This is a genomic window from Escherichia sp. HH41S (genome assembly GCF_009820115.1).
GTDB lineage: Bacteria > Pseudomonadota > Gammaproteobacteria > Enterobacterales > Enterobacteriaceae > Escherichia > Escherichia coli_F.
In genome coordinates this window covers 57,672-114,477 of record NZ_VNXE01000105.1, presented here as the reverse complement: position 1 = coordinate 114,477, position 56,806 = coordinate 57,672, and the positions used below count along the sequence as shown (strand labels likewise).

The window sequence follows — 56,806 nt, the reverse complement described above, 5'->3', positions numbered from 1 at the left end:
AAACTGAAAACGCCCAATAACAGTTATTGGGCATTTAAAAATTACATCGTGGTTTTCAATGCGTTATCCGCAGCGTGACGCTCCAGCGCCAGCTCGATCAAACGCGTGATCAGGTCGGTGTAACCCAAACCGCTGGCTTGCCACAGCTTCGGATACATACTGATGTTGGTGAAGCCTGGCAGTGTGTTGATCTCGTTGATTACCACTTCGTTCTCTGGGGTTAAAAACACGTCTACACGCGCCATGCCTGCGCAACCCAACGTTTGATAAGCCTGAACGGCAATTGCCCGGATCTTATCGTTGATTTCAGGCGTAATGGCTGCCGGAACCACCACTTTCGCGCCATCTTCGTCAATGTACTTGGTGTCGTAGGCATAGAAATCGCTGGTTAGTACGATCTCGCCACAGGTACTGGCTTGCGGATTGTCGTTGCCCAGAACCGCGCATTCGATCTCACGACCTTTGATCCCTTGCTCAACGATCACTTTATGATCGAACTCGAACGCCAGATCGACGGCAATTGCGTACTCTTCTTCACTGGTTACTTTGCTGACACCAACAGAAGAGCCCTGGTTAGCGGGTTTTACAAACAGCGGTAACCCCAGTTTTGACTTCACTTCGGCAAAACTGATGTTTTGACGATTGGTGCGTGTCAGGGTAATAAATGGCGCAATGTTCAGCCCGGCATCGCGTAGCAGACGTTTGGTGACATCTTTATCCATACAGGCTGCTGACGCCAGAACATCAGAACCCACAAACGGTAAATTGGCGACCCGCAGCATTCCCTGCAAGGAACCATCTTCGCCTAGCGTACCGTGAACAATCGGGAAAATGACATCCACCGTCGGCAATGGCTGACCGTTTTGCGCGTCGATAAGCTGATGCTCATGTTTACCAGGCACCTGCGCAAGACTGGTCGCCGAAGGGCGCAACGCAATATGGGCAGGATCGTCTGCATTTAGCAGATAATTGTTGGCATCGCTGACGTGCCATTGCCCTTGTTTATCAATGCCCAGCAGCACAACGTCGAAGCGACTTTTATCAATGGCATCGACAATGTTTTTTGCCGATTGCAAAGACACTTCATGTTCCGCTGATTTACCACCAAAAACGATTCCTACCCGCAGTTTTTCCATCTTGAAAACCTATCCCGTCTAACACAAAGTGCATACATTACCACGACAAAACGGGGGATTCGCGGCCTTCTGACAGAATGTTGCAATCTTCTACTGACAAAGTGTGCAACGTACTGGTGAAGAAAGTGCGTTATCTCAAAGATGTGTGCAAGATCACAAAAATGATGAACGGGAAGCTAATTTATTCCTGGTTTAAATGGCCATGCAGTGAGTTTTTTTCTCTTAATTATAAGTTAGCAAAGAGAATATATTTCATAACTTTTACTTATAATAAAGGTTGATAATTAAAATCCTATACTTTGTATGGTTACTTATTTAAATAAGAGAAACGTTTCGCTGATAAATATGGAAAAAATATTTGCGCAAAGTATTTCATTCGTCATAAAAATACTACCTCCAGACACTATGAAGTTGTGAAGCATAATGTTAACTTCTCCATACTTTGGATAAGGAAATACAGACATGAAAAATCTCATTGCTGAGTTGTTATTTAAGCTTGCCCAAAAAGAAGAAGAGTCGAAAGAACTGTGCGCGCAGGTAGAAGCACTGGAGATTATCGTCACTGCAATGCTTCGTAATATGGCGCAAAATGACCAACAGCGGTTGATTGATCAGGTAGAGGGGGCACTTTACGAGGTAAAGCCCGATGCCAGCATTCCTGACGACGATACGGAGCTGCTGCGCGATTATGTAAAGAAGTTATTGAAGCATCCTCGTCAGTAAAAAGGTAATCTTTTCAACAGCTGTCATAAAGCTGTCACGGCTGAGACTTATAGTCGCTTTGTTTTTATTTTTTAATGTATTTGTACATGGAGAAAATAAAGTGAAACAAAGCACTATTGCACTGGCACTCTTACCGTTACTGTTTACCCCTGTGACAAAAGCCCGGACACCAGAAATGCCTATTCTGGAAAACCGGGCTGCTCAGGGCGATATTACTGCACCCGGCGGTGCTCGCCGCTTAACGGGTGATCAGAGCGCCGCTCTGCGTGATTCTCTTAGCGATAAGCCTGCAAAAAATATTATTTTGCTGATTGGCGATGGGATGGGGGATTCGGAAATTACTGCCGCACGTAATTATGCCGAAGGTGCGGGCGGCTTTTTTAAAGGTATTGATGCCTTACCGCTTACCGGGCAATACACTCACTATGCGCTGAATAAAAAAACCGGCAAACCGGACTACGTTACCGACTCGGCTGCATCCGCAACTGCCTGGTCAACCGGTGTCAAAACCTATAACGGCGCATTGGGTGTCGATATTCATGAAAAAGATCACCCAACGATTCTGGAAATGGCAAAAGCCGCAGGGCTGGCGACCGGTAACGTTTCTACCGCAGAGTTGCAGGATGCCACTCCCGCCGCGTTGGTGGCGCATGTGACTTCGCGCAAATGCTACGGTCCGAGCGCGACCAGTGAAAAATGTCCGGGTAACGCGCTGGAAAAAGGCGGAAAAGGATCGATTACAGAACAGCTGCTTAACGCCCGTGCCGATGTTACGCTTGGCGGCGGCGCAAAAACCTTTGCGGAAACGGCAACCGCCGGTGAATGGCAGGGAAAAACGCTGCGTGAACAGGCGCAGGTGCGTGGTTATCAGTTAGTGAACGATGCTGCCTCGCTGAACGCAGTGACGGAAGCGAACCAGCAAAAACCCCTGCTAGGACTGTTTGCTGACGGCAATATGCCAGTGCGCTGGCAAGGACCGAAAGCAACGTACCACGGCAATATCGACAAGCCCGCAGTTACCTGTACGCCTAATCCGCAACGTAATGACAGCGTACCGACCCTGGCGCAGATGACTGATAAAGCCATTGAATTGTTGAGTAAAAATGAGAAAGGCTTTTTCCTGCAAGTTGAAGGTGCATCAATCGATAAACAGGATCACGCGGCGAATCCTTGTGGGCAAATTGGCGAGACGGTCGATCTCGACGAAGCCGTACAACGGGCGCTGGAATTCGCTAAAACGGATGGCAACACGCTGGTCATAGTCACCGCTGATCACGCCCACGCCAGCCAGATTGTCGCGCCGGACACCAAAGCGCCGGGCCTCACCCAGGCGCTAAATACCAAAGATGGCGCAGTGATGGTGATGAGTTACGGGAACTCCGAAGAGGATTCACAAGAACATACCGGCAGTCAGCTGCGTATTGCGGCTTATGGCCCGCATGCCGCCAATGTTGTTGGACTGACTGACCAGACCGATCTCTTCTACACCATGAAGGCCGCCCTGGGGCTGAAATAAAACCGCGCCCGGCGGTGAAATTTCGCTGCCGGGTGGTTTTTTTGCGGTTAGCAACCAGACTTAATGGCAGATCACGGGCGCAAACGCTCATGGTTAAAACATGAAGAGGGATGGTGCTATGAAAATAACATTACTGGTTACCTTGCTTTTCGGACTGGTTTTTTTAACCACCGTCGGCGCTGCCGAGAGAACCTTAACCCCGCAACAACAGCGTATGACCTCCTGTAATCAGCAGGCGACGGCGCAGGCGTTGAAAGGGGATGCTCGTAAGACCTACATGAGTGATTGCCTGAAGAACAGCAAGTCTGCGCCAGGTGAAAAAAGTTTGACGCCACAGCAGCAAAAGATGCGCGAATGTAATAATCAAGCAACGCAACAATCTCTGAAAGGTGATGATCGTAATAAGTTTATGAGCGCCTGCCTCAAGAAAGCCGCCTGATACCTGATAGTGCTAACGGGTGAGCTACGAAAATGGCTCACCCGAAATTTCATACTTCTGCCTTTAGCCCCGTCTCTATAATTTGGGAAAATTGTTTCTGAATGTTCCCAAAAATAATGAATGATGAAAACTTTTTCAAAAAAGCGGCGGCGCATGGGGAGGAACCTCCTTTAACTCCTCAAAACGAACATCAGCGGTCCGGGCTGCGCTTCGCCCGTCGCGTCAGACTCCCCCGCGCGGTTGGCCTGGCTGGCATGTTCTTACCGATTGCTTCAACGCTGGTTTCGCACCCGCCGCCGGGCTGGTGGTGGCTGGTGTTGGTCGGCTGGGCGTTCGTCTGGCCGCATTTAGCCTGGCAGATTGCGAGTAGGGCTGTCGATCCGCTTAGCCGGGAAATTTATAACTTAAAAACCGATGCAGTATTAGCGGGAATGTGGGTAGGCGTAATGGGCGTAAACGTGCTGCCTTCCACCGCGATGTTGATGATTATGTGTCTGAATTTGATGGGGGCAGGCGGCCCCCGTCTGTTTGTCGCGGGTCTGGTGTTGATGGTGGTTTCCTGCCTTGTCACCCTCGAACTGACGGGTATCACCGTGTCGTTCAATAGTGCGCCGCTGGAATGGTGGCTCTCCCTTCCCATTATCGTCATTTATCCTCTGCTGTTTGGCTGGGTCAGCTACCAGACGGCGACTAAACTGGCGGAACATAAACGCAGGTTGCAGGTCATGAGTACCCGCGACGGTATGACGGGCGTGTATAACCGACGTCATTGGGAAACGATGTTACGCAATGAATTTGATAACTGTCGGCGGCATAACCGCGATGCGACATTACTGATTATCGATATCGACCATTTCAAGAGCATCAACGATACCTGGGGCCATGATGTGGGCGATGAAGCGATTGTGGCGCTTACCCGACAATTACAAATTACCCTGCGCGGTAGCGATGTGATTGGTCGGTTTGGTGGCGATGAGTTTGCGGTGATCATGTCCGGTACGCCAGCTGAGAGCGCCATTACCGCCATGTTACGGGTACATGAAGGATTAAATACGTTACGCCTGCCGAATACGCCGCAGGTGATGTTACGGATTAGTGTGGGGGTTGCGCCGCTGAACCCACAAATGAGTCACTATCGTGAGTGGTTGAAATCGGCAGATTTGGCGCTTTACAAAGCAAAGAAAGCCGGACGTAACCGCACCGAAGTGGCGGCCTGACGTCCGGCAAAAGTCATCAGGATTTACTGAGTTTTTCTGATTTTTCCATACACTTCGTCATCGCTTCGATCACGGCGGCACGGAAGCCTTTCTCTTCCAGTACGCGTACCGCCTCAATGGTGGTGCCTCCCGGTGAGCAGACCATATCTTTCAGTGCCCCCGGATGTTCTCCCGTTTCCAGCACCATTTTTGCGGAACCCATTACCGCCTGAGCGGCAAATTTATACGCCTGGGCGCGTGGCATCCCGCCCAGCACGGCGGCGTCGGCCATCGCTTCGATAAACATAAAGACGTAGGCTGGCGAAGAACCGCTCACACCGACCACCGGGTGGATCATCGGCTCTGCAATCACTTCCGCTTCGCCAAAGCAGCGGAAAATATTCAGCACATCAGCAGTATCTTCTGGGGTCACCAGCGCGTTTGGCGTTATGGAGGTCATCCCGGCATTAACCAGTGCGGGAGTGTTCGGCATGGCGCGGATAATTTTCCGGTCATGGCCCAGCGCGCGGGCAAGCTGGTCGAGCGTGACACCCGCAGCAATAGAAACGACCAGAGAGTCTTTATTCAGGCTGGAGGTGATTTCGCTAAGCACTTTAATCATGATGCCCGGTTTAACGGCGGCGAAAATGATGTCGGCGATTTGCGCCACTTCCTGCGCCGATTCTGCGGCGTTGATGCCGAACTGGTCATGCAGGGCGGCGACGTTATCCGGGGAGGGGGTATATACCCAGATTTGCCCTGGAAGCACCTGACCGCTGGCAATCAGACCGCCGAGAATGGCTTTTCCCATATTGCCGCAGCCAATAAAACCGATTTTCTTTTCCATTGCCTCACTCCTGCCGTGAAATTCATTGTTTTGATAATCGCTGGCAGAAGCATAAACAGAACTATGCCGGAAGGCAAAAGCGCGACACAATAGAGAATTACCCAACAAAGGATGACTTTATGACAATTTGGGTGGATGCCGACGCGTGTCCCAATGTAATTAAAGAGATTTTGTATCGCGCGGCTGAACGTATGCAGATGCCGCTGGTACTGGTAGCAAACCAGAGTTTACGCGTACCGCCTTCGCGATTTATTCGTACGCTGCGTGTCGCGGCAGGTTTCGACGTTGCCGATAACGAAATTGTCCGGCAGAGTGAAGCGGGCGATTTGGTGATCACCGCAGATATTCCTTTGGCTGCTGAAGCCATCGAGAAAGGCGCTGCGGCGCTTAATCCACGCGGCGAACGTTACACACCAGCGACCATTCGTGAGCGCCTGACGATGCGCGATTTTATGGATACCTTACGCGCCAGTGGGATCCAGACCGGGGGACCAGATAGCCTTTCACAACGTGACCGCCAGGCCTTTGCCGCGGAGCTGGAGAAGTGGTGGCTGGAAGTGCAACGTAGTCGTGGCTGAATGTAATTTATTATTTACACTTCATTCTTGAAAATTTATTGGTATAGTAAGGGATGTATTAAAATTTTCACTTTAAGTGGAACTTTTTCTTTACAATCGAAATTGTACTAGTTTGATGGTATGATCGCTATTCTCATGACACCGGCTTTCGCCGCATTGCGACCTATTGGGGAAAACCCACGATGACACAACCTCTTTTTCTGATCGGGCCTCGGGGCTGTGGTAAAACAACGGTCGGAATGGCCCTTGCCGATTCGCTTAACCGTCGATTTGTCGATACCGACCAGTGGTTGCAATCACAGCTCAATATGACGGTCGCGGAGATCGTCGAAAGGGAAGAGTGGGCGGGATTCCGCGCCAGAGAAACGGCGGCGTTGGAAGCGGTAACTGCGCCATCCACCGTTATCGCCACGGGCGGCGGCATTATCCTGACGGAATTTAATCGTCACTTTATGCAAAATAACGGGATCGTGGTTTATTTGTGTGCGCCAGTATCAGTCCTGGTTAACCGACTGCAAGCTGCACCGGAAGAAGATTTACGGCCAACCTTAACGGGGAAACCGCTGAGCGAAGAAGTTCAGGAAGTGCTGGAAGAACGCGATGCGCTATATCGCGAAGTTGCGCATATTATCATCGACGCAACAAACGAACCCAGCCAGGTGATTTCTGAAATTCGCAGCGCCCTGGCACAGACGATCAATTGTTGATTTTCGAGCGCCTATACTTAACGTTCATCCCGTGAAATAAGGAAGAACGATGCCAACGAAACCGCCTTATCCTCGTGAAGCATATATAGTGACGATTGAAAAAGGAAAGCCAGGACAGACGGTAACCTGGTACCAACTCAGAGCCGATCATCCTAAACCAGACTCGTTGATCAGTGAACATCCAACCGCTCAGGAAGCGATGGATGCGAAAAAACGCTATGAGGACCCTGACAAAGAGTGACCGCATCAGACTGCTCGGAAGGGATTCTGAGTGCCACCACAAGGGATCTGCGTCACATTTTTCACAATTCATGTTTTTCAAATAATTAGAATATTAAACAATAACAATCCATTACTGGAATCATTTGGAATCTTTACATTATGCCGTGCAGGTCTGCTGCTACGCTTTTTGTCATTTGTAGCACAGGTAAGTGTCGGCAGTGGTGCTTAGCGCTTGCCCGGTAATTAACGACGAAATAAAAGTAAGGTGGAAGAACAATGAGTGCGTCGTTGGCGATCCTGACCATCGGCATTGTACCTATGCAGGAAGTTTTGCCGCTCCTGACAGAATACATTGACGAAGATAATATTTCCCATCATAGCCTGCTGGGGAAGTTAAGCCGCGAAGAAGTGATGGCGGAGTACGCGCCAGAAGCAGGCGAAGACACAATTCTCACATTATTAAATGACAACCAGCTGGCCCATGTTTCGCGTCGCAAAGTGGAGCGAGACCTGCAAGGTGTGGTTGAAGTGCTCGATAATCAGGGTTACGACGTCATTATATTAATGAGTACGGCAAACATTAGTAGTATGACCGCGCGTAATACGATCTTTCTTGAGCCGTCGCGAATATTGCCACCGCTGGTTTCCTCTATTGTTGAAGATCATCAGGTGGGGGTTATCGTACCGGTTGAAGAGCTACTGACCGTTCAGGCGCAAAAATGGCAAATTTTGCAGAAACCGCCAGTATTTTCATTGGGTAACCCCATTCATGATTCGGAACAAAAAATCATTGATGCCGGGAAAGAATTACTGGCAAAAGGCGCAGATGTCATCATGCTGGATTGTTTGGGATTTAACCAGCGTCATCGCGATTTACTGCAAAAACAGCTCGATGTTCCTGTCTTGCTCTCTAACGTATTGATTGCAAGGCTGGCAGCGGAATTGCTGGTGTAATTTTGCGTGACAGCCAGCGCCTCTGGCCCCTATAGTGAAGTAGATGTTCAACTACCAGACAGGGCCAGTTTATGCTTCAAAGTAATGAGTACTTTTCCGGCAAAGTGAAATCGATCGGCTTTTCCAGCAGCAGCACTGGTCGCGCCAGCGTGGGTGTTATGGTTGAAGGCGAATACACCTTCAGCACCGCTGAGCCTGAAGAGATGACGGTAATCAGTGGTGCGCTGAATGTGTTACTGCCTGACGCGACCGACTGGCAAGTGTATGAAGCCGGTTCGGTGTTTAATGTTCCCGGTCACAGCGAGTTTCATCTGCAAGTTGCCGAACCCACCTCTTATCTGTGCCGCTATCTGTAATTCCTCGCCTTCCCCATGAACGGGAGGGCATTTTTCTGAAATATCCTCTCTTTAACCCATAATAATATTCCCTTTGCTGCGATTTTTTCGATTTCCGATATATTCATAATTCATCAAGGTTGATATAAATATCAGTGAAGATTATGAATGGAATTAATATATTGGTCATCTGTATGGTCGTGTTTTTTATGACTGGCAATGCATGTGCCACAGAGTGGATCAGTAGCGAGGACCTTATCACCTCTGACTTTCATCTTATGACGGCAGACGAGCGCAACGTGGTTAAAGCGGCAACCAACGATAGTATGGAAGCTGCTTATATGCTGAAAGATAATATCCGTTGGTATTATCATAATGGTGACCTATCATTACCCGCTAACTTCAGCAATCAAAATAAACTGGTGGTGAACGGTAATTTAACGATTTCCGGCGATTATGATGATTATCTGTCAGGTAATGGTCATCTGATTGTATTAGGTAATGTTATTGTCGACAACTTTATTAATCATGATTTCGCGTATGTCAAAGGGCAGATGACAGCGAAAGGTTTGGTTTATGCTGATTATAATGATCACAACTTTGAAGTGATGAAAGGAATTAGCACGCGAGGCATTATTGTTTCCGATAAAGCAACGCAATTTGAGGTCATCAAAGCTGAGTTTTATATCAATGAAGATGAAAGCGGTGAAGAATATAACTGGGACGAGAATATTCAAAAAGCCTATTCACTGGTGACGCCTAATCTTTATGATCATAGTGAAATCGAAACCGATAATATTTCCAATGCGTATCCTGACTATGATAGCGTCGTAGACAATATCGTTCAGGGTTTACCTCTTTTTCGAGATAAAGCTGCTCCTGAAATTAATGAGAAATTAAAATGGATTGAAACGGGGAAACTCGATAATTTCCTTGCGGATAAAATAAAGCATGAAGATCCACTGGTGGCACGTTTTCTGACTCATATAGAGCGTTTGTCAACCGCCGTTATGCTGCAACTGTTACAGCACCCCGATGACCAGACGCGTGAATCGATGGCGCAGTCCTGGCCCGCTCAACAGATGCATTTGCTTACCGACGAAATAATTAAAGATGAAGCTGTTGCCAGAGGACTGGTTAAAAACAGCAATATATCCGCCGAAGTGAATAAAAAATTAATGTCTGTACCCGTCGAGAGCGTACAGCTGGAGCAGGCCAGACAGGATAATCTTTCTCCTGATATTGTTGTGTCGTTAAGTCAAAGCCCTTTTCTCAGTGTGCGCAAGACATTAATCAGCCATTACGATTACGCCTGGCTGGTTCCAACTGCAGTGGTCGATGAATTGATAAATAGCGAAGATCCGGAGTTACGCGAAAGAATTACCGGAACCGATTTAACCGCACAACAAGCGGTGTTGTTGAGTAAAGATAAATCGCTGAAAGTTCGTCAAGCATTAGCCCGGACGCTTACTGAACTAAAAATCACCCAACTGTCAGCGACCCTGAGGACAGAGGATGTTGAACGTATCGCAGAACAAATGTATCTGGATAATAAAGAAAATAAAAATATCGTGAAGGCGTTATTGGTCGCTTTGCCGGAGTCGCGTCAACTGACTTTGGCAAAAGAAGATGTGCACAATTTACGTGACGGCATGCGTTATCTGACCTCGAAGGAAGTGATTAGTTATCTACTGAATCAGCATGACATTCCCAGCATCTGGTATGAGCTGGCACGCGATAAATTGTTACCTCTGGAGTATAAGAAACAATTATGGCAACACACCTTAAAATTAATGATGAGTAAACGGCAAGAAGATCAAGAGCAAGCCTACGAAGTACAGCTGGCGCTGATTGATAATGGTATTATTGACGAAGAGATGCTTAATAATGCTATCGATTTACTGGTTTATTTACCTGCTGAATACCGCTATCGGATGCGAAACCAGTTATTTGATAATAAAGATTTACCCTCCGGAATTATCAACAAACTCGATCAACAGTATCGTTTTAACTCCGACTGGGCGTTGTCTGTTGTCAGTATGAAAAATAGCACCCGTAGACAAAGTGAAAGAGGATTACACCGCTGGAATCATGAGGAAAGCGATATTTTTGCGGAGCTGGATACGATAAAAGATAAATCAGATGATGAATGGTGGTGCGGATTGCTGAAAAGTCACAATGATCATTTGCGGCAGACGGCGTTGCGCAATGTACATACCCCAGCCTCTTTGTTAACGACATTGACTGAGTCACAGGATCGGGCGCTGGCTATTAATAATCCACAGTTGGCTGCCGATGTGAAAACGGCGTGGTTAAAAGAGGATCCATCATTAATCTTATTTGTCGATCAGCCCGATCTTTCGCAGTTACGTGATTTAGTGAAAACCGGGGCAACGCGGCAAATTCGCAGTGAAGCGCGTAACCGGTTTGAGGAAAAACAATGACACAACGCCCCTGGAGCAAGTTACAGAGGGAGATTTATGACTTACTGACGCCAACGATCAACCTGCAAATTCACTGTACCCGTTATCCCATGCGCAGCCAAAATGGTGGAAGCACCGATTTACCGCGTTATTGGATCACGTTGGATAAAGACGTGATCTGGGATTACCCAAAAGACTTTATGGCAGGCAATGGTGGAGTGCGTAATTTTCATGGTGAAACTTGCTGGTATCCTTATCTGACGGATATTTGTTCAATTTCTGATTTATTGCGTGAATATATTGATACCCCAAAAGCGGAGCTGTTAACGAAACAATTTACCAGCGATAAATGGGGGTTAGTGAATATTCTGCGTGCCGCTGACAGGCGAATAGGGATGAGACGGTTGGATCAGTTACGGCGTAAAACGCATAATATTGCTGCGCTAAAAATTATTGCCCGCCGTAGCGAATGATTATATGCCTGGTGTGGATTCGTACGCCGGATAAGACGCCGCAGGCGTCGCATCCGGCATTAAAGGCAAATCAGCAATTAACGTTGTGCTTCGCCACCTAATCCTTCGATCAGGTTTTGGATTAATGCTGCCAGTTCACCGGTCATCAGGATGAAATCGGCATCAAAACGTTGGGCAAAATCTTCACGGTCGATATCTTCGTTTTGATCGCGCAGCTCGTCGCAGAACTTCAGACGCTTGAGTGAACCATCGTCGCACATCACAAACTGAATGCGCTGCTGCCAGTCGAGCGCCAGTTTAGTCACCACTTTTCCTGCTTCAATGTGGTTGGTGATTTCTTCGCTGGTCAAATCTTGTTTCTTCGCGCGGATCACGCCGCCATCTTCCAGCAACGATTTCAGTTCGGCTTCATCAAGCAGCTGGAAGCCTTGTGCCGCACTACCAGAGCGTACCCATTCGGTCAGCGTCAGTTCAATCGGGTTTTCCATGCTCAATGGTACAACCGGTAACGACCCCAGGCTTTTACGCAGTAATGCCAGCGTATCTTCTGCTTTTTTGGCACTGGCGCAGTCCACCATAATCAAACCGTTTACCGTGTCGATCCACATCATGGTTTGGCTGAAACGGCTGAAAGCGCGCGGCAGAAGAGAGTGCAGCACTTCATCTTTCAGCGAATCTTTTTCGGTTTTCTTCAGCTTGCGCGCCTGTTCCGCTTCCAGCTTGGCGATTTTTGCTTCCAGCGCCTGTTTAATCACCGGAGACGGGAGGATTTTTTCTTCTTTGCGTGCGCAGATAACAATTTGACCATTGGCAACGTGCGTTAACGCATCGCTGTGCGATCCCATCGGAGGAACCCAGCCCATCTTCGCCATGTCCTGGCTGCCGCATGGGGTAAATGCCATCGAGGCTAGCTGTTTTTCCATCTCTTCTGCACGCAGCGAAATCTCGCGGCTAAGACGGTAAACCATTAAATTTTTGAACCACAGCATGATAATTTCCACGGCCTTGTCGTTAAATTTAGCGGGCATGATAACGAATTGTCGGCGGCCTTGCATTGCCAATCCGGTTGTCCGTCTCTACGCTATTGATATTGAAAAAAATAAGGAGAGTACCGTGCGTATAGGTATCGATTTAGGCGGCACTAAAACTGAAGTGATTGCACTGGGCGATGCAGGGGAGCAGTTGTATCGTCATCGTCTGCCCACGCCGCGTGATGATTACCATCAGACCATCGAAACGATCGCCACGTTGGTTGATATGGCGGAGCAGGCGACAGGGCAGCGCGGAACGGTAGGCATGGGCATTCCAGGCTCGATTTCGCCTTACACTGGCGTGGTGAAAAATGCCAATTCAACCTGGCTTAACGGTCAGCCATTTGATAAAGATTTAAGCGCGCGGTTGCAACGGGAAGTGCGGTTGGCAAATGACGCCAACTGTCTGGCGGTCTCGGAAGCGGTAGATGGCGCAGCTGCGGGAGCGCAGACGGTATTTGCCGTGATTATCGGCACGGGATGCGGCGCGGGCGTAGCGTTCAATGGTCGAGCGCATATCGGCGGCAATGGCACGGCAGGCGAGTGGGGACACAATCCGCTACCGTGGATGGACGAAGATGAACTGCGTTATCGCGAGGAAGTCCCTTGTTATTGCGGCAAACAAGGCTGCATTGAAACCTTTATTTCGGGTACGGGATTTGCGACGGATTATCATCGTTTGAGCGGACATGCGCTGAAAGGTAGTGAAATTATCCGCCTTGTTGAAGAAAGCGATCCGGTAGCGGAGTTGGCATTGCGTCGTTACGAGCTGCGGCTGGCAAAATCGCTGGCACACGTAGTGAATATTCTCGATCCGGATGTGATTGTGTTGGGGGGCGGGATGAGCAATGTAGATCGTTTATATCAAACGGTTCCGCAGTTGATTAAACAATTTGTCTTCGGCGGCGAATGTGAAACGCCGGTGCGTAAGGCGAAACATGGTGATTCCAGCGGCGTACGCGGCGCTGCGTGGTTATGGCCACAAGAGTAAAAAAACCAGGCAATTGGTGCATCATGCCTGATGCGACGCTTGCCGCGTCTTATCAGGCCTACAAAATGAGCAGCCGTAGGCCGGATAAGGTGCTCGCGCCGCATCCGGCACCGTGCTCAGATGCCTGATGCGACGCTTGCCGCGTCTTATCAGGCCTACAAAATGAGCAGCCGTAGGCCGGATAAGGTGTTCACGCCGCATCCGGCAATAAGCAACGTGTACCGTGGCTGCAATCTATCCCACTGGTTTCGCCAGCACCGGACAATCCGCCGCTTGCTGGCGCTTATAGCGACCATACAGTAGCAACGACGACATCGCAGCAAACGAGAGCAGGGCGGCAGGCAGCGCCACGTAATTATAAGTCAGCCCCAGCGTCAGCATCATACCTCCGCAATATGCGCCGACGGCGCTACCGAGGTTAAACGCTATTTGCCCACCTGCGGCACCTAATAATTCTCCACCTTTGGCATTTTGCAGTAACAATATTTGCAGCGGTGCAGAGAGGGCAAATAATCCCGCGCAACAAATAAAAGCAAAAATAAGCGACGTTGTTTTCATGCCGCCGAAGAAAAAGAGCATCAGCAATGCCAGCACAATAATGAAATCAGTCACTGCCGCAATGCGTAGTGGTGAATAACGTCCTGAAATCCGGCCACTTAGCACATTCCCCAACACCATCCCCAGCCCAACTAACATCATAATAAAGGTCATCGCCGTTTCCGAAAAACCGGAAATAAACATCATGTATGGCTTTACGTAGCTGAACCAGGCAAATACACCCGCGTTGCCAAACATCGTGGCAGCGAAAATTAACCACGGGGCCGGGCTGCGCAAAAAGTGAAATTGTTCGCGCAGCTTTCCTTTCGCCTCGTCGCGAATATCCGGCACCCAAAAATAGACCGATGCCATCACCGCGATATTAAACACAGAGATCAATAAAAAGGTGTAACGCCAGCTAAACTCCTGACTTAAATATGTCCCCAGCGGAATGCCCAGCAAATTGGCAACTGTCATCCCCGAAACCATCCCCGCCACGGCGGCGGTGACTTTGCCGGGTTTGATAATTTTCGATAACACAATCGCCCCGACGCCAAAAAAAGCGCCATGCGGAAAACCGGATACCAGACGACCAAGGGCGAGCATCAGGTAAGACGAAGAGAGCGTGAACATGGCATTGCCAATAACGCACAACGCCACCAGAAACAACAAGATATGTTTGAGTGAGTAGCGGCTGGAAAAGAGGGCGATGATTGGCGCACCGACCACCACCCCCAGCGCATAATACGAGATCATATGCCCGGCAGCAGGAATCGAAATTCCTACGTTATGCGCCAGCTCCGTGAGCACGCCCATAATGCCAAATTCGGCCATCCCCAAACCAAACGTGCCCAGAGCCAAAGATAAAATGACTTTTTTCATACCACCATCACAACCACCAGAACGGCTACCAATCACCGTAGCCAATAAAGTGATAGCTTGCAGGATAACGACCAGTGAGGCCAAGAGATAATTCGCCCCTCTGTATTCATTATCCTGCTGAATAGTTATTTCACTGCAAATGCATTTTCCAGCTTGCTGTAGCCTAGTCCGTTGATCTTTTTCACTTTGATCTGCACCGGAATACGCTCTTTCATCGCTTCAACGTGGCTAATCACACCGATGGTTTTGCCGCTGGCGTTCAGGGCATCCAGCGCATCAAGGGCGGTGTCCAGCGTTTCGCTATCCAGCGTGCCAAAACCTTCATCAAGGAACAGCGAGTCAATACGCGTTTTATGGCTGACCAGATCCGAAAGCGCCAGCGCCAGCGCCAGACTGACGAGGAAACTCTCGCCACCGGAAAGGGTACGGGTATCGCGTACCGCATCTGCCTGCCAGGTATCAACAACTTCGACTTCCAGCGCCTCGCTGGCTTTGCGCTGTAACAGATAGCGCCCGTGTAGCCGGGTAAGTTGCTGGTTAGCCAGATGGACCAGATTGTCCAGCGTCAGTCCCTGGGCGAACTTGCGGAATTTATCGCCCTCTTTGGAACCTATTAGCGAATTCAGATATCCCCAGTCCTCAACCTGCTGCGTCATTTGAGCAATTTGCTGCATTAAGGTTTGTTGTTGCTGACGGTTTTCCGCATCCTGTTTCAGCTGTTGACGAATCTCGCCCTGACTGGTGGTGTTTTCACGCAACTTTTGGTGAGTTTGCGCTAACTCTTGCTGAATCTGCTCCACCGTCACACTGAGATCCAGGCCGTCAGGTCGGTGTTGCTGATGCTGTGCCAGCGTTTCTGCTGTCTGAGCGGTCAACGTTTGCGCCTGACGGCGCTGGTTTTCCAGATTCTGTTTGAGCTGTTCCAGTTGCGTTAGTGTTTGTTCATCCATCAGTGCTGCAAGGAACGCCTGTTGATCGTCAAAGACGCTGGCCTGTAGCGCGGTGTCAAACTGCGCCTGGGCTTTTTGCAGACTTTGTGTCGCCAGAACGCCCTGCTGCTGCAACGTTTGCTGCTGGCTTTGTAACGCGAGACATTGTTCATGAATTTGCCGCCAGTTTTCCAGTGCCACTGTTTCTTCGCTGTGCGGTAACTCATCACCTTGCGGTAACGTATCCAGAATCGGCGTCAGTTGCTGAATACGGTTTTGCAGCGTGGTTAATTCGTTCTGACGCTGTTGCCAGCTCTGCGCTTCTTGCTGACGTGTCGCTAACCAGCTCTCTTCTTCATTTTCCTGTGGCAATGCCAGCGCGTAACTCGCTAATGCCGCAGAGAGTTGCTGCTGGCGTTGTTCAATTTGCTGTTGATACTGGATAATTTGCTGATTATGCGTAGCAATCTGCCCTTGTAATTCATGTCGTTGGCTGAGTAACCGCAATTGGCGTTCATGTTCATCTTGTGCATCCAGCCACGGTTGAATGTCGTCCTGTGGCTGCAAGGTGATATTGAGGCTGGCTGTGACAGCTCGCCACTGTTGAGTAAGTGCTTGCTCATCTTGTCGGAGGCTTTGCGCTTCGTTCTCATCGCGCTGAAGCTGCTTCGTTAATGCATCCAGTTGCCCGCGCAGCGCCGCGCCTTCCTCCCCGAGCTTTTTCACTTCGTTTTCAAGCGTCAGTAAGCGGGCCTGATTAACACCCGGTTCCAGTGCCTGATACGCCTTGACCGCCGGGTGGTTGGTGGAACCACAAAGTGGGCAAGGCTGACCCGCCTGTAACTGCGCACGTTGAACTTCCAGCGTTTTGATACGAGCTTCCTGCTCGCAAATGGTTTTCACATCGGCAAGTTGTTGCGTTTTTTCTTTATAACGCTGGCGCATTTCGTTAAGTGCGGCGTTACGTTGCGTCTGTTCCTGCGTGACATTCTGGATAGCAACCTGTAATTGCGCCAGGCGTTTTTGTTGGGGAACAATCTGCCCATGCAGCGCGACCAGGCGCTGACGCAGCGTGCGTTGCTCAGCATGTTGCGCCTGGGCGCTAGCAACTTCATCGGCGCTTAACGTCAACGAGATCGCCGGAAGTGAATTAAGTTTTTGCTCTGCATGGGTTAACTGTTGCTGCCACTGCCGCAGATGCTCGCGTTCGCTGGTTTGTTGAGAGAATTGCGCACGCCAACCCGCCAGTTCGTTGTTCCACTGACGGAAGCGGTCGTGTTCCTGTAACCAGGCATTCAGGCTTTGTTGCTGCTGCTGTAATTCTGCAGACTGCTTCGCCGCGTGGTGGCGAATGCTCGCACGAAGCGCCATTGTGCGCTGTAAGCGAGTATTTACTTCTTCAATCTGCTGGCGAGTATGCGCCAGTGCCGCAGTGTGTTCTGCGATGCGTTCCCAGTGCGGACGAAGATTTCGCGCCGGTTGTGCCAGACTGAGCGCCGCCAGTTGAGGTTGCGCTTTTTCTTCTTCGGCTAACGCTTGTTGCAATACCTGCTGACGGCGGCTGGCTTCTTGCTGCAATTCGTCCAGACGCGTTAACCAGTTTAGCGATTGTTGTTCTTGCTGCTGCGCGGCGAGTAACTGTTTCTCTTCGACAGTGAGTACCTGCAAACTTTCTGTCAGCGATTGCACTTGTTCTGGCGCTAATAACGCGACGCCGCTGGCCTGCGCTTGCAGTTTCTCCAGCTCAGTACGGGCCGATTTATGCTGTTCAAAAACCATCGCCGAGATTTGCCCGTAGATCTCGGTGCCGGTTAACTCCTCGAGCAACTCCGCGCGTTCTTTTGGTTTGGCATTCAGGAAGGCAGCAAATTGCCCTTGTGAAAGCAGCATCGAACGGGTGAAACGCCCGTAATCCAGTCCGGTTAACGTCGCCGTCAGTTCCAGCTTATCTTTCACTTTGTCAGCGAGAATTTTGCCATCGGTACAGCGCGCCAGCTCTACGCGCGGCACCTGCAAATTACCGTCTGGCTGGTTACGCGCCCGATTCTGGCTCCAGAAGGCACGGTACGCTTCACCTTTGACTTCAAACTCCACTTCCGCCAGACATTCGGCGGTATCGCGGGTCATTAGATCATTTTGCGATTGTGAAACGTTAGAAAGGCGCGGAGTTTCGTGATACAGCGCCAGGCAAATGGCATCCAGCAGGGTGGTTTTCCCCGCGCCGGTTGGGCCGGTAATCGCAAACAGCCCATTGCTGGCGAACGGCTCGCGGGTGAAATCAATCTTCCATTCGCCTTTTAACGAGTTCAGGTTTTTCAGGCGCAGGCTGAGAATTTTCATGCTTCGTGTTCTCCGGCGAGGGTCTGCAGCGTCGTGGTGAAAAGATGTTGCAGACGTTGCTGCTGTGATTCATCCAGTTCTTCCAGTGCGAGACGACGATTAAACACCTCTTCGACGCTGAGTTCGCTGAGGGTTTCACGCTGTTGGCTGGCTAACACACGCTCGCGCTGTTCACGGCTGCGGCGTACCAGCAATACTTCGACAGGCAGTGATTCAGTTAATGCCTGGATTTTGCGCTGAATATCATGCAGATACTCATCAGTAGTGATTTCGATATCCAGCCAGACAGGTGGTTCCTGTGATACATCGCGCCACTGTTCCAGCTGTTCGGTAATCGACGCCAGATCGCCTTTCAGTACCGCCATCGGTTGCGTTATCGGCACGCTCAGGTTTTCCACGCTCTCTAATTTGCCGTTTGAAAATGTCACCAGATGGACATATTTACTTTTTCCGCATTCATCAAAACTCAGTGGAATGGGGGAACCGCAATAGCGAACATGTTCCATGCCGCCAATAATCTGTGCGCGGTGAATATGCCCGAGCGCGATGTAGTCGGCTGGCGGAAAGTTTTGTGCCGGGAAGGCGTCCAGCGTGCCAATATAAATGTCACGCACGGCGTCACTTTTGCTGGCACCAACGGTCGTTAAATGCCCCGTGGCGATGATGGGCAGAGGCTGATCGCCGCGCAGTTTGCAGGCATCGGCATAATGTTGTTGGTAATAATCGGTAATAGCCGCCAGCAAATGTTGTTGTTTTTCAATACCGTTAAGCCCCGCCTGGCTGGTAATAATGTCACGCGGGCGTAAAAAAGGAATGGGGCACAGCACTGCGCCTGGCGTCCCGTCGCGACGAGGCAAGATTTGCGGCGCATGTCCGGCGCTGGCGACCACGGTAGTATTGAGGAACGCCATGATATCGCGCGATTCATTCAGCGTGGCGACCGAGTCATGGTTTCCTGCCAGTACCACCAGATGACAGCCCGTTTGCTGTAAATTGACAACAAAACGGTTGTATAACGTGCGGGCGTAACTGGGCGGTGATCCGGTATCGAAAACATCACCGGCAACAATAATCGCATCCACCTGATGGGTTTGCGCTGTTTCCAGCAGCCAGTCAAGAAAGGCCTGGTGTTCAGCTTCGCGGCTTTTACTGTAGAAGTTCTGGCCGAGATGCCAGTCTGAGGTGTGAAGGATGCGCATAACGATTCCCTGGCGAAAAAGCATGGGCGCGATTATACCCAAACAGATGTGCCATTTGCTTTTTTCTGCGCCACGGAAATCAACTACCTGAAGATATGTGCGACGTGCTTTTCATAAATCTGTCATAAATCTGACGCATAATGACGTCGCATTAATGATCGCAACCTATTTATTACAACAGGGCAAATCATGGCGAGACGTATTCTGGTCGTAGAAGATGAAGCTCCAATTCGCGAAATGGTCTGCTTCGTGCTCGAACAAAATGGCTTTCAGCCGGTCGAAGCGGAAGATTATGACAGTGCTGTGAATCAACTGAATGAACCCTGGCCGGATTTAATTCTCCTTGACTGGATGTTACCTGGCGGCTCCGGTATCCAGTTCATCAAACACCTCAAGCGCGAGTCGATGACCCGAGATATTCCAGTGGTGATGCTGACCGCCAGAGGGGAAGAAGAAGATCGCGTGCGCGGCCTTGAAACCGGTGCGGATGACTATATCACCAAGCCGTTTTCGCCGAAGGAACTGGTGGCGCGAATCAAAGCGGTAATGCGCCGTATTTCGCCAATGGCGGTGGAAGAGGTGATCGAGATGCAGGGGCTCAGTCTCGACCCGACATCTCACCGGGTGATGGCGGGCGAAGAACCGCTGGAGATGGGGCCGACAGAATTTAAACTGCTGCACTTTTTTATGACGCATCCCGAGCGCGTGTACAGCCGCGAGCAGCTGTTAAACCACGTATGGGGAACCAACGTATATGTGGAAGACCGCACGGTCGATGTCCACATTCGTCGCCTGCGTAAGGCACTGGAGCCCGGCGGACATGACCGCATGGTGCAGACCGTACGCGGTACAGGATATCGTTTTTCAACCCGCTTTTAACGCCTTGCTCATCGGACGCAGAGCAGGGCTTATGATTTCTTAACTGGAGTATCTTACGTGCTGGAACGGCTGTCGTGGAAAAGGCTGGTGCTGGAGCTGCTACTTTGCTGCCTCCCGGCTTTCATCCTGGGTGCATTTTTTGGTTACCTGCCCTGGTTTTTGCTGGCATCGGTAACAGGACTGCTTATCTGGCATTTTTGGAATTTATTGCGCCTTTCATGGTGGCTGTGGGTGGATCGCAGTATGACCCCGCCTCCGGGGCGTGGTAGCTGGGAACCGCTGCTATACGGCTTACACCAGATGCAGCTGCGTAATAAAAAACGTCGCCGCGAACTGGGCAATCTGATTAAACGCTTTCGTAGCGGCGCGGAGTCGCTGCCTGATGCGGTGGTGCTGACCACGGAAGAGGGCGGTATTTTCTGGTGTAATGGTCTGGCGCAACAAATTCTTGGTTTGCGCTGGCCGGAAGATAATGGGCAGAACATCCTTAATCTGCTGCGTTATCCGGAGTTTACGCAATATCTGAAAACGCGTGATTTTTCTCGCCCGCTCAATCTGGTGCTCAATACCGGGCGGCATCTGGAAATTCGCGTCATGCCTTATACCCACAAACAGTTGCTGATGGTGGCACGTGATGTCACGCAAATGCATCAACTGGAAGGGGCGCGGCGTAACTTTTTTGCCAACGTGAGCCATGAGTTGCGTACGCCATTGACCGTGTTACAGGGTTACCTGGAGATGATGGATGAGCAACCGCTGGAAGGCGCGGTACGTGAAAAAGCGTTGCACACCATGCGCGAGCAGACCCAGCGGATGGAAGGGCTGGTGAAGCAATTGCTGACGCTGTCGAAAATAGAAGCCGCACCGACGCATTTGCTCAATGAAAAGGTTGATGTGCCGATGATGCTGCGCGTTGTTGAGCGCGAGGCTCAGACTCTGAGTCAGAAAAAACAGACATTTACCTTTGAAATAGATAACGACCTCAAGGTGTCTGGCAACGAAGACCAACTTCGCAGCGCGATTTCTAACCTGGTTTATAACGCCGTGAATCATACGCCGGAAGGTACGCATATCACCGTACGCTGGCAGCGAGTGCCGCACGGTGCCGAATTTAGCGTTGAAGATAATGGACCGGGCATCGCACCGGAGCATATTCCGCGCCTGACCGAGCGTTTTTATCGCGTTGATAAAGCACGTTCCCGACAAACTGGCGGTAGCGGATTAGGGTTAGCGATCGTGAAACATGCGGTGAATCATCACGAAAGTCGCCTGCATATTGAGAGTACGGTGGGAAAAGGTACGCGTTTCAGTTTTGTTATCCCGGAACGTTTAATTGCCAAAAACAGCGAATAATCCGCCTTTGTCATCTTTTATTGCCATAAGCCAGCTGATGCTGGCTTATTTTCTTTGCAGTCAAAATACGGGCGTTAGATTTTACAACGGTTGGTGATTTTTTGTTCGCATGATTAGCCATGTCTTTTTCACGGAAATAGTGTTTTATACTGGTTGGTGATTTCTTATCGCTATATACCTCTGGTTTTTAGATCCCTTCTTGCTTTAAAACGTTATAAGCGTTTAAATTGCGCTTCAGGTGCTGTCATACTGACTGCATTCACGCGGTAAATCGAAAAACTATTCTTCGCCGCGCCTGGGTGGGAGTATTTCCCGCTAAAATTGTTTAAATATACCGCTGTATCATCCCCAGGGATTGGCACAAAAATTTAACGTTACAACACCACATCCACAGGCAGTATGATTTATGACCCATCAATTAAGATCGCGCGATATCATCGCTCTGGGCTTTATGACATTTGCGTTGTTCGTCGGCGCAGGTAACATCATTTTCCCTCCAATGGTCGGCTTGCAGGCAGGCGAACACGTCTGGACCGCGGCATTCGGCTTCCTCATTACTGCCGTTGGCCTGCCAGTATTAACGGTGGTGGCGCTGGCGAAAGTTGGCGGCGGTGTTGACAGCCTCAGCACGCCAATCGGTAAAGTCGCTGGCGTACTGCTGGCAACGGTTTGCTACCTGGCTGTAGGGCCGTTGTTCGCTACGCCGCGTACAGCCACCGTCTCCTTTGAAGTGGGCATTGCGCCCCTGACGGGTGACTCCGCGCTGCCGCTGTTTATCTACAGCCTGGTCTATTTCGCTATCGTTATTCTGGTTTCGCTCTATCCGGGCAAACTGCTGGATACCGTCGGTAACTTCCTGGCACCGCTGAAAATTATCGCGCTGGTCATCCTGTCTGTTGCGGCAATTGTCTGGCCAGCGGGCTCTATCAGCACGGCGACTGAGGCTTATCAAAACGCCGCGTTTTCTAACGGCTTCGTTAATGGCTATCTGACCATGGATACGCTGGGCGCGATGGTGTTTGGTATCGTTATTGTTAATGCGGCGCGTTCTCGCGGCGTTACCGAAGCGCGTCTGCTGACCCGTTATACCGTCTGGGCTGGCCTGATGGCGGGTGTTGGTCTGACTCTGCTGTACCTGGCGCTGTTCCGTCTGGGTTCAGACAGCGCGTCGCTGGTCGATCAGTCTGCAAACGGTGCGGCTATTCTGCATGCCTACGTTCAGCACACCTTTGGCGGCGGCGGTAGCTTCCTGCTGGCGGCGTTAATCTTTATCGCCTGCCTAGTCACGGCGGTTGGCCTGACCTGTGCTTGTGCAGAATTCTTTGCTCAGTACGTACCACTCTCCTATCGTACGCTGGTGTTTATCCTCGGCGGCTTCTCGATGGTGGTGTCTAACCTCGGCTTGAGCCAGCTGATTCAGATCTCCGTACCGGTGCTGACCGCTATTTATCCGCCGTGTATCGCACTGGTTGTATTAAGTTTTACACGCTCATGGTGGCATAATTCGTCCCGCGTGATTGCTCCGCCGATGTTTATCAGCCTGCTTTTTGGTATTCTCGACGGGATCAAAGCATCTGCATTCAGCGATATCTTACCGTCCTGGGCGCAGCGTTTACCGCTGGCCGAACAAGGTCTTGCGTGGTTAATGCCAACAGTGGTGATGGTGGTTCTGGCCATTATTTGGGATCGCGCGGCAGGTCGTCAGGTGACCTCCAGCGCTCACTAAATCACTGAATATTTGTTTTAACCACGGGGCTGCGATGCCCCGTGGTTTTTTATTGTGTTGATGGGTTAGGAATTGATGGAAAGTAAGAACAAGCTAAAGCGTGGGCTAAGTACCCGACACATACGCTTTATGGCACTGGGTTCAGCAATTGGCACCGGGTTGTTTTACGGTTCGGCAGACGCCATCAAAATGGCCGGTCCGAGCGTGTTGTTGGCCTATATTATCGGTGGTATCGCGGCGTATATCATTATGCGTGCGCTGGGGGAAATGTCGGTACATAACCCGGCAGCCAGCTCTTTCTCGCGCTATGCGCAGGAAAACCTCGGTCCACTGGCAGGTTATATCACTGGCTGGACCTACTGCTTTGAAATCCTTATTGTCGCCATCGCCGATGTGACCGCTTTCGGTATCTATATGGGCGTCTGGTTCCCGACGGTGCCGCACTGGATTTGGGTACTGAGCGTGGTGCTGATCATTTGCGCCGTAAACCTGATGAGCGTGAAAGTATTTGGTGAGCTTGAGTTCTGGTTTTCGTTCTTTAAAGTCGCCACCATCATCATCATGATTGTCGCCGGTTTCGGCATCATCATCTGGGGGATTGGCAACGGCGGGCAACCGACCGGTATCCATAATCTTTGGAGCAACGGCGGCTTCTTCAGTAACGGCTGGCTTGGCATGGTGATGTCGTTGCAAATGGTAATGTTTGCTTACGGTGGGATCGAAATTATCGGGATTACCGCCGGGGAAGCGAAAGATCCGGAAAAATCGATTCCGCGTGCGATTAACTCCGTGCCGATGCGTATTCTGGTGTTCTACGTCGGTACGCTGTTCGTCATTATGTCTATCTATCCGTGGAATCAGGTTGGCACTGCCGGTAGCCCGTTCGTGCTGACGTTCCAGCATATGGGCATTACCTTTGCCGCCAGCATTCTTAACTTTGTTGTGCTGACCGCTTCGCTGTCAGCAATTAACAGTGACGTATTTGGCGTAGGTCGTATGCTTCACGGCATGGCAGAGCAGGGTAGCGCGCCGAAAATTTTCAGCAAAACCTCGCGTCGCGGTATTCCGTGGGTCACGGTGCTGGTGATGACTACCGCGCTATTGTTTGCGGTATATCTGAACTACATCATGCCGGAAAATGTCTTCCTGGTGATCGCTTCGCTGGCAACCTTCGCCACGGTGTGGGTATGGATTATGATCCTGCTGTCGCAAATTGCTTTCCGTCGCCGTTTGCCGCCAGAAGAAGTGAAGTCACTGAAATTTAAAGTACCAGGTGGGGTAGCAACGACCATCGGCGGTTTGATTTTCCTGCTCTTTATTATCGGATTGATTGGTTATCATCCGGACACACGTATCTCGCTGTACGTTGGTTTCGCGTGGATTGTTCTGCTGTTGATTGGCTGGATGTTTAAACGCCGCCACGATCGTCAGCTGGCTGAAAATCACTAATCACTGCGTTCTGTAAGCCGGATCAAGGCAAGCCCTGATCCGGCTATTCCGAAAGTTATCCGCCCCCGTCCTCCTCCCCCAAATATCCTTCAGATGATGAGTGATCCTGCATTAGGCTATGGCAAGGTGATCAGATTTTCATCACAGGGGAATTATGATGTTAAATGCATGGCACCTGCCGGTGCCCCCATTTGTTAAACAAAGCAAAGATCAACTACTCATTACACTGTGGCTGACAGGCGAAGACCCACCTCAGCGGATTATGCTACGTACAGAAAACGATAACGAAGAAACGTCAGTACCGATGCATAAGCAGCGCAGTCAGCCCCAGCCTGGTGTCACGGCATGGCGGGCGGCCATCGATATTTCCATTGGGCAACCCCGGCGGCGCTATAGCTTCAAATTATTGTGGCACGATCGCCAGCGTTGGTTTACACCGCAGGGCTTCAGCCGAATGCCGCCAGCGCGACTGGAGCAGTTTGCCGTCGATGTACCGGACATCGGGCCACAATGGGCGGCAGATCAGATTTTTTATCAGATCTTTCCTGATCGTTTCGCCCGTAGTCTTCCTCGCGAAGCTGAACAGGATCATATCTATTACCATCACGCAGCCGGACAAGAGATCATCTTGCGTGACTGGGATGAGCCGGTCACGGCGCAGGCGGGCGGATCAACGTTCTATGGCGGCGATCTGGACGGTATCAGCGAAAAACTGCCGTATCTGAAAAAGCTCGGCGTGACGGCGCTGTATCTTAATCCGGTGTTTAAAGCTCCCAGCGTACATAAATACGATACCGAGGATTATCGCCATGTCGATCCGCAGTTTGGCGGTGATGGGGCATTGCTGCGTTTGCGACACCATACGCAGCAGCTGGGAATGCGGCTGGTGCTGGATGGCGTGTTTAACCACAGTGGCGATTCCCATGCCTGGTTTGACAGGCACAATCGTGGCACGGGGGGAGCTTGTCACAACCCCGAATCGCCCTGGCGCGACTGGTACTCGTTTAGTGATGATGGCACGGCGCTCGACTGGCTGGGCTATGCCAGCTTGCCGAAGCTGGATTATCAGTCGGAAAGTCTGGTGAATGAAATTTATCGCGGGGAAGACAGTATTGTCCGCCACTGGCTGAAAGCGCCGTGGAATATGGACGGCTGGCGGCTGGATGTGGTGCATATGCTGGGGGAAGCGGGTGGGGCGCGCAATAATTTGCAGCACGTTGCTGGGATCACCGAAGCGGCGAAAGAAACTCAGCCGGAAGCGTATATTGTCGGAGAGCATTTTGGCGATGCACGGCAATGGTTACAGGCCGATGTGGAAGATGCCGCCATGAACTATCGCGGCTTCACATTTCCGTTGTGGGGATTTCTCGCCAACACCGATATCTCTTATGATCCGCAGCAAATTGACGCCCAAACCTGTATGGCCTGGATGGATAATTACCGCGCAGGGCTTTCTCATCAACAGCAATTACGTATGTTTAATCAGCTCGATAGCCACGATACTGCGCGATTTAAAACTCTGCTCGGTCGGGATATTGCGCGCCTGCCGCTGGCGGTGGTCTGGTTGTTCACCTGGCCTGGTGTACCGTGCATTTATTACGGTGATGAAGTGGGACTGGATGGTAAAAACGATCCGTTTTGCCGTAAACCGTTCCCCTGGCAGGTGGAAAAGCAGGATACGGCGTTATTCGCGCTGTACCAGCGAATGATTGCGCTGCGTAAGAAAAGTCAGGCGCTGCGTCGTGGCGGCTGTCAGGTGCTATATGCGGAAGATAACGTGGTGGTATTTGGCCGCGTGCTGAATCAGCAGCGTGTACTGGTGGCAATCAACCGTGGAGAAGCCTGTGAAGTGGTGCTACCCGCGTCACCGTTGCTTAATGTTGCGCAATGGCAACGCAAAGAAGGCCATGGGCAACTGACAGACGGGATTCTGGCTTTGCCTGCCATTTCGGCTACGGTGTGGATGAATTAACCTCTTATAACGCCTTGCGTGACGCCTGCGCCATCATCCGCGGATAAAACTGCCAGAAGCGGGTTTCGAGAGCATCGTAATGGGCGTCTAAATCGTACCAGGAGTCACGCAGGGCATCCAGACGTGGGCGACGGCTTGCCATGCCGTTTAACACGTTCTGGATGAAATCCATATCGCGATAGCGAACCAGCCATTGCTCAGACCATAAGTAATTGTTCAGATTGATAAAGCGTGGTGGTGAGTCTGGAAGAATAGTCATCACTTGCTCCCGGGCATAACAGGTAAATTCCTGTAGCGGAAAGTCCGGTGATAGCTGCGACCAGTGGCGTGAAAGAAAGTGATCCCACATGACATCCAGCGTAATAGGCGCAACGCGGCGAGTTTCACTACGAAACCATTCCCGTGCTTCGCGGACTTCCGGCAGATTGTCAGTCAATACGTCGATACGTCGATGCATATGAATGCCAGCCACGACGTCGGGCGGAAAACTTTCTTCAGGATTTCCGCGTACGAAATCAGCCAGTAAATTACCGGAAAGCGAACTTTCCGCGAGATGGGCTAGATGCAGGTGAGCTAAAAAATTCATCGATTATATTCTATCCAAAGGGGGGTAAAGGTTGCAGGGAGAGCGCCCCGGCACTAGACTACCCGCCTCTTATTTTAGTCTGAGTCAGTGTCATGCGCGTTACCGATTTCTCCTTTGAATTGCCCGAATCCCTGATTGCCCACTATCCAATGCCTGAACGCAGTAGCTGTCGTTTACTGTCGCTGGACGGGCCGACGGGCGCGCTGACGCACGGTACTTTCACCGATTTACTCGATAAGCTCAACCCCGGCGATCTTCTGGTTTTTAATAATACCCGCGTGATCCCGGCGCGTCTGTTTGGGCGTAAAGCCAGCGGCGGCAAGATTGAAGTGCTGGTTGAGCGGATGCTCGACGACAAACGCATTCTTGCGCATATTCGCGCCTCGAAAGCGCCAAAACCGTGCGCAGAGCTGCTGCTGGGCGATGACGAAAGTATCAACGCAACAATGACCGCTCGCCACGGCGCACTGTTTGAAGTCGAATTTAATGATGAGCGTTCAGTATTGGATATCCTCAACAGCATCGGCCACATGCCGCTGCCGCCGTACATCGACCGTCCGGACGAAGATGCAGACCGCGAACTTTATCAAACAGTTTATAGTGAAAAACCGGGCGCGGTAGCGGCCCCGACTGCCGGGCTGCATTTTGACGAACCTTTGCTGGAAAAATTGCGCGCCAAAGGCGTGGAGATGGCGTTCGTAACTCTGCACGTTGGTGCGGGTACTTTCCAGCCGGTGCGCGTCGACACCATTGAAGATCACATCATGCACTCAGAATACGCTGAAGTGCCGCAGGATGTGGTAGACGCGGTACTGGCGGCGAAAGCGCGCGGTAATCGGGTGATTGCGGTTGGCACCACCTCGGTACGTTCGCTGGAAAGCGCGGCCCAGGCGGCGAAAAACGATCTCATCGAACCGTTCTTTGACGATACCCAAATCTTTATCTATCCGGGCTTCCAGTACAAAGTGGTCGATGCGCTGGTGACGAACTTCCACCTTCCTGAATCGACGCTGATTATGCTGGTTTCGGCATTTGCCGGCTATCAACACACTATGAACGCCTATAAAGCGGCGGTAGAAGAGAAATATCGCTTTTTTAGTTACGGTGATGCGATGTTTATCACGTACAATCCGCAGGCAATTAATGAGCGCGTCGGGGAGTAATTCCGCGGCGCTGGTTTAAACGTTGGACTGTTTTTCTGACGTAGTGGAGAAAAAATGAAATTTGAACTGGACACCACCGACGGTCGCGCACGCCGTGGCCGCCTGGTCTTTGATCGTGGCGTAGTGGAAACGCCTTGCTTTATGCCTGTTGGCACCTACGGCACCGTAAAAGGGATGACGCCGGAAGAAGTTGAAGCCACTGGCGCACAAATTATTCTCGGTAACACTTTCCACCTGTGGCTGCGCCCGGGTCAGGAAATCATGAAACTGCATGGCGATCTGCACGATTTTATGCAGTGGAAAGGCCCTATCCTTACTGACTCCGGCGGCTTCCAGGTCTTCAGCCTTGGCGATATTCGTAAAATCACCGAACAGGGCGTTCACTTCCGTAACCCGATCAACGGCGACCCGATTTTCCTAGATCCGGAAAAGTCGATGGAGATTCAGTACGATCTTGGTTCAGATATCGTCATGATCTTTGATGAGTGTACGCCGTATCCTGCTGACTGGGATTACGCAAAACGCTCGATGGAGATGTCTCTGCGTTGGGCGAAGCGTAGCCGTGAGCGTTTTGATAGTCTCGGTAACAAAAATGCGCTGTTTGGTATCATTCAGGGCAGCGTTTACGAAGATTTACGTGATATTTCTGTTAAAGGTCTGGTAGATATCGGTTTTGATGGCTACGCTGTCGGCGGTCTGGCTGTGGGTGAGCCGAAAGCAGATATGCACCGCATTCTGGAGCATGTGTGTCCGCAAATTCCGGCAGACAAACCGCGTTACCTGATGGGCGTTGGTAAACCGGAAGATCTGGTTGAAGGCGTACGTCGCGGTATCGATATGTTTGACTGCGTAATGCCAACCCGCAACGCCCGAAATGGTCATTTGTTCGTGACCGATGGCGTGGTGAAAATCCGCAATGCGAAGTATAAGAGCGATACTGGCCCGCTCGATCCTGAGTGTGATTGCTACACCTGTCGCAATTATTCACGCGCTTACTTGCATCATCTCGACCGTTGCAACGAAATATTAGGCGCGCGACTCAATACCATTCATAACCTTCGTTACTACCAGCGTTTGATGGCGGGTTTACGCAAGGCTATTGAAGAGGGTAAATTAGAGAGCTTCGTAACTGATTTTTACCAGCGTCAGGGGCGAGAAGTACCACCTTTGAACGTTGATTAATATTAATAATGAGGGAAATTTAATGAGCTTTTTTATTTCTGATGCGGTAGCGGCAACGGGTGCACCGGCGCAAGGTAGCCCGATGTCTTTGATTTTGATGCTGGTGGTATTCGGTCTGATTTTCTATTTCATGATCCTGCGTCCACAGCAGAAGCGCACCAAAGAACACAAAAAGCTGATGGACTCCATTGCCAAAGGTGATGAAGTTCTGACGAACGGTGGCCTGGTCGGTCGCGTAACCAAAGTAGCGGAAAACGGCTACATTGCTATCGCGCTGAATGACACCACTGAAGTAGTTATTAAACGTGACTTCGTAGCTGCCGTTCTGCCGAAAGGCACCATGAAGGCGCTGTAATTAAAATTTTTCCCTAAGGGAATTGCCGTGTTAAACCGTTATCCTTTGTGGAAGTACGTCATGCTGATCGTGGTGATTGTCATCGGTCTGCTGTATGCACTTCCCAACCTGTTTGGTGAGGATCCGGCTGTTCAGATCACTGGCGCGCGCGGAGTCGCCGCCAGTGAGCAAACGCTGATCCAGGTCCAGAAAACGTTACAAGAAGAAAAAATAACTGCTAAGTCTGTGGCACTGGAAGAGGGCGCTATTCTTGCGCGCTTCGACTCCACTGACACCCAACTGCGCGCTCGTGAAGCATTAATGGGCGTTATGGGTGACAAATACGTCGTGGCGCTTAACCTTGCCCCGGCAACGCCGCGCTGGCTGGCAGCTATTCATGCTGAGCCGATGAAGCTCGGTCTTGACCTGCGTGGCGGCGTTCACTTCCTGATGGAAGTGGATATGGACACCGCGCTTGGCAAACTCCAGGAACAAAATATCGATAGCCTGCGCAGCGACCTGCGCGAAAAGGGCATCCCGTATACCACCGTTCGTAAAGAAAACAACTACGGCCTGAGCATCACTTTCCGCGATGCTAAAGCTCGTGATGAAGCCATTGCGTATCTGAGCAAGCGTCATCCGGACCTGGTGATTAGTAGCCAGGGCAGCAACCAGCTGCGTGCGGTAATGAGCGATGCTCGCCTGAGTGAAGCGCGTGAATATGCGGTGCAACAGAACATCAACATCCTGCGTAACCGTGTAAACCAGCTTGGCGTGGCGGAGCCGGTGGTTCAGCGTCAGGGTGCTGACCGTATCGTTGTTGAGCTGCCTGGTATCCAGGACACCGCACGAGCGAAAGAGATTCTGGGTGCAACGGCAACGTTGGAATTCCGTCTGGTAAACACCAACGTTGACCAGGCCGCTGCTGCGTCTGGACGCGTACCGGGCGACTCTGAAGTGAAACAGACCCGCGAAGGTCAGCCTGTTGTGCTGTACAAACGTGTAATTCTGACCGGTGACCATATCACTGACTCCACTTCCAGCCAGGACGAATACAACCAGCCGCAGGTTAACATCTCGCTCGATAGCGCTGGTGGCAACATCATGTCTAACTTCACCAAGGACAACATCGGCAAACCGATGGCGACCCTATTTGTGGAGTACAAAGACAGCGGTAAGAAAGATGCTAACGGTCGTGCGGTTCTGGTGAAACAGGAAGAAGTGATTAACATCGCTAACATCCAGTCTCGTCTGGGTAACAGCTTCCGTATCACCGGTATTAACAACCCGAACGAAGCCCGTCAGCTTTCACTTTTGCTGCGTGCCGGTGCGTTGATCGCGCCAATTCAGATTGTTGAAGAACGTACCATTGGCCCGACTCTGGGTATGCAGAACATTGAACAGGGGCTGGAGGCTTGCCTTGCCGGTCTGCTGGTTTCTATTCTGTTTATGATCATCTTCTATAAGAAGTTTGGTCTGATTGCGACCAGTGCTCTGATTGCCAACTTGATCTTGATCGTCGGCATTATGTCGCTGTTGCCAGGCGCAACGCTGAGTATGCCAGGTATCGCGGGTATCGTCTTAACCCTTGCGGTAGCGGTCGATGCGAACGTACTGATCAACGAACGTATTAAAGAAGAGTTGAGCAACGGACGTACTGTTCAACAGGCAATTGATGAAGGTTATCGTGGCGCATTCAGTTCCATTTTCGATGCGAACATCACCACGCTGATTAAAGTCATCATCCTGTACGCAGTGGGTACCGGGGCAATTAAAGGGTTCGCGATTACTACCGGTATCGGTGTGGCGACGTCGATGTTTACCGCGATTGTCGGTACGCGTGCCATCGTAAACCTGCTATATGGCGGCAAGCGCGTCAAGAAGCTGTCAATCTGAGGAGTGCGATGTGGCACAGGAATATACTGTTGAACAACTAAACCACGGCCGTAAAGTCTATGACTTTATGCGCTGGGACTACTGGGCTTTTGGCATCTCTGGTCTGCTGTTGATCGCCGCTATCGTCATTATGGGCGTACGCGGCTTTAACTGGGGGCTGGATTTCACCGGTGGTACGGTTATTGAAATTACGCTCGAAAAACCCGCTGAAATTGATGTAATGCGTGATGCATTGCAAAAAGCCGGTTTTGAAGAGCCGATGCTGCAAAACTTTGGTAGCAGCCACGACATCATGGTCCGCATGCCGCCTGCTGAAGGCGAAACTGGCGGTCAGGTGCTGGGCAGCCAGGTTCTGAAGGTGATTAACGAATCCACCAATCAGAATGCGGCAGTGAAGCGTATTGAATTCGTTGGTCCGAGCGTGGGGGCAGACCTTGCGCAAACCGGTGCGATGGCGCTGATGGCGGCGCTGCTGTCTATCCTCGTGTACGTAGGTTTCCGCTTTGAGTGGCGACTGGCGGCAGGGGTTGTTATTGCACTGGCGCACGACGTTATCATTACGCTGGGTATTTTGTCGTTATTCCATATCGAGATTGACCTGACCATTGTGGCATCACTGATGTCGGTTATCGGTTACTCGCTTAACGACAGTATCGTGGTATCGGACCGTATTCGTGAAAACTTCCGCAAGATCCGTCGCGGTACGCCTTACGAAATCTTTAACGTGTCCTTGACCCAGACGCTGCACCGTACCTTGATCACATCCGGTACTACCTTGATGGTTATCCTGATGCTGTACCTCTTCGGTGGTCCGGTACTGGAAGGCTTCTCGCTGACCATGCTTATCGGTGTTTCCATCGGTACTGCATCATCCATCTACGTAGCATCGGCGCTGGCTCTGAAACTGGGTATGAAGCGCGAACACATGCTGCAGCAGAAAGTGGAAAAAGAAGGGGCGGATCAGCCGTCAATTCTGCCTTAATCAAGTTTCAGCTGATGTTGAAAATCCCGGTCAGAAGATCGGGATTTTTTTTGATGTAAGGTGATTGCGAAAACCCTCCCATCTTGGGAAACTGCGCCTAACCCTACATTTCATCCAGGTAACTTCTCATGGCTATCATCCCAAAAAATTATGCGCGGTTAGAAAGCGGCTATCGCGAAAAAGCATTAAAAATCTATCCGTGGGTGTGTGGACGCTGCTCCCGCGAGTTTGTCTACTCCAATCTGCGTGAACTTACCGTTCACCATATCGATCACGACCATACTAATAACCCGGAAGATGGCAGTAACTGGGAATTGTTGTGTCTCTATTGCCACGATCATGAGCATTCGAAATATACCGAAGCGGATCAGTATGGTACGACCGTTATCGCAGGGGAAGATGCGCAGAAAGATGTCGGTGAAGCGAAGTACAACCCATTCGCTGATTTAAAAGCGATGATGAATAAGAAGAAGTGATAAAAAAATGACGGATACAAAATCCGTTATTTGAGCTTTATGACAAACGCAAAATTGCCTGATGCGCTACGCTTATCAGGCCTACGTAATCTCAGCAATGTATTGAATTTACGTGTTTTTGTAGGCCGGATAAGGCGTTTACGCCGCATCCGGCATGAACAAAGCGCACGTTGTTAACAATCTGAAATGCCGGATACAAGATCCGGCATTTCATTCATCAGAAGTTGTAACCTACTACCAGGTAACCACCCCAGCCGGTAGAGCGAACGTTGAAGTTGCCGTTGCCGAAGTTCAGTTCTGCATCGTCGTTCCACTGACCACCGTCGTGCCAGTAACGAGCTACGACAGAGTAGTGCCAGTGATCGTAGTTCAGAGCCAGAATATGGCTGGAAGCGATGGAGTTATTGGTACGGGTCTTAATACCGTTGATTGCGTTACCGCTGTCATCCCCTAAATCGGAACCCCAGTCGAAGTTGGTGAAGCCGATGTAGCTCAGCTGACCACCCCACAGATCGGTAATCGGCACAAAGTATTTAATTTTGAAACGGTAACCGTCCCACTCGTTTTCATTCGCTGCGCCATAGTTCTGCCACTGGTATTTTGCATAGACGTTCATGGACAGGCTCATCGGCAGGCCAGTATCGATATCGGTACCCAGACCCATGTACCAGGTGCTCTGGCGACCATCTTTATTACGACCCATGTCGTAAATGTAGTTGTTCGCGAAGTACCACTCTTTGAACGGACCAAAGCTAAGGTCAGTATTGGTCAGCTTGTCGATGGAGAAACGTGGTTCGATTTCCATAAACAGCGGGGAACCGTGGTTCCAGATACCTTTTGCATCGGAGTTACCGCCGAAGAATACCGGCGCATCCGCATACCCATAGAAGTCGAACCAGTCTTTTTTAGCGAATGCTTCGTACTCAAGGTAGGTATCGTTGCGGATCTGCGGTCCGAAACGGGTGTGATAGCTTCCGACAACGTTAACGCTCTGGTGCCACCAGTCGGAGAGATACTGCGGTTTGTCGTTTTCAGCTGCGTTAACAGTAAAAGACGAAGAGAGCGCCAGTACCGCACCGGCTGCCAGTAATGTTTTTTTCATATGTATGCCACTGTTTGAAAATCCCTTGCGGGAGTGAAAAAGGCGCAAATTGCGTTTCTAAATATTTCGTATACAGAGGAGCCTATTATAAAAATCATTGCTCACAAAAATATGTTTCGTTTCACAGTTCTATCATTTACGTAATCGATTGCGTTCACGTTTACACACATTCGGGCGGGGATTGTACTGACTTTCACCCTTGTTGCAAACTTTTACTATCAATCTGGGTGATGTAAGCAGAGTAACAAAATGACGGGGAAAGATGTTGCGGGACGCACAAAACGCCCCGCGATACGTTTACTGCATAACAGGTTGAATGTCGTGGATACGTACAAAGCCTAACTGATCCACAGAAATACCCTTTAACTGTAACGGAATATCAACATCGCTGGGGGCGAGGACGCTGGCAGGGGCGTTAATCAATTGATTCTGCACATTGATTTCCTGAAAGTTGTCTATTGTTCCCTGAATTTGCCCATATTCAACAGTTCCGCTGAATGCGGGCAAGGGATCATTCGACTCGCCCTGAATACGTAGCGTCAGGGTGGTGCCATCTGTATCAGGCGTAATATTCACCAGCGACATACGTAAAGTACCGATCTGGCTTTCCAGTCTTGCTGGTATTTTCGCTCCAGGCAGAAGGTAAACCCCACTGCTGGATTTTGCATTCAGCCTGTTTTGCTGAGTGATTTTGACCGTTTCTTTATTGAGTTGCGTCATCTCCTGGTTCAGTGTGCTGACGCTGTGTTTCATCTGCCGCACTTCGCTTTGCTGCACACAGGCGCTAAGGCTGAACAGGCTTCCCAGCAGGAGCAGTCGAAAAACGTTTGTATTCATAGGTCGTCCCTTTCTTATCGCAATAAGCCTAATGGTAGAGGGTAAAAGCAGCGAAAGCATCGATCCTTTATCTCAAAAGCGTTGCGCCTTTGTTGTATCGTCAGTTCAGGGTAAAATAGATTTCTGTTAACCACCTGGTCAGGACGCCGTATGCATTGCCCATTCTGTTTCGCCGTGGACACTAAGGTAATTGACTCTCGTCTCGTAGGCGAGGGCTCATCCGTACGCCGCCGTCGGCAGTGTCTGGTGTGTAATGAACGTTTCACCACCTTTGAAGTGGCGGAGCTGGTTATGCCACGTGTTGTAAAAAGCAATGACGTGCGTGAACCGTTTAATGAAGAGAAATTACGTAGCGGAATGCTGCGGGCGCTGGAAAAACGTCCGGTGAGTTCCGATGACGTCGAAATGGCAATCAATCATATTAAATCGCAGCTGCGCGCCACCGGTGAGCGTGAAGTGCCGAGCAAGATGATTGGCAATTTGGTGATGGAGCAATTGAAAAAGCTCGATAAAGTCGCCTATATCCGTTTTGCCTCTGTCTATCGCAGTTTCGAAGATATCAAAGAATTTGGCGAAGAGATCGCGCGCCTGGAGGACTAAGCCGTGCAGGACGAGTATTACATGGCGCGGGCGCTTAAGCTGGCGCAACGAGGACGTTTTACCACTCATCCCAACCCGAATGTCGGGTGCGTCATTGTAAAAGATGGCGAAATCGTCGGTGAAGGTTACCATCAGCGAGCGGGTGAACCGCATGCCGAGGTACATGCGTTGCGCATGGCTGGCGAAAAAGCCAAAGGTGCCACGGCGTATGTCACACTCGAACCTTGTAGTCATCATGGTCGTACGCCGCCGTGTTGCGATGCGTTGATTGCTGCGGGTGTTACGCGCGTGGTTGCCGCGATGCAGGATCCTAACCCGCAGGTCGCTGGGCGTGGACTTTATCGTTTGCAACAGGCTGGCATTGACGTCAGCCACGGCCTGATGATGAGTGAAGCCGAGCAATTGAATAAAGGCTTTCTCAAGCGCATGCGCACCGGCTTTCCTTATATCCAGTTAAAACTTGGCGCGTCGCTAGATGGCCGCACAGCGATGGCGAGCGGTGAGAGCCAGTGGATCACGTCTCCTCAGGCGCGACGCGATGTACAACGTCTGCGTGCGCAAAGTCATGCCATTTTAACCAGCAGCGCAACAGTCATGGCGGACGATCCAGCCTTAACGGTGCGTTGGTCTGAACTGGACGAACAAACTCAGGCGCTCTATCCGCAACAAAATCTCCGCCAGCCAGTACGTATTGTGATTGATAGCCAAAATCGCGTGACGCCGGAACATCGCATTGTGCAGCAGCCCGGCGAAACCTGGTTCGCGCGTACGCAGGAAGATTCTCGTGAGTGGCCGGAAACGGTACGTACCTTGCTGATTCCTGAGCATAAAGGTCATCTGGATCTGGTTGTACTGATGATGCAACTGGGTAAAAAGCAGATTAACAGCATCTGGGTGGAAGCGGGGCCAACGCTCGCTGGCGCATTGCTACAGGCGGGTTTAGTCGATGAGCTGATTGTCTATATCGCACCTAAACTATTAGGCAACGACGCCCGTGGATTATGCACGCTGCCAGGACTTGAGAAATTAGCCGACGTCCCCCAATTTAAATTCAAAGAGATACGTCATGTAGGCCCGGATGTTTGCCTGCATTTAGTGGGTGCATGATCTCCCGGCTCGAAAGGGAAGCAGCGCACGAAATATTATGCTAAAATCCGCCCCCCTGCGGGGCCATACTCGAACCCGAAGGAAGAAAATGAACATTATTGAAGCTAACGTTGCTACCCCGGACGCTCGCGTCGCCATCACCATTGCGCGTTTCAACAACTTTATCAATGACAGCCTGCTGGAAGGTGCAATTGACGCACTGAAACGTATCGGTCAGGTAAAAGATGAAAACATTACCGTTGTTTGGGTGCCTGGTGCCTATGAGCTGCCGCTGGCGGCGGGTGCACTGGCTAAAACCGGTAAATATGACGCGGTGATTGCGCTGGGTACGGTTATTCGTGGTGGCACTGCCCACTTTGAATATGTCGCTGGTGGTGCAAGCAACGGCCTGGCGCATGTTGCCCAGGACAGCGAAATTCCGGTTGCTTTTGGGGTTCTGACCACTGAAAGCATTGAACAAGCGATCGAACGTGCTGGCACCAAAGCTGGCAACAAAGGTGCAGAAGCTGCACTGACCGCGCTTGAAATGATTAATGTATTGAAAGCCATCAAGGCCTGAAATTAGTAAGGGGAAATCCGTGAAACCTGCTGCTCGTCGCCGCGCTCGTGAGTGTGCCGTCCAGGCGCTCTACTCCTGGCAGTTGTCCCAGAACGACATCGCTGATGTTGAATACCAGTTCCTGGCTGAACAGGATGTAAAAGACGTTGACGTCCTGTACTTCCGTGAGCTGCTGGCCGGGGTGGCGACTAACACCGCATACCTCGACGGACTGATGAAGCCGTACCTGTCCCGCCTGCTGGAAGAACTGGGCCAGGTAGAAAAAGCAGTACTGCGCATTGCGCTGTACGAGCTGTCTAAACGTAGCGATGTGCCATACAAAGTGGCCATTAACGAAGCGATCGAACTGGCGAAATCGTTCGGCGCAGAAGACAGCCATAAGTTCGTCAACGGCGTACTCGATAAAGCAGCACCTGTGATTCGCCCTAACAAAAAGTGATATCCAGGCCGGTAGATTCACGGAAGACCGTTCCGCGATCGCCGGCCTTTTCTTTTTTACCTGCTGAGGCATAACGTATGGCATGTGGCGAGTTCTCCCTGATTGCCCGTTATTTTGACCGTGTAAGAAGTTCTCGTCTTGATGTCGAACTGGGCATTGGCGACGATTGCGCACTTCTCAATATCCCCGAGAAACAGACCCTGGCGATCAGCACTGATACGCTGGTGGCGGGCAACCATTTCCTCCCTGATATCGATCCTGCGGATCTGGCATATAAAGCTCTGGCAGTGAATTTAAGCGATCTGGCCGCGATGGGCGCCGATCCGGCCTGGCTGACGCTGGCATTAACCTTACCGGACGTCGACGAAGCGTGGCTTGAGTCCTTCAGCGACAGTTTGTTTGATCTACTTAATTATTACGATATGCAACTCATTGGCGGCGATACCACGCGTGGGCCATTATCAATGACGTTGGGTATCCACGGTTTTGTCCCGATGGGGCGAGCCTTAACGCGTTCTGGTGCGAAACCGGGTGACTGGATCTATGTGACCGGGACACCGGGCGATAGCGCCGCCGGGCTGGCGATTTTGCAAAATCGTTTGCAGGTTGCCGATGTTAAAGATGCGGACTACTTGATCAAACGTCATCTCCGTCCGTTGCCGCGTATTTTACAGGGGCAGGCGCTGCGCGATCTGGCAAATTCAGCCATCGATCTCTCTGACGGTCTGATTTCCGATCTCGGGCATATCGTGAAAGCCAGCGACTGCGGCGCACGAATTGACCTGGCATTGCTGCCGTTTTCTGATGCGCTTTCTCGCCATGTTGAGCCGGAACAGGCACTGCGCTGGGCGCTCTCTGGCGGTGAAGATTACGAGTTATGTTTCACTGTGCCAGAGCTTAACCGTGGCGCGCTGGATGTGGCTCTCGGACACCTGGGCGTACCGTTTACCTGTATCGGGCAGATGACCGCCGATATCGAAGGGCTTTGTTTTATTCGTGACGGCGAACCTGTCACGTTAGACTGGAAAGGATATGACCATTTTGCCACGCCATAATGATGTCGCGAAAAGTCGCCTGAAGATGAGTAATCCGTGGCATCTGCTTGCTGTCGGATTCGGAAGTGGATTAAGCCCAATTGTTCCAGGCACGATGGGGTCGCTGGCGGCGATTCCGTTCTGGTATCTGATGACCTTTTTGCCCTGGCAGCTCTATTCGCTGGTAGTCATGCTGGGGATCTGTATCGGCGTCTATCTTTGTCATCAAACGGCGAAAGACATGGGCGTGCACGATCACGGCAGCATTGTCTGGGACGAATTTATTGGTATGTGGATCACGCTCATGGCGCTGCCGACCAATGACTGGCAGTGGGTTGCCGCCGGGTTTGTGATTTTCCGTATTCTGGATATGTGGAAACCGTGGCCGATCCGCTGGTTTGACCGCAATGTACATGGCGGCATGGGGATCATGATAGATGATATTGTCGCCGGGGTGATCTCCGCTGGCATCCTGTACTTTATCGGTCATCATTGGCCGCTGGGTATTCTGTCGTAGCTGTGCACCGATGCCTGATGTGACGCTTGTCACGTCTCATCAGGCCTGGATTCCTATTTAAAACCTACCACCGGATGCGGCTTATACGGCGTTTCCAGTTCGGCAATCTGTTCTGGCTTTAAAGTGATATCTACCGCGTTCAGCAGCTCATCAAGCTGTTCCTCCCGCGAAGTACCAATAATCGGTGCGGCAATGCCCGGTTTACTCAACAACCAGGCCAACGCAACTTGTGCTCGCGTTACCCCCAGTTCTTCACTGACGCCAGTTAACCGTTCTGCTATCTGCGCGTCATTTTCGTCGCTTTCATTGTAGAGATTTTTTCCTACTTCATCGGAAACCAGTCGTGCGGTGGTTTCTCCCCAGGGACGCGTCAGACGTCCCCGCGCCAGCGGACTCCACGGAATCACCGCTACGCCTTCCTGATAACACAGCGGCAGCATTTCACGCTCTTCTTCGCGATAAATCAGATTGTAGTGATCCTGCATACTGACAAACTGCGCCCAGCCGTGCTGTTTTTGCAGTTCCAGCGCCTGAGCAAACTGCGAGGCGTGCATGGATGACGCGCCGATATAACGCGCTTTCCCGGCTTTTACCACGTCGTTCAGGGCTTCCAGCGTCTCTTCGATCGGCGTGTTGTAATCCCAGCGATGAATTTGCAGGATATCGACATAATCCATGCCGAGACGTCGCAAGCTGTCGTCAATAGAGCGCAAAATTTGCGCACGGGATAATCCTTCCGGCAAATCACCAACGCGATGGAACACTTTAGTTGCAACGACCACGTCTTCACGACGAGCAAAGTCCCGCAGTGCACGACCGACGATCTCTTCGCTGCTGCCGTCAGAATAACTATTGGCGGTATCAAAGAAATTTATGCCGCCTTCCAGCGCGCGTTTAATGATGGGACGGCTGCTCTCTTCGGGCAGTGTCCATGCGTGATTACCGCGATCCGGCTCACCAAAGGTCATACAGCCGAGGCAAAGTCGGGAAATGCGAAGGTCGGTTTTTCCTAAGGGGTTGTATTGCATGCTGCCACTCCTGCCATACTCGTCATACTTCAAGTTGCATGTGCTGCGGCTGCATTCGTTCACCCCAGTCACTTACTTATGTAAGCTCCTGGGGCTTCACTCGTTTGCCGCCTTCCTGCAACTCGAATTATTTAGAGTCTATGAATAATTTCTTAAGCATAGCAGGAGTGGAGTAGGGATTATGCCAGCCAGGCTTTGATTTTGGCTTCCATACCGGCGGCATCGAGGCCGAGTTCAGCGCGCATTTCTTCCTGCGTTCCTTGTGGAATAAAGAAGTCCGGCAGGCCAATATTCAGCACGGGTACTGGTTTACGATGGGCCATCAGCACTTCGTTCACGCCGCTGCCTGCGCCGCCCATAATGGCGTTTTCTTCAATGGTGATCAGCGCCTCGTGGCTGGCGGCCATTTCCAGAATTAACGCTTCATCAAGCGGCTTCACAAAACGCATATCGACCAGCGTAGCGTTCAGCGATTCTGCGACTTTCGCTGCTTCCGGCATCAGCGTACCAAAGTTGAGGATCGCCAGTTTCTCGCCACGACGCTTCACAATGCCTTTGCCAATTGGCAGTTTTTCCAGTGGCGTCAGTTCAACGCCAACGGCGTTGCCGCGCGGATAGCGCACCGCTGACGGGCCATCGTTATAGTGATAGCCGGTATAGAGCATCTGGCGACATTCGTTTTCATCGCTCGGGGTCATAATGACCATTTCCGGAATGCAGCGCAGGTAAGAGAGATCAAACGCGCCCTGATGGGTTTGACCGTCAGCACCGACAATACCCGCACGGTCAATGGCGAACAGAACCGGGAGCTTTTGAATCGCCACGTCATGCAGCACCTGATCATAGGCGCGTTGCAGGAAAGTGGAGTAGATCGCGACAATGGGTTTGTAGCCACCAATCGCCAGACCCGCAGCAAAGGTCACTGCGTGTTGCTCGGCGATTGCCACGTCGAAGTAGCGATCCGGGAATTTACGTGAAAACTCGACCATGCCGGAGCCTTCACGCATCGCCGGGGTAATCGCCATCAGCTTGTTGTCTTTTGCTGCGGTTTCGCACAACCAGTCGCCAAAGATTTTTGAATAGCTCGGCAGGCCGCCGCTGCTTTTCGGCAGGCAACCGCTGGAGGGGTCAAATTTAGGCACGGCGTGGAAGGTGATTGGATCTTTTTCTGCCGGTTCGTAACCACGACCTTTTTTGGTCATGATATGCAGGAACTGCGGGCCTTTCAGGTCGCGCATGTTCTTAAGCGTGGTGATAAGCCCCAGCACATCGTGACCGTCAACCGGGCCGATGTAGTTAAAGCCCAGCTCTTCAAACAGCGTGCCTGGTACTACCATGCCTTTAATATGTTCTTCGGTACGTTTGAGCAGCTCTTTAATGGGCGGAACGCCGGAGAATACTTTTTTCCCGCCCTCGCGCAGTGAAGAGTAAAGCTTGCCGGAAAGCAGCTGCGCCAGATGGTTGTTGAGCGCGCCAACATTTTCGGAAATCGACATTTCGTTGTCGTTGAGAATAACCAGCATGTCCGGGCGGATGTCGCCCGCGTGATTCATCGCTTCAAACGCCATGCCAGCAGTAATCGCGCCATCGCCTATAACACAGACGGTGCGGCGATTTTTGCCTTCTTTCTCGGCAGCAACCGCAATACCAATTCCGGCACTGATAGAGGTTGATGAATGCCCGACGCTTAACACGTCATATTCACTTTCGCCGCGCCACGGGAACGGGTGCAGGCCGCCTTTTTGACGGATGGTGCCTATTTTGTCACGGCGTCCGGTCAAAATTTTATGCGGATAAGCCTGATGCCCCACATCCCAAATCAATTGGTCAAACGGGGTGTTATAGACGTAGTGCAGCGCTACGGTCAGCTCGACCGTGCCCAGCCCGGAGGCGAAGTGCCCGCTGGAACGGCTCACGCTGTCGAGTAAATAGCGGCGCAGTTCGTCGCAGAGTTTCGGTAAACTCTCTTTTGGCAACAGTCGTAACTCCTGGGTGGAGTCGACCAGTGCCAGGGTCGGGTATTTGGCAATATCAAAACTCATCAGGGGCCTATTAATACTTATTGTTTATTTATTACGCTGGATGATGTAGTCCGCTAGCGCTTCCAGTGCCGAGGTATCGAGTGACTGTTCAGCCAGTTGTTTTAGCGACTGGCGGGCATCGTCGATCAGATCCTGGGCTTTCTTCCGGGCTTGCTCAAGACCCAGAAGTGCAGGGTAGGTACTTTTACCAAGTTGCTGGTCGGCACCCTGGCGTTTACCCAACGTTGCAGTATCTCCCACCACATCCAGGATGTCATCCTGAACCTGGAAGGCAAGGCCGATGCTCTCTGCGTATTTGTCGAGAATTGGCAGAGCACGACGTCCTTTATCTCCGGCGCTTAATGCACCAAGACGAACGGCGGCGCGAATTAATGCGCCGGTTTTATGGCGATGAATACGCTCGAGTGCGTCCAGAGGTACGTGTTTGCCTTCCGCATCTAAATCTAATGCCTGACCACCGCACATTCCGCCAATACCGCTGGCGCTCGCCAGTTCAGAAATCATCGAAATTCTGTCGCGATCCGACACTTCCGGCATATCGGCATCACTTAAAATCGAGAACGCCAGCGTTTGTAAAGCGTCGCCCGCGAGAATCGCGTTTGCTTCGCCAAACTTCACATGGCAGGTCGGCAAACCGCGACGCAGATCGTCATCATCCATTGCCGGTAAATCATCATGAATTAATGAATACGCGTGGATACACTCCACGGCGGCAGCGGGTGCGTCCAGCGTGTTTGTGCTAACGCCGAACATATGGCCGGTGGCATAAACCAGGAACGGTCGCAGGCGCTTACCACCTAATAATGCGCCATACTGCATGGTTTCGACCACGGGAGTGTTCTGAAAGGGCAGTGGGGCAATAAAACGGCTCAGCGCCTGGTTGGCCTGCTTAACGCAGGCTTCGAGTTGCTGCGGAAAGTCCATTACTCATTGTCCGGTGTAAAAGGAGTTAAAGAGGCGTCTTCATTGTCAGACAGCAGAATTTGTACGCGCTGTTCGGCTTGTTGTAATTTGGCCTGCCCCTGACGTGCCAGCTGCACGCCACGTTCGAACTCGTTCAGCGCCTCTTCCAGCGGCAGGTCGCCACTTTCCAGACGGGTTACAATCTGTTCCAGCTCGCTCAGCGCCTTTTCAAAGCTGGCGGGCGCCTCATTTTTCTTCGGCATAATGAATGTCTGACTCTCAATATTTTTCGCCCCGTCATGGTAACGGACTCAGGGCAAATAGCAAATAACGCGCAATGGTAAGGTGATGTGCGCAGCAAAGCGATGTTAGTGGTATACTTCCGCGCCTGGATGCAGCCGCAGGTGTGGGCTGCTGTATTTTTCCCTATACAAGTCGCTTAAGACTTGCCAACGAACCATTGCCGCCATGAAGTTTATCATTAAATTGTTCCCGGAAATCACCATCAAAAGCCAATCTGTGCGCTTGCGCTTTATAAAAATCCTTACCGGGAACATTCGTAACGTTTTAAAGCACTATGATGAGACGCTCGCTGTCGTCCGCCACTGGGATCACATCGAAGTTCGCGCAAAAGATGAAAACCAGCGTCTGGCTATTCGCGACGCCCTGACCCGTATTCCGGGTATCCACCATATTCTCGAAGTCGAAGACGTGCCGTTTACCGACATGCACGATATTTTCGAGAAAGCGTTGGTTCAGTATCGCGATCAGCTGGAAGGTAAAACCTTCTGCGTACGCGTGAAGCGCCGTGGTAAACATGAGTTTAGCTCGATTGATGTGGAACGTTACGTCGGCGGCGGTTTAAATCAGCATATTGAATCCGCGCGCGTGAAGCTGACCAATCCGGATGTGACTGTCCATCTGGAAGTTGAAGACGATCGTCTCCTGCTGATTAAAGGTCGTTACGAAGGTATTGGCGGATTCCCAATCGGCACCCAGGAAGATGTGCTGTCGCTTATTTCCGGTGGTTTCGACTCCGGAGTTTCCAGCTATATGTTGATGCGTCGCGGCTGCCGCGTGCATTACTGCTTCTTTAATCTCGGCGGCGCGGCGCATGAAATTGGTGTTCGTCAGGTGGCGCATTATCTGTGGAACCGTTTTGGTAGCTCCCACCGCGTGCGTTTTGTCGCCATTAACTTTGAGCCGGTCGTCGGTGAAATTCTCGAGAAAATCGACGACGGTCAGATGGGCGTAATCCTCAAACGTATGATGGTGCGTGCCGCGTCTAAAGTGGCTGAACGTTACGGCGTACAGGCGCTCGTCACCGGCGAAGCGCTGGGACAGGTGTCCAGCCAGACGCTAACCAACCTGCGCCTGATTGATAACGTCTCCGATACGCTGATCCTGCGTCCGCTGATCTCTTACGACAAAGAGCACATCATCAACCTGGCTCGCCAGATTGGCACCGAAGATTTTGCCCGCACCATGCCGGAATACTGCGGTGTTATCTCCAAAAGCCCGACCGTGAAAGCGGTTAAGTCGAAGATTGAAGCGGAAGAAGAGAAGTTCGACTTCAGCATTCTCGATAAAGTGGTTGAGGAAGCGAATAACGTTGATATCCGCGAAATCGCTCAGCAGACCGAGCAGGAAGTGGTGGAAGTGGAAACCGTCAACGGCTTCGGCCCGAACGACGTGATCCTCGATATCCGTTCTGTTGATGAACAAGAAGATAAGCCGCTGAAAGTTGAAGGTATCGACGTGGTTTCTCTGCCGTTCTATAAACTGAGCACCAAATTTGGCGATCTCGACCAGAACAAAACCTGGCTGTTGTGGTGTGAGCGCGGGGTGATGAGCCGCCTGCAGGCGCTCTATCTACGCGAGCAGGGCTTTAACAATGTGAAGGTGTATCGTCCGTAATTTGTGGTTTTTACGTCGCATCTGGTCAGATGCGACGTTTACTGCATCCGACACTACTCGTAATAATTATAAATCCCTGCCGCCATCACCAGTTGTGATGCCACCTCATGGGCTTTTTCACGCCCAACCAACAGGTCGATAATTTTCAGACCAAAATCAATAGCCGTACCTGGCCCCTGACTGGTCAGCAATTTTACCCGAGCATCCCAGATGACGCGCTTGTCCTGCCATTGTTCAGCGGGAATTTTGTCTTTCAACGTCGGGAAGCCGGTCATATTGCCAATCGGGAAGATATCATGAGGCACCAGCACGGTGGCTGGTGCGGCGCAAATAGCCGCGACGATACGCCCGGAACGGTGGAACTGTTTCACGGTTTCAACCAGCAGGGTGCTATCACGAAAACACTCCGCGCCTTTAATGCCACCAGGCAGCACGATCACGTCATATTCGCCATCAGCTACTTCGACCAGCGGCGCATCCGCCAGCAGCTTCACGCCGCGTGAGCAGGTAATTGCCAGGTTACCATCGCTGGCGACGCTGGCAGTGGTGACGTTGATACCGCCGCGAACCAGCAGATCGATAGTGGTGACGGCTTCAGTCTCTTCACTACCAGGGGCGAGGCAAACCAGTGCCGATGCGCTCATATTCACTCTCCTTTCTTTTTACCATTTCAAACAGGCGGGTGTTTTCCGGTACGGCAATCCCATGCGCGCGAGCGCGGCGTAAGAGAAAACCAGTGATATAGTCGATTTCGGTGTGGCGCAGCGCGCGGATATCCTGCAACATCGACGAAATGTTTTCCGCTGTTGCATCAATCACCTGCATAACATAATCACGCAAATCTTCCGCTGAAGTATGATGCCCTTCGCGTTCGATCACTGCCGCGACTTCTTCGCATATCTGCATAATGTCTTGCGGATGATGTCGTAATTCACCATTCGGGCAATTCCAGATAGCGGTCAGTGGATTAATCACACAGTTGACCGCCAGCTTACGCCACAGCTCGGCGCGGATATTGTTATGCCATGCGACATCAGGTAACACGGTTTGCAAAATATCCGCCAGATAACTGTAATCGCCATCCTGTTGCCGTGCCGGGCCAATATGCGTGATACCGTTTGCCACATGAATAATGACATTGCCGTCGCGGCGGGCGGCATGAGTGGTGGTGCCCATCAGTAATGGCTGCTGAATGTTTTGCAACTCTTCGATGGTGCCCATGCCGTTGTGAATTAACAGTATTGGCGTGGTTACAGGCAGTGTAGACGCGAGGCTTTTGACTGCATCGGAAACCTGCCATGCTTTCAGCGTCACCAGGAGCAGATCGCTGGTGGCGAGAAAATCGGGATCGTTGGCGGTCAGAGACTCATTAAATATCGAACCGTCGGTCTCAACCAGATTCACGCTACAATAAGGTTGCGGTACGCGCAGCCAGCCCTGAACGTCGTGACCCTGTTTGCAAAGTGCTGTAAGCCATAATTGCCCTAAGGCACCGCATCCCAATACGGTAATTTTCATTGTTCCTCCTCACCCGCAACCACTCCGGGTGTTCAATAAGGCTATCCCTTAATTGTGCATGCTGTTGCGACTATGCACAATTAAGGGATACGTCCTGGTGCAGGACTGTCGGTTATTTAACTTTGCAGGTATTATGCTTCGCATCAAAAATGAAGGGAGAGGAAAAGATGCCATCTTTCGATATTGTCTCTGAAGTTGATCTTCAGGAAGCACGAAACGCGGTCGATAACGCGAGCCGCGAAGTGGAGTCCCGTTTTGACTTCCGTAACGTTGAAGCCTCATTTGAGCTGAACGACGCCAGCAAAACCATCAAAGTGTTGAGCGAGTCCGACTTCCAGGTCAATCAGTTGCTGGATATTCTGCGTGCCAAGCTGCTGAAGCGCGGCATTGAAGGCAGTTCGCTGGATGTACCGGAAAATATCGTTCATAGCGGTAAAACCTGGTTTGTGGAAGCAAAACTGAAACAGGGCATTGAAAGCGCGACCCAGAAGAAAATCGTCAAGATGATCAAAGACAGCAAACTGAAAGTGCAGGCGCAAATTCAGGGCGATGAGATCCGTGTGACGGGCAAATCTCGTGATGATTTGCAGGCTGTCATGGCGATGGTACGTGGTGGCGATCTGGGTCAGCCGTTCCAGTTCAAAAACTTCCGCGATTAATCGCGACAACCTGCGCTTTGTTCATGTCAGATGCGGCATGAACGCCTGATTCGGCCTACAAAGATTTGTCACTCAGGAACTTTGTAGGCCTGAAAAGCGTAGCGCAACAGGCAATTCGCCTCGTTTTTTATGCCTGACGAATTGCCTGTTCAACCTCAAAGCGATTCGTCACTTTGCTGTCGATTTTCACATAAGCTGAATGTTCTTCTTCTGCAATCAACACTTCTTTGACACCCGCAGTTTCCAGCAAACGCACTTTTAACGTCTCGTTTGCGGCAATGTCCGATGGGATTTCAATGCGCAAACTGCTGACATACGGCGGTTCTTTCATGGTACTGGCGACTGCCAGCCACACTGCGGCCAGCATTGCGCCAGCGAGAAATACGCCCTGACCGTCAAACATGCCGTCAATCCAGCCACCCAGCGAACCGCCAATGGCCACGCCAAGAAACTGGCTGGTGGAGTAAACGCCCATCGCCGTACCTTTGTAACCGGCTGGCGACTCTTTACTGATAAGCGAGGGGAGGAGGGCTTCCATCAAATTAAACGCCACAAAGAAAAGCTGCACGCCGACCACCAGTTGCCAGAACTGCGTTTGTGCGTTCCACAACACAATTTCCGCAACCACGATCAGCCCGACGCAGAAAACAAAGACTTGCTTCATTTTGCGCTTAACTTCCGCGTAGATAATGAAAGGCACAACCGAGCCAAAGGCGATTAACATCGTCGCCAGATAGACCTTCCAGTGTTCAGCCGCCGGGAACCCCGCATCAGCCAACTGTCCGGGCAGGGCAACAAACGTCGACATCAGCAGCATGTGCAGACACATAATGCCGAAGTTGAGTTTCAGCAGTCGCGGTTCTGCCAGCACTTTGCTGAAACTGCCTTTCACCATTCCGGACTCACGATTAAGTACGTGCGTGCTGCTGTTGGGCACAACCCAAATGGTCAACGCAATACCGGTCGTTGCCAGAATAGCGATCATCCAGAACAGCGTGTGCAGTCCAAGTTTGTGAGTGATGATAGGGCCAAGTACCATCGCAATGGCGAAGGTAATGCCAAAACTCACGCCGATAAACGCCATCGCTTTGGTGCGGTTTTGTTCGCGCGTGAGATCAGAAAGTAGCGCCATAACGGCAGCGGCAATCGCTCCAGAACCTTGTAACGCCCGGCCCAGAATAATTCCCCAGATAGAGTCGGAAAGCGCAGCGATAACGCTACCGGCGGCAAACACCGCCAGCCCGCCGACAATTAATGGTTTGCGACCAATACGGTCTGAGAGCAGGCCAAACGGAATCTGAAAAACGGCCTGAGTCAGGCCATAAATACCAATGGCAATACCGATTAATGCTTCACTGGCACCTTGCAGTGCCATACCGTACGTAGTTAGAACCGGCAGTACCATAAACATGCCCAGCATGCGCAATGAAAATACGGTCCCTAAACCCCAGGTCGCGCGCCGCTCACCTGGCGTCATTTTATAATCGTTCATTACCACCTCTTAAAAAATTGCCCACATAGTGTAGTGCGGAGCGCATGTTGGGTAAACAGAGTGTTAATGAGTAAATATTACATAAGAGCGTGATTTTTACGTCAGGCATGCGCTTCTCTCGTATTCTTGCCATTAATACTTTGTGCGTTAAATATAACAAATGAAAAGCTCGCCTGATTTTATCCTGCCACGAATGATATTATTTTCGGATTTGTTGATGAGCGTGTGATTTTTTATTAAAGGATGGTGTTATTTTATCGCAATAAATAGAGGTGTTGGAGGTGCTGGTTATTCTGCTTCAGCTTAAATGTTTACTTATTACCTGAGGTTGTTATGGCTGTGTATTTATTCATGAAGTGGATGTTTGGTGGTTAGGTATATTGAAAAATATAGTGATGGATGCATAAAAGTTATTTATGTTAAATAAAAAGAGTTTATTGGCTATTTTATTAATTGCCTCACAAGGTTCACTGGCAAGCGAGAAAGCGCATGAATTGTATGACAGCATATACAGTGAAAAGCCTGCCCCCGATGTGATAAGGACACTGCATAAAATGGCTGAGTCGGGGGATGTCGACGCGCAAAGCCTGTTAGGCTGGGAATATTATCAGCCCCGCTACGATACCAAACCCAACGTTCAGGAAGCCATTAAATGGTTCGAGTTAGCCGCTAAACAAGGTGATGAAGAAGCTCCGTTAGCGCTGGGGAATATCTACTACGAAGGTGAACAGGTGCGAGTGGATTACGCCAAAGCGTATACGTTATTTAATCAGGCTACGCAACGCGGTGTGAATTTAGCATGGTCCAGGTTGGGCATGATGTACGCCAATGGTCAGTATGTCGAGGTGGATTGTAGTAAAGCGAAAGAATATCTTGATAAGGGTGTTCACATTTATGCTGGTCCGGAAGACTTTATGGCCGCCTGTCGAAAAGATATGATTGACAGAAAAACGGTTGACGATACGTTACCTGTGATCACGATTACCCGTTCTGGAATGCGGGATAATTTTTTAGATAAAGGTTTTTCCTGCATGGATAGCCTCTTTGCCAAAACCAATAAATTAGGCGAAGTGGCCAATCTTCGTGTTACGTACAACATCAAGAGTCAGTCAGGTAAGGAAACTATTCAAACGGTCGGCTTTGCACCTTTCGGCTTAAACCGACTGGATATTAACTTTACAGATTACCGGCTTGATTCATTTACCAGTAATTCGTTGCTTATTCTTTATAAACCGGAATTTGAACGAAAATCTTGTGCAGCAATAAGGACCACAATCGTTGCCGCAACGGCAACCATTAAAGGCAAGGATGTGGACCTGATGAAAGCGGGGGCAATTGAACAAAAGTGGTAACGCTGCTCAGTCCCCGGCTGAGGCAAAACTTGCCATGGCCGGAGGCGATAATAATCTAAGCCGCGAGAATATGCTGAATCGCTAAAAACATCGGTACAGCACCGAAAACATTGGGCCTCGCTGAAAGCTGAACAAAGCCGAGACGAGTATAAAAGTTAATGGCGGCAGGGTCAGCATCAAGATAAACCCCTTTAATTGGTAATGCCCGGTGAATTATTTTTACATGTTCAAAAAAATCACATAGTAGGTCCTGACCAAAGCCCCGCTTTTGATATTTCCGCGCTACCCCTAACATGACTAATCTGACAACACCAATCTCTGAAGGTTGTGAACCCTGAAGGACGCCAGAAACGCGTTGTTTTTCCAGCGAATATGCCGTAAAAGTACAGATGCCAATCAGTTCACCACTTTGTCTGTCAATAAGTGCTTTAGCAGCACAGTCGCTATTACGCACACTTTTCTTTAGCGATGCGCGTACAAATTTATCGATAACAGGGTTACCGCAATCAAACTGTTTTTGCCCAGGATAAGTAATATCAGACTGATAATTACAGGAGAGGACTATGGGCAGAGTAATCTCTTCATGCTTGTCGACCATCGCTGTTTTTCCTTTTCATTAACGCCTTGAGGGCGAGCGTCGGTTGAGCAGGTTCAGCGATGAGTTGGTTCATCAGTTCCCAGCTTTGATTCGAAAGCTCACGGCGACGTTGGTTATCAAGCACACTTTCGGCGCGTTCCATAGCTGCGCTCAAAATAAAAGCGCTTAAATCTACCCCAACGGCTTGCGCAGCTTCACGAAGTTTGTTTTTGGCGTCGGGACTGGTTTTGAGTTCAACCCGCGCATTTTTCAGCGTTTTATCGATATCGGGTAGAGCGACTGTTTTTCCAGGCATTATGACCTCTTTGATTAACTGAATGAAATCGTAGGGAGTCGATCTCATGCATAATACGGCTATCAACCGTATGATTAATTTATGTGCATATACTCACTCTGTCAAGAGATACGGCTATTAGCCGTATCTCTGTTCTCAGACAATAAAAAAGGTGCCGTAGCACCTTTTTTATAGAGAGGTTGTGTTACCACACAGCAGCCAGCAGCGTATGCGAGTCCGGCACCATAAAATCAACGGACATCATTACCGAGAGGGCAGTGATGGCGATGATCGAGAAGCCGAACAGCTTGCGTGCCCAGATTCGATCATCAGCAACTTTATAACCACGCAGCGCCATACCTAACCACCAGACGCTAACCGCCGCGGCGACCACCAGATATTTATACCCAGCGTAACCGCCAAGAGAGAGCATCAGCGTGGCAACAGCAAAGGCGATGATATACAGCGTGATGTGGTTTTTCGCTACCGAAATGCCTTTCACCACCGGCAGTACCGGAATGTTTGCCGCCTGATAATCCTTAAAGCGGAAAATGGCGATGGCATAAGAATGAGGCATCTGCCAAAGGCTGAAGATAGCCAGCAGGATCGCTGCGCCGCTATCGAACTCGCCTGTCACTGCACAGTAGCCAATCACCGGCGGCGCTGCGCCGGAGAGAGAACCAATCAATGTGCCGTAGACCGAGTGGCGTTTCATGTACAGGCTGTAAACGCCGACATAAACCACAAAGCCCATCACCCCCAGCCAGCAGGCCAGCGGATTCGCGCCAAACCACAGCAGCATAAAGCCAGCAATACCCAGCAAGGTGGCGTACACCAGCGAGACAGCAGGAGAGATCAGGCCCTTAACCAGCACCCGATTCTTCGTCCTTTCCATCTTTCTGTCGATATCCCTGTCGATGTAGTTGTTAAACACACAACCCGACGCCACAACCAGTGACACCCCAACCAGCGTGTAGATAAACAGGGGATAATCAATGCTGCCCTTTGAGGCCAGCAGGAATCCCCCAATCACCGAGATCAGGTTGCCAAAGATGATGCCTGGTTTCGTTACTTGCAGGTATTGCTTAAACATCATAACCGCCGCTCTTAGTGCATCATCATGTTGTAGTTGAGGTTCCACATAATCCAGATGGAGCCGACAACCAGGATAGCGATGATTAGCACGGTGAAGACAAACGCCGTCATGTTCCAGCCTTCATCTGATTTGGTATTCATGTGCAGGAAGCACACCAGATGCACCAGAACCTGTACCACTGCCATTGCCAGGATTGTTCCCAGAATTACGGCCGGAGAGGCAGCCCCTGTCATCACCATCCAGAACGGAATCACCGTCAGAATGATCGACAGGATAAAACCTGTCATGTAGGTTTTTACGCTGCCATGGGACGCGCCGCTGTGATCGGTAGAATGATTCATTACATCGCCCCCATCAGATAAACAACAGTGAACACACAGATCCAAACCACATCCAGGAAGTGCCAGAACAGGCTCAGGCACATGATGCGGGTACGGTTAGTGCTGGTCAGGCCGCGACGGGCGATTTGCACCATCAGCACCGCCATCCAGATAAGACCGGAAGTGACGTGCAGACCGTGCGTGCCGACCAGCGCAAAGAACGCTGACAGGAAGCCGCTGCGATCCGGACCCATGCCGTTAACAATCAGGTGATGGAATTCATAGATTTCCATCCCGATAAATCCGGCACCAAACAACCAGGTCAACGCCAGCCAGGAGATAACCTGGCTTTTGTTGTTTTTGTACATGGCGATAGCCGCCATGCCGTAGGTGATGGAGCTGAACAACAGCAAGAAAGTTTCAACCAGAACAAACGGCAGTTCGAAAATGTCCTTACCTGTCGGGCCGCCTGCGGTGCCGTTCACCAGAACGGCATAGGTAGCAAACAAGATAGAGAACAGAATGCAGTCGCTCATCAGGTAGATCCAAAATCCGAAGATTTTGGTTCCGCCTGCATCGTGGTGCCCGTGTTCGTGCGCGTGGGCAGTCGCGTGCGTCAAAGTATCAGTTGCCATTTTTCAGCCCTGCCTTAGTAATCTCATCGAAATGCTGGTTTTCCAGTTTTTCGATTTCTGCCACCGGCACGTAGTAATCCACGTCCTCGTCGAAGCTTTTCACGATCCAGGTGATGATCATGCCTGCGAAGCCAACAATCGCCAGCCACCAGATATGCCAAATCATGGCGAAACCGAAGATGGTGGAGAAAGCCGCAATGACGATACCGGCACCGCTGTTTTTCGGCATATGAATTTCTTCATAGTGGTCTGGCTTTTTGTACGCTTCGCCTTTCTCTTTCATTTCCCAGAATGCATCACGCTCGTGAACGTGCGGCACAACGGCAAAGTTATAGAACGGAGGCGGGGAAGAGGTTGCCCACTCCAGCGTACGGCCACCCCACGGGTCGCCGGTCAGGTCACGGTTCTGGTCGCGGTCGCGAATAGAAACGTACATCTGAATAACGAGGCAGAGAATACCCAGCGCAATCAGTACTGCACCGCTGGCGGCAATCATCAGCATGGTGTGGAACTGCGGGTCAATCTGCTGGCTCAAGCGACGGGTCATACCCATGAAGCCCAGCGCATACAGCGGCATAAAGGCAACGAAGAAGCCGATGATCCAGAACCAGAACGCGCGTTTACCCCAGGTTTCGTTCAGTTTGAAACCGAACGCTTTAGGCCACCAGTAGGTCATCCCTGCGAAGCAGCCGAACACCACGCCGCCGATGATCACGTTATGGAAGTGTGCTATCAGGAACAGGCTGTTATGCAGAACGAAGTCCGCGCCCGGCACTGCCAGCAGTACACCAGTCATACCGCCTACCGAGAAGGTGACGATAAAACCGATGGTCCACAGCATCGCAGAATGGAACACGATGCGGCCCTGATACATGGTGAACAGCCAGTTGAAGATCTTCACCCCGGTCGGGATGGCGATAATCATCGTGGTGATACCAAAGAAGGCGTTTACGTTCGCGCCCGCACCCATCGTAAAGAAGTGGTGCAGCCAGACGATGAACGACAGCACGGTGATACAGACGGTTGCCCATACCAGCGAGGTATAACCAAACAGACGTTTACGCGAGAAGGTTGCCGCAATTTCGGAGAACACACCGAAAACAGGCAGGATCAGGATGTAAACTTCCGGGTGGCCCCAGGCCCAAATCAGGTTGATGTACATCATCATGTTGCCACCCATATCGTTGGTAAAGAAATGGGTGCCCAGATAGCGATCCAGGGTCAACAACGCGACGGTAACCGTCAGAATTGGGAAGGAAGCAATAATCAGTACGTTCGCGCACAGAGATGCCCAGGTAAATACTGGCATCTTGAACATGGTCATGCCCGGTGCGCGCATCTTCAGAATGGTAACGAAGAAGTTGATACCGGTAAGCGTCGTACCTATACCGGATAGCTGGAGACTCCATATCCAGTAATCGACACCGACTCCCGGACTGTACTCTATTCCCGATAGCGGTGGATAGGCCAGCCAGCCAGTCTGCGCAAATTCGCCCACGCCGAGAGAAACGTTTACCAGAATCACACCAACAACGGTAAACCAGAAGCTTAAGTTGTTGAGGAACGGGAACGCAACATCACGCGCGCCGATCTGCAGCGGAACCACCAGGTTCATCAGACCGATAACGAAAGGCATCGCCACGAAGAAGATCATAATCACGCCGTGCGCGGTGAAGATCTGATCGTAGTGGTGAGGTGGCAGGAAGCCCGCTTCGCCCGCAGAGGCAAGGGCCTGCTGGCTACGCATCATAATGGCGTCAGCAAAACCACGCAGCAACATCACAATCGCCACGATGATATACATGATACCGAGGCGTTTATGGTCAACGGAGGTCAGCCACTCTTTCCACAGGTAGGTCCACTTACCGAAGTAAGTGATCAGGCCAACGAGCGCCAGACCTCCCAAAATAATGCCAGCGATCGTAACCATGACGATAGGTTCATGGAACGGGACTGCATCAAGTGATAATTTTCCGAACATCTTTATTCTTCCTCAACCCCTTTAATGGGCGGATTCCGCGTGGCTCATGTCCATGCCTTCCATACCTTCGTGTGCGCTGTGCTCACCTTCTGGCTGGGTCATGTCCATGCTCTTACCGTGAGCCATAAACTTGTTAATCACATCGGCAAACAAGTCTGGTTTCACGTTGGAGAAATATTCCACCTGGTTGTATTCGCTAGGCGCGGCCAGTTTTTCGAACGCTGCCATGTCAGACATGGTGTTCGGCGACTGTTTCGCTTTTGCGACCCACTGGTCGAATTCGGCGCGATCCGGTGTTGCAATAGCTTTGAACTTCATGCCTGAGAAGCCCGGGCCGCTGTAGCTGGCGGAGATACCGTCATAAGTGCCGGGTTCGTTGGCGATCAGATGCAGGCGAGTCTGCATACCGGCCATGGCATAAATCTGGCTACCCAGACGCGGAATGAAGAAGGAGTTCATCACGGAGTTGGAGGTCACTTTGAAGTACACCGGAGTGTTCGCCGGGAAAGCGATTTCATTCACGGTAGCAATGCCCTGTTCCGGGTAGATGAAGAACCATTTCCAGTCCATGGAAACCACTTCGATGGTAATGGGCTTCTCGTCGTGTGCCAGCGGCTTGCTAGGCTCAAGAGCGTGAGTGGTTTTCCAGGTCAGTACCGCAAGGAAGATGATGATTAAGATAGGTACCGTCCAGACCACAGCTTCCACTTTATTGGAGTGTGACCAGTTCGGGCTGTACTTAGCATCTTTATTGCTCGCACGGTACTTCCAGGCGAAACCAACAGCCATCAAGATTGCGGGAATAACGACAATCAACATCAGGCCAAATGCCGTCAGTATCAGTGAACGTTGCTCCAGACCAATCTGTCCTTTGGGATCTAACAGCGCAGAATTACAGCCACTGAGCAATACAGTGCCTGCAAATAATGACAACCATCCCAAACTTTTATTGTATTTCCTGAGTCTCATTTAACGACCTCAATTCCACGGGATCTGGTGGCGTTTAAAGTGTGTGGGCATTTTACGGGAAGGTTACATTACTGTAAACATGATTAAATTCCTGTTACTTGGATTTGGCTATCAGGTCACATATGTTGCAAAACATATCAAGTTGATTTTAAGAAGCTGTTGCAAAAGGGCGTTATAACGAAAGGGGAGTGCAGAAGGAGTTTGGGCGGGCAATTGGTATAACCAATACATAATAAAACAATTATTTAACAAATAATTATCATTAAGGTGACAACTGGGTAGTGAGAAAATAAAGACTCATTAGCTGAATCGTGTAAGAAAAATAGAATTCATAAATGGCGTCAATAATTTCCAGACGCTAAGCCGCACAA

General features: G+C 50.8%; 57 protein-coding genes (1 of these 57 running past the window's edge). 34 read left to right on the top strand and 23 right to left on the bottom strand.

Features of this window, described 5'->3' with window-relative positions:
• Window positions 1-20: the final stretch of a DUF2754 domain-containing protein gene (locus FQZ95_RS20730; protein WP_000056900.1), read on the top strand. The gene continues 193 nt to the left of window position 1, outside the view; only the last 20 of its 213 coding nucleotides appear in the window; the start codon falls outside the window, past its left edge; its stop codon occupies window positions 18-20.
• Between the two features lie 21 nt (window positions 21-41).
• On the opposite strand, the gene ddlA is transcribed toward FQZ95_RS20730, so the two are convergent.
• A complete protein-coding gene (gene ddlA, locus FQZ95_RS20725) occupies window positions 42-1,136 on the bottom strand; it encodes a D-alanine--D-alanine ligase (RefSeq protein ID WP_000413662.1) in 1,095 nt (364 codons plus the stop codon).
• Between the two features lie 77 nt (window positions 1,137-1,213).
• On the opposite strand from ddlA, the gene FQZ95_RS20720 reads away from it, so the two are divergent.
• The 5 genes from FQZ95_RS20720 to adrA all read left to right on the top strand — a co-directional run bounded on the left by FQZ95_RS20720 (window position 1,214) and on the right by adrA (window position 5,031).
• Complete coding sequence (locus FQZ95_RS20720; protein ID WP_160530608.1) at window positions 1,214-1,417, top strand: hypothetical protein; 204 nt, start codon at window positions 1,214-1,216, stop codon at window positions 1,415-1,417.
• Window positions 1,418-1,598: 181 nt separating this feature from the next.
• Entirely contained in the window at window positions 1,599-1,859 is a 261-nt protein-coding gene (gene iraP / locus FQZ95_RS20715) for an anti-adapter protein IraP (protein ID WP_000792970.1), read from the top strand.
• Between the two features lie 100 nt (window positions 1,860-1,959).
• Window positions 1,960-3,375 carry an alkaline phosphatase gene (gene phoA / locus FQZ95_RS20710; protein WP_160530607.1) on the top strand — a complete coding sequence of 472 codons (1,416 nt, stop codon included), beginning with the start codon at window positions 1,960-1,962 and terminating at the stop codon, window positions 3,373-3,375.
• 118 nt (window positions 3,376-3,493) lie between these two features.
• Window positions 3,494-3,814, top strand: coding sequence for a phosphate starvation-inducible protein PsiF (psiF, locus tag FQZ95_RS20705; RefSeq protein ID WP_001295332.1), 321 nt, complete (start codon window positions 3,494-3,496; stop codon window positions 3,812-3,814).
• 101 nt (window positions 3,815-3,915) lie between these two features.
• Window positions 3,916-5,031 carry a diguanylate cyclase AdrA gene (gene adrA, locus FQZ95_RS20700; RefSeq protein WP_000484041.1) on the top strand — a complete coding sequence of 372 codons (1,116 nt, stop codon included), beginning with the start codon at window positions 3,916-3,918 and terminating at the stop codon, window positions 5,029-5,031.
• Between the two features lie 16 nt (window positions 5,032-5,047).
• On the opposite strand, the gene proC is transcribed toward adrA, so the two are convergent.
• Window positions 5,048-5,857 carry a pyrroline-5-carboxylate reductase gene (proC, locus tag FQZ95_RS20695; protein ID WP_160530606.1) on the bottom strand — a complete coding sequence of 270 codons (810 nt, stop codon included), beginning with the start codon at window positions 5,855-5,857 and terminating at the stop codon, window positions 5,048-5,050.
• A 119-nt stretch (window positions 5,858-5,976) separates the two neighbouring features.
• Between proC and FQZ95_RS20690 the strand changes: the two genes are divergently transcribed.
• The 7 genes from FQZ95_RS20690 (at window position 5,977) to FQZ95_RS20660 (ending at window position 11,549) form a co-directional block, all read left to right on the top strand.
• Window positions 5,977-6,435 carry a YaiI/YqxD family protein gene (locus FQZ95_RS20690; RefSeq protein ID WP_032183449.1) on the top strand — a complete coding sequence of 153 codons (459 nt, stop codon included), beginning with the start codon at window positions 5,977-5,979 and terminating at the stop codon, window positions 6,433-6,435.
• A 182-nt stretch (window positions 6,436-6,617) separates the two neighbouring features.
• Window positions 6,618-7,142, top strand: coding sequence for a shikimate kinase AroL (gene aroL / locus FQZ95_RS20685; protein ID WP_000193393.1), 525 nt, complete (start codon window positions 6,618-6,620; stop codon window positions 7,140-7,142).
• Between the two features lie 49 nt (window positions 7,143-7,191).
• Window positions 7,192-7,383 carry a protein YaiA gene (gene yaiA / locus FQZ95_RS20680; RefSeq protein ID WP_001142439.1) on the top strand — a complete coding sequence of 64 codons (192 nt, stop codon included), beginning with the start codon at window positions 7,192-7,194 and terminating at the stop codon, window positions 7,381-7,383.
• Window positions 7,384-7,640: 257 nt separating this feature from the next.
• Window positions 7,641-8,318 (top strand): AroM family protein, encoded by a 678-nt coding sequence (locus FQZ95_RS20675; protein WP_001276411.1) that lies wholly within the window; start codon window positions 7,641-7,643, stop codon window positions 8,316-8,318.
• 71 nt (window positions 8,319-8,389) lie between these two features.
• The gene (gene ppnP / locus FQZ95_RS20670) at window positions 8,390-8,674 is read left to right on the top strand and encodes a pyrimidine/purine nucleoside phosphorylase (protein ID WP_000941942.1); all 285 of its coding nucleotides are present in this window, start codon (window positions 8,390-8,392) and stop codon (window positions 8,672-8,674) included.
• A 143-nt stretch (window positions 8,675-8,817) separates the two neighbouring features.
• Window positions 8,818-11,097: a DUF2773 domain-containing protein gene (locus tag FQZ95_RS20665; protein WP_160530605.1), complete on the top strand. Its 2,280-nt coding sequence runs from the start codon at window positions 8,818-8,820 to the stop codon at window positions 11,095-11,097.
• Complete coding sequence (locus tag FQZ95_RS20660; protein WP_000194192.1) at window positions 11,094-11,549, top strand: SF0329 family protein; 456 nt, start codon at window positions 11,094-11,096, stop codon at window positions 11,547-11,549. The genes FQZ95_RS20665 and FQZ95_RS20660 overlap by 4 nt, the downstream gene beginning before the upstream one ends.
• 77 nt (window positions 11,550-11,626) lie before the next feature.
• Here the strand turns inward: FQZ95_RS20660 and rdgC are convergent, their stop codons facing one another.
• Window positions 11,627-12,538 (bottom strand): recombination-associated protein RdgC, encoded by a 912-nt coding sequence (gene rdgC / locus FQZ95_RS20655; RefSeq protein WP_001298537.1) that lies wholly within the window; start codon window positions 12,536-12,538, stop codon window positions 11,627-11,629.
• Between the two features lie 124 nt (window positions 12,539-12,662).
• On the opposite strand from rdgC, the gene mak reads away from it, so the two are divergent.
• Complete coding sequence (mak, locus tag FQZ95_RS20650; protein WP_032183452.1) at window positions 12,663-13,571, top strand: fructokinase; 909 nt, start codon at window positions 12,663-12,665, stop codon at window positions 13,569-13,571.
• Between the two features lie 234 nt (window positions 13,572-13,805).
• On the opposite strand, the gene araJ is transcribed toward mak, so the two are convergent.
• From araJ to sbcD, 3 genes are all read right to left on the bottom strand, one after another.
• Window positions 13,806-14,990: an MFS transporter AraJ gene (gene araJ, locus FQZ95_RS20645; protein WP_115738745.1), complete on the bottom strand. Its 1,185-nt coding sequence runs from the start codon at window positions 14,988-14,990 to the stop codon at window positions 13,806-13,808.
• 125 nt (window positions 14,991-15,115) lie between these two features.
• Window positions 15,116-18,259 carry an exonuclease subunit SbcC gene (gene sbcC, locus FQZ95_RS20640; protein ID WP_160530604.1) on the bottom strand — a complete coding sequence of 1,048 codons (3,144 nt, stop codon included), beginning with the start codon at window positions 18,257-18,259 and terminating at the stop codon, window positions 15,116-15,118.
• Window positions 18,256-19,458: an exonuclease subunit SbcD gene (gene sbcD / locus FQZ95_RS20635; protein WP_001221329.1), complete on the bottom strand. Its 1,203-nt coding sequence runs from the start codon at window positions 19,456-19,458 to the stop codon at window positions 18,256-18,258. The genes sbcC and sbcD overlap by 4 nt, the downstream gene beginning before the upstream one ends.
• 189 nt (window positions 19,459-19,647) lie before the next feature.
• Here sbcD and phoB point away from each other — a divergent pair, with 189 nt between their 5' ends.
• The 5 genes from phoB (at window position 19,648) to malZ (ending at window position 26,837) form a co-directional block, all read left to right on the top strand.
• Complete coding sequence (gene phoB / locus FQZ95_RS20630; RefSeq protein ID WP_000113933.1) at window positions 19,648-20,337, top strand: phosphate response regulator transcription factor PhoB; 690 nt, start codon at window positions 19,648-19,650, stop codon at window positions 20,335-20,337.
• A gap of 57 nt (window positions 20,338-20,394) precedes the next feature.
• Window positions 20,395-21,690, top strand: coding sequence for a phosphate regulon sensor histidine kinase PhoR (gene phoR / locus FQZ95_RS20625; RefSeq protein ID WP_032302557.1), 1,296 nt, complete (start codon window positions 20,395-20,397; stop codon window positions 21,688-21,690).
• A gap of 406 nt (window positions 21,691-22,096) precedes the next feature.
• Window positions 22,097-23,416, top strand: a complete 1,320-nt coding sequence (gene brnQ, locus FQZ95_RS20620) for a branched-chain amino acid transporter carrier protein BrnQ (protein ID WP_000149639.1) — start codon at window positions 22,097-22,099, stop codon at window positions 23,414-23,416.
• Window positions 23,417-23,491: 75 nt separating this feature from the next.
• Window positions 23,492-24,865 carry a proline-specific permease ProY gene (proY, locus tag FQZ95_RS20615; protein WP_105278237.1) on the top strand — a complete coding sequence of 458 codons (1,374 nt, stop codon included), beginning with the start codon at window positions 23,492-23,494 and terminating at the stop codon, window positions 24,863-24,865.
• 154 nt (window positions 24,866-25,019) lie between these two features.
• Window positions 25,020-26,837: a maltodextrin glucosidase gene (gene malZ / locus FQZ95_RS20610; protein ID WP_160530603.1), complete on the top strand. Its 1,818-nt coding sequence runs from the start codon at window positions 25,020-25,022 to the stop codon at window positions 26,835-26,837.
• Between the two features lie 4 nt (window positions 26,838-26,841).
• Here malZ and acpH read toward each other — a convergent pair whose 3' ends face one another.
• Window positions 26,842-27,423 carry an ACP phosphodiesterase gene (gene acpH, locus FQZ95_RS20605; RefSeq protein ID WP_160530602.1) on the bottom strand — a complete coding sequence of 194 codons (582 nt, stop codon included), beginning with the start codon at window positions 27,421-27,423 and terminating at the stop codon, window positions 26,842-26,844.
• Between the two features lie 92 nt (window positions 27,424-27,515).
• On the opposite strand from acpH, the gene queA reads away from it, so the two are divergent.
• The 6 genes from queA (at window position 27,516) to yajD (ending at window position 33,456) form a co-directional block, all read left to right on the top strand.
• Window positions 27,516-28,586 (top strand): tRNA preQ1(34) S-adenosylmethionine ribosyltransferase-isomerase QueA, encoded by a 1,071-nt coding sequence (queA, locus tag FQZ95_RS20600; protein WP_160530601.1) that lies wholly within the window; start codon window positions 27,516-27,518, stop codon window positions 28,584-28,586.
• A gap of 54 nt (window positions 28,587-28,640) precedes the next feature.
• A complete protein-coding gene (gene tgt, locus FQZ95_RS20595; protein ID WP_000667319.1) occupies window positions 28,641-29,768 on the top strand; it encodes a tRNA guanosine(34) transglycosylase Tgt in 1,128 nt (375 codons plus the stop codon).
• Window positions 29,769-29,790: 22 nt separating this feature from the next.
• A complete protein-coding gene (gene yajC / locus FQZ95_RS20590) occupies window positions 29,791-30,123 on the top strand; it encodes a preprotein translocase subunit YajC (RefSeq protein WP_000007629.1) in 333 nt (110 codons plus the stop codon).
• A 27-nt stretch (window positions 30,124-30,150) separates the two neighbouring features.
• The gene (secD, locus tag FQZ95_RS20585) at window positions 30,151-31,998 is read left to right on the top strand and encodes a protein translocase subunit SecD (protein WP_000934822.1); all 1,848 of its coding nucleotides are present in this window, start codon (window positions 30,151-30,153) and stop codon (window positions 31,996-31,998) included.
• 10 nt (window positions 31,999-32,008) lie between these two features.
• Window positions 32,009-32,980: a protein translocase subunit SecF gene (secF, locus tag FQZ95_RS20580; protein WP_000046637.1), complete on the top strand. Its 972-nt coding sequence runs from the start codon at window positions 32,009-32,011 to the stop codon at window positions 32,978-32,980.
• 128 nt (window positions 32,981-33,108) lie between these two features.
• On the top strand, window positions 33,109-33,456 hold the full coding sequence (gene yajD, locus FQZ95_RS20575) for an HNH nuclease YajD (RefSeq protein ID WP_000974813.1): 348 nt from the start codon (window positions 33,109-33,111) through the stop codon (window positions 33,454-33,456).
• A 217-nt stretch (window positions 33,457-33,673) separates the two neighbouring features.
• On the opposite strand, the gene tsx is transcribed toward yajD, so the two are convergent.
• Window positions 33,674-34,558 (bottom strand): nucleoside-specific channel-forming protein Tsx, encoded by an 885-nt coding sequence (tsx, locus tag FQZ95_RS20570; RefSeq protein ID WP_001295328.1) that lies wholly within the window; start codon window positions 34,556-34,558, stop codon window positions 33,674-33,676.
• Between the two features lie 297 nt (window positions 34,559-34,855).
• Window positions 34,856-35,395, bottom strand: coding sequence for a DUF3251 domain-containing protein (locus FQZ95_RS20565; RefSeq protein WP_160530600.1), 540 nt, complete (start codon window positions 35,393-35,395; stop codon window positions 34,856-34,858).
• A 150-nt stretch (window positions 35,396-35,545) separates the two neighbouring features.
• Between FQZ95_RS20565 and nrdR the strand changes: the two genes are divergently transcribed.
• The 6 genes from nrdR (at window position 35,546) to pgpA (ending at window position 39,651) form a co-directional block, all read left to right on the top strand.
• Window positions 35,546-35,995, top strand: coding sequence for a transcriptional regulator NrdR (nrdR, locus tag FQZ95_RS20560; RefSeq protein ID WP_000543535.1), 450 nt, complete (start codon window positions 35,546-35,548; stop codon window positions 35,993-35,995).
• Window positions 35,996-35,998: 3 nt separating this feature from the next.
• On the top strand, window positions 35,999-37,102 hold the full coding sequence (ribD, locus tag FQZ95_RS20555; RefSeq protein WP_160530599.1) for a bifunctional diaminohydroxyphosphoribosylaminopyrimidine deaminase/5-amino-6-(5-phosphoribosylamino)uracil reductase RibD: 1,104 nt from the start codon (window positions 35,999-36,001) through the stop codon (window positions 37,100-37,102).
• An 88-nt stretch (window positions 37,103-37,190) separates the two neighbouring features.
• Entirely contained in the window at window positions 37,191-37,661 is a 471-nt protein-coding gene (gene ribH, locus FQZ95_RS20550) for a 6,7-dimethyl-8-ribityllumazine synthase (RefSeq protein ID WP_001021161.1), read from the top strand.
• A 19-nt stretch (window positions 37,662-37,680) separates the two neighbouring features.
• On the top strand, window positions 37,681-38,100 hold the full coding sequence (nusB, locus tag FQZ95_RS20545) for a transcription antitermination factor NusB (RefSeq protein WP_000801125.1): 420 nt from the start codon (window positions 37,681-37,683) through the stop codon (window positions 38,098-38,100).
• A gap of 77 nt (window positions 38,101-38,177) precedes the next feature.
• Window positions 38,178-39,155: a thiamine-phosphate kinase gene (gene thiL / locus FQZ95_RS20540; RefSeq protein WP_160530598.1), complete on the top strand. Its 978-nt coding sequence runs from the start codon at window positions 38,178-38,180 to the stop codon at window positions 39,153-39,155.
• Complete coding sequence (gene pgpA, locus FQZ95_RS20535; RefSeq protein WP_160530597.1) at window positions 39,133-39,651, top strand: phosphatidylglycerophosphatase A; 519 nt, start codon at window positions 39,133-39,135, stop codon at window positions 39,649-39,651. Before thiL ends, pgpA begins: the two co-directional genes overlap by 23 nt.
• A gap of 53 nt (window positions 39,652-39,704) precedes the next feature.
• On the opposite strand, the gene yajO is transcribed toward pgpA, so the two are convergent.
• The 4 genes from yajO to xseB form a co-directional block, all read right to left on the bottom strand.
• A complete protein-coding gene (gene yajO / locus FQZ95_RS20530) occupies window positions 39,705-40,679 on the bottom strand; it encodes a 1-deoxyxylulose-5-phosphate synthase YajO (protein ID WP_160530596.1) in 975 nt (324 codons plus the stop codon).
• A gap of 179 nt (window positions 40,680-40,858) precedes the next feature.
• Window positions 40,859-42,721: a 1-deoxy-D-xylulose-5-phosphate synthase gene (dxs, locus tag FQZ95_RS20525; protein ID WP_115738914.1), complete on the bottom strand. Its 1,863-nt coding sequence runs from the start codon at window positions 42,719-42,721 to the stop codon at window positions 40,859-40,861.
• Window positions 42,722-42,745: 24 nt separating this feature from the next.
• Complete coding sequence (gene ispA / locus FQZ95_RS20520) at window positions 42,746-43,645, bottom strand: (2E,6E)-farnesyl diphosphate synthase (protein WP_000347229.1); 900 nt, start codon at window positions 43,643-43,645, stop codon at window positions 42,746-42,748.
• Window positions 43,645-43,887 carry an exodeoxyribonuclease VII small subunit gene (gene xseB, locus FQZ95_RS20515; RefSeq protein WP_001124935.1) on the bottom strand — a complete coding sequence of 81 codons (243 nt, stop codon included), beginning with the start codon at window positions 43,885-43,887 and terminating at the stop codon, window positions 43,645-43,647. The genes ispA and xseB overlap by 1 nt, the downstream gene beginning before the upstream one ends.
• A 205-nt stretch (window positions 43,888-44,092) precedes the next feature.
• Here xseB and thiI point away from each other — a divergent pair, with 205 nt between their 5' ends.
• The gene (thiI, locus tag FQZ95_RS20510) at window positions 44,093-45,541 is read left to right on the top strand and encodes a tRNA uracil 4-sulfurtransferase ThiI (RefSeq protein ID WP_160530595.1); all 1,449 of its coding nucleotides are present in this window, start codon (window positions 44,093-44,095) and stop codon (window positions 45,539-45,541) included.
• A 53-nt stretch (window positions 45,542-45,594) separates the two neighbouring features.
• Here the strand turns inward: thiI and yajL are convergent, their stop codons facing one another.
• Window positions 45,595-46,185 (bottom strand): protein deglycase YajL, encoded by a 591-nt coding sequence (gene yajL / locus FQZ95_RS20505; protein ID WP_160530594.1) that lies wholly within the window; start codon window positions 46,183-46,185, stop codon window positions 45,595-45,597.
• Window positions 46,148-47,059, bottom strand: a complete 912-nt coding sequence (gene panE / locus FQZ95_RS20500) for a 2-dehydropantoate 2-reductase (protein WP_000705835.1) — start codon at window positions 47,057-47,059, stop codon at window positions 46,148-46,150. The genes yajL and panE overlap by 38 nt, the downstream gene beginning before the upstream one ends.
• A gap of 167 nt (window positions 47,060-47,226) precedes the next feature.
• Here panE and yajQ point away from each other — a divergent pair, with 167 nt between their 5' ends.
• On the top strand, window positions 47,227-47,718 hold the full coding sequence (gene yajQ, locus FQZ95_RS20495) for a nucleotide binding protein YajQ (RefSeq protein WP_001138904.1): 492 nt from the start codon (window positions 47,227-47,229) through the stop codon (window positions 47,716-47,718).
• A gap of 127 nt (window positions 47,719-47,845) precedes the next feature.
• Here yajQ and FQZ95_RS20490 read toward each other — a convergent pair whose 3' ends face one another.
• A complete protein-coding gene (locus tag FQZ95_RS20490; protein WP_160530593.1) occupies window positions 47,846-49,210 on the bottom strand; it encodes an MFS transporter in 1,365 nt (454 codons plus the stop codon).
• 416 nt (window positions 49,211-49,626) lie between these two features.
• On the opposite strand from FQZ95_RS20490, the gene FQZ95_RS20485 reads away from it, so the two are divergent.
• Window positions 49,627-50,562 (top strand): tetratricopeptide repeat protein, encoded by a 936-nt coding sequence (locus FQZ95_RS20485; protein ID WP_160530592.1) that lies wholly within the window; start codon window positions 49,627-49,629, stop codon window positions 50,560-50,562.
• A gap of 55 nt (window positions 50,563-50,617) precedes the next feature.
• Here FQZ95_RS20485 and FQZ95_RS20480 read toward each other — a convergent pair whose 3' ends face one another.
• The 7 genes from FQZ95_RS20480 to cyoA form a co-directional block, all read right to left on the bottom strand.
• A complete protein-coding gene (locus FQZ95_RS20480; RefSeq protein ID WP_000227787.1) occupies window positions 50,618-51,160 on the bottom strand; it encodes a GNAT family N-acetyltransferase in 543 nt (180 codons plus the stop codon).
• Complete coding sequence (locus tag FQZ95_RS20475; protein ID WP_001353405.1) at window positions 51,144-51,455, bottom strand: type II toxin-antitoxin system TacA family antitoxin; 312 nt, start codon at window positions 51,453-51,455, stop codon at window positions 51,144-51,146. The genes FQZ95_RS20480 and FQZ95_RS20475 overlap by 17 nt, the downstream gene beginning before the upstream one ends.
• Before the next feature lie 184 nt (window positions 51,456-51,639).
• Window positions 51,640-52,530 (bottom strand): heme o synthase, encoded by an 891-nt coding sequence (gene cyoE / locus FQZ95_RS20470; protein WP_000971336.1) that lies wholly within the window; start codon window positions 52,528-52,530, stop codon window positions 51,640-51,642.
• An 11-nt stretch (window positions 52,531-52,541) separates the two neighbouring features.
• Window positions 52,542-52,871: a cytochrome o ubiquinol oxidase subunit IV gene (locus FQZ95_RS20465; protein ID WP_025649657.1), complete on the bottom strand. Its 330-nt coding sequence runs from the start codon at window positions 52,869-52,871 to the stop codon at window positions 52,542-52,544.
• The gene (locus FQZ95_RS20460) at window positions 52,871-53,485 is read right to left on the bottom strand and encodes a cytochrome o ubiquinol oxidase subunit III (RefSeq protein WP_000179819.1); all 615 of its coding nucleotides are present in this window, start codon (window positions 53,483-53,485) and stop codon (window positions 52,871-52,873) included. Before FQZ95_RS20460 ends, FQZ95_RS20465 begins: the two co-directional genes overlap by 1 nt.
• On the bottom strand, window positions 53,475-55,466 hold the full coding sequence (cyoB, locus tag FQZ95_RS20455) for a cytochrome o ubiquinol oxidase subunit I (RefSeq protein ID WP_000467180.1): 1,992 nt from the start codon (window positions 55,464-55,466) through the stop codon (window positions 53,475-53,477). The genes FQZ95_RS20460 and cyoB overlap by 11 nt, the downstream gene beginning before the upstream one ends.
• Window positions 55,467-55,487: 21 nt before the next feature.
• Window positions 55,488-56,435, bottom strand: coding sequence for a cytochrome o ubiquinol oxidase subunit II (gene cyoA, locus FQZ95_RS20450; RefSeq protein WP_001239441.1), 948 nt, complete (start codon window positions 56,433-56,435; stop codon window positions 55,488-55,490).
• Between the last annotated feature and the right edge of the window lie 371 nt (window positions 56,436-56,806).

Excerpts from the sequence above, each read along its gene's own strand:
- acpH (WP_160530602.1), bottom strand. The coding sequence starts at position 27,423 with ATGAATTTTTTAGCTCACCTGCATCTAGCCCATCTCGCGGAAAGTTCG.
- FQZ95_RS20490 (WP_160530593.1), bottom strand. The coding sequence starts at position 49,210 with ATGAACGATTATAAAATGACGCCAGGTGAGCGGCGCGCGACCTGGGGT.
- yajQ (WP_001138904.1), top strand. The coding sequence starts at position 47,227 with ATGCCATCTTTCGATATTGTCTCTGAAGTTGATCTTCAGGAAGCACGA.
- rdgC (WP_001298537.1), bottom strand. The coding sequence starts at position 12,538 with ATGCTGTGGTTCAAAAATTTAATGGTTTACCGTCTTAGCCGCGAGATT.
- FQZ95_RS20475 (WP_001353405.1), bottom strand. The coding sequence starts at position 51,455 with ATGCCTGGAAAAACAGTCGCTCTACCCGATATCGATAAAACGCTGAAA.
- aroL (WP_000193393.1), top strand. The coding sequence starts at position 6,618 with ATGACACAACCTCTTTTTCTGATCGGGCCTCGGGGCTGTGGTAAAACA.
- FQZ95_RS20565 (WP_160530600.1), bottom strand. The coding sequence starts at position 35,395 with ATGAATACAAACGTTTTTCGACTGCTCCTGCTGGGAAGCCTGTTCAGC.
- FQZ95_RS20485 (WP_160530592.1), top strand. The coding sequence starts at position 49,627 with ATGTTAAATAAAAAGAGTTTATTGGCTATTTTATTAATTGCCTCACAA.
- queA (WP_160530601.1), top strand. The coding sequence starts at position 27,516 with ATGCGCGTTACCGATTTCTCCTTTGAATTGCCCGAATCCCTGATTGCC.
- panE (WP_000705835.1), bottom strand. The coding sequence starts at position 47,059 with ATGAAAATTACCGTATTGGGATGCGGTGCCTTAGGGCAATTATGGCTT.
- sbcC (WP_160530604.1), bottom strand. The coding sequence starts at position 18,259 with ATGAAAATTCTCAGCCTGCGCCTGAAAAACCTGAACTCGTTAAAAGGC.
- yaiA (WP_001142439.1), top strand. The coding sequence starts at position 7,192 with ATGCCAACGAAACCGCCTTATCCTCGTGAAGCATATATAGTGACGATT.
- brnQ (WP_000149639.1), top strand. The coding sequence starts at position 22,097 with ATGACCCATCAATTAAGATCGCGCGATATCATCGCTCTGGGCTTTATG.
- nrdR (WP_000543535.1), top strand. The coding sequence starts at position 35,546 with ATGCATTGCCCATTCTGTTTCGCCGTGGACACTAAGGTAATTGACTCT.
- FQZ95_RS20660 (WP_000194192.1), top strand. The coding sequence starts at position 11,094 with ATGACACAACGCCCCTGGAGCAAGTTACAGAGGGAGATTTATGACTTA.
- FQZ95_RS20690 (WP_032183449.1), top strand. The coding sequence starts at position 5,977 with ATGACAATTTGGGTGGATGCCGACGCGTGTCCCAATGTAATTAAAGAG.
- malZ (WP_160530603.1), top strand. The coding sequence starts at position 25,020 with ATGATGTTAAATGCATGGCACCTGCCGGTGCCCCCATTTGTTAAACAA.
- xseB (WP_001124935.1), bottom strand. The coding sequence starts at position 43,887 with ATGCCGAAGAAAAATGAGGCGCCCGCCAGCTTTGAAAAGGCGCTGAGC.
- cyoB (WP_000467180.1), bottom strand. The coding sequence starts at position 55,466 with ATGTTCGGAAAATTATCACTTGATGCAGTCCCGTTCCATGAACCTATC.
- yajL (WP_160530594.1), bottom strand. The coding sequence starts at position 46,185 with ATGAGCGCATCGGCACTGGTTTGCCTCGCCCCTGGTAGTGAAGAGACT.
- cyoA (WP_001239441.1), bottom strand. The coding sequence starts at position 56,435 with ATGAGACTCAGGAAATACAATAAAAGTTTGGGATGGTTGTCATTATTT.
- tsx (WP_001295328.1), bottom strand. The coding sequence starts at position 34,558 with ATGAAAAAAACATTACTGGCAGCCGGTGCGGTACTGGCGCTCTCTTCG.
- araJ (WP_115738745.1), bottom strand. The coding sequence starts at position 14,990 with ATGAAAAAAGTCATTTTATCTTTGGCTCTGGGCACGTTTGGTTTGGGG.
- proY (WP_105278237.1), top strand. The coding sequence starts at position 23,492 with ATGGAAAGTAAGAACAAGCTAAAGCGTGGGCTAAGTACCCGACACATA.
- yajO (WP_160530596.1), bottom strand. The coding sequence starts at position 40,679 with ATGCAATACAACCCCTTAGGAAAAACCGACCTTCGCATTTCCCGACTT.
- FQZ95_RS20675 (WP_001276411.1), top strand. The coding sequence starts at position 7,641 with ATGAGTGCGTCGTTGGCGATCCTGACCATCGGCATTGTACCTATGCAG.
- ispA (WP_000347229.1), bottom strand. The coding sequence starts at position 43,645 with ATGGACTTTCCGCAGCAACTCGAAGCCTGCGTTAAGCAGGCCAACCAG.
- ppnP (WP_000941942.1), top strand. The coding sequence starts at position 8,390 with ATGCTTCAAAGTAATGAGTACTTTTCCGGCAAAGTGAAATCGATCGGC.
- sbcD (WP_001221329.1), bottom strand. The coding sequence starts at position 19,458 with ATGCGCATCCTTCACACCTCAGACTGGCATCTCGGCCAGAACTTCTAC.
- phoB (WP_000113933.1), top strand. The coding sequence starts at position 19,648 with ATGGCGAGACGTATTCTGGTCGTAGAAGATGAAGCTCCAATTCGCGAA.
- thiI (WP_160530595.1), top strand. The coding sequence starts at position 44,093 with ATGAAGTTTATCATTAAATTGTTCCCGGAAATCACCATCAAAAGCCAA.
- psiF (WP_001295332.1), top strand. The coding sequence starts at position 3,494 with ATGAAAATAACATTACTGGTTACCTTGCTTTTCGGACTGGTTTTTTTA.
- pgpA (WP_160530597.1), top strand. The coding sequence starts at position 39,133 with ATGACCATTTTGCCACGCCATAATGATGTCGCGAAAAGTCGCCTGAAG.
- thiL (WP_160530598.1), top strand. The coding sequence starts at position 38,178 with ATGGCATGTGGCGAGTTCTCCCTGATTGCCCGTTATTTTGACCGTGTA.
- proC (WP_160530606.1), bottom strand. The coding sequence starts at position 5,857 with ATGGAAAAGAAAATCGGTTTTATTGGCTGCGGCAATATGGGAAAAGCC.
- FQZ95_RS20720 (WP_160530608.1), top strand. The coding sequence starts at position 1,214 with ATGTTGCAATCTTCTACTGACAAAGTGTGCAACGTACTGGTGAAGAAA.
- FQZ95_RS20665 (WP_160530605.1), top strand. The coding sequence starts at position 8,818 with ATGAATGGAATTAATATATTGGTCATCTGTATGGTCGTGTTTTTTATG.
- ddlA (WP_000413662.1), bottom strand. The coding sequence starts at position 1,136 with ATGGAAAAACTGCGGGTAGGAATCGTTTTTGGTGGTAAATCAGCGGAA.
- iraP (WP_000792970.1), top strand. The coding sequence starts at position 1,599 with ATGAAAAATCTCATTGCTGAGTTGTTATTTAAGCTTGCCCAAAAAGAA.
- FQZ95_RS20460 (WP_000179819.1), bottom strand. The coding sequence starts at position 53,485 with ATGGCAACTGATACTTTGACGCACGCGACTGCCCACGCGCACGAACAC.
- cyoE (WP_000971336.1), bottom strand. The coding sequence starts at position 52,530 with ATGATGTTTAAGCAATACCTGCAAGTAACGAAACCAGGCATCATCTTT.
- adrA (WP_000484041.1), top strand. The coding sequence starts at position 3,916 with ATGTTCCCAAAAATAATGAATGATGAAAACTTTTTCAAAAAAGCGGCG.
- FQZ95_RS20480 (WP_000227787.1), bottom strand. The coding sequence starts at position 51,160 with ATGGTCGACAAGCATGAAGAGATTACTCTGCCCATAGTCCTCTCCTGT.
- FQZ95_RS20465 (WP_025649657.1), bottom strand. The coding sequence starts at position 52,871 with ATGAATCATTCTACCGATCACAGCGGCGCGTCCCATGGCAGCGTAAAA.
- yajC (WP_000007629.1), top strand. The coding sequence starts at position 29,791 with ATGAGCTTTTTTATTTCTGATGCGGTAGCGGCAACGGGTGCACCGGCG.
- yajD (WP_000974813.1), top strand. The coding sequence starts at position 33,109 with ATGGCTATCATCCCAAAAAATTATGCGCGGTTAGAAAGCGGCTATCGC.
- tgt (WP_000667319.1), top strand. The coding sequence starts at position 28,641 with ATGAAATTTGAACTGGACACCACCGACGGTCGCGCACGCCGTGGCCGC.
- dxs (WP_115738914.1), bottom strand. The coding sequence starts at position 42,721 with ATGAGTTTTGATATTGCCAAATACCCGACCCTGGCACTGGTCGACTCC.
- ribH (WP_001021161.1), top strand. The coding sequence starts at position 37,191 with ATGAACATTATTGAAGCTAACGTTGCTACCCCGGACGCTCGCGTCGCC.